Raw genomic sequence first — 57,671 nt, forward strand, 5'->3', positions numbered from 1 at the left:
GAATCAAAAGCAAAAACAAAGGAATGATGTAAAAGGAAATGATTCTTCCCATGACACCTTTGATTGCTTTAGGAATCGCACGTTTAGGATCATCTGCTTCGCTTACCGTGATAGCAATCAGTTCAGAACCGCCGTAAGAATAGATAACTACAAGCAAAGAACTGATGATTCCCTTCATACCATGAGGAGTAAACCCACCATGGTCAGTCAATTGCTGAAGGGTAGGGAAAACGCCTGTGCCCAACATTTGCTGACCGACAAGATAAGTAGCAAAAATGATCAGTAAGATAATGACACTGATTTTAGCAAAAGCCAGCCAATATTCTGTTTCTGCGAATAACCGTACCGAATAAAGATTGATGATCGTAGTTAAAACAGCCAACATAAAAACAAATACCCAGGCTGGAATGTGCGGGAACCACAACTGCAAAAAGGAAGCAGCTGCAACAGCTTCAGCGATGATATTGATAATCCACATAGACCAGTAGACCCAATCAGTAAAATCAGCAGAATGAGCACCTAGATAAGGGCGTATCAAACCAGATAATCCGTGATGCGTGTCGCCACCGCTTAAAACGATTTTTCCCAGACCTTTCATCACGATATATAAAATCAGCCCACCAATCAAAAAAGCAATCAATACAGAAGGGCCGGCGATCCCAATCGCTTCGCCACTTCCTTTAAATAGACCTGCACCGATTGCTCCACCTAAAGCTAACATGGTGATATGTCTGGAGCTAAGTTGTTTTTTCAATTTTTTATCTTCCATAAATGACCTCTTTCTTTTAAATTCACAATCAAAATTTATATTAAGAATAAATAGCAATATTTAACAATGACTAATGATAACAAATTTTCAGACAATTACAACTATTCAGAAAACTTTTAGGCGAATTTTAATAGAAGAATGATTTATTTCATCATATTTTCATACAAATGTTAAATTTTCATACAAATATAGGAAACGTTTTACTGGCTTTTTACTATTTAAACAGGCTATCATAGGAAAAAGTGACAGAGAAAGTGAGGCGGAAAAGATGAACAAAAATGACGTACTGCTAGTTGCAAAAAATAAATCACTTTATTTTTTGCCTTCCATCCGCTCTTTAGATGTTTGGTCCGGAAAAGATTTACTACAGTCGGAATTCATTAAATCAGCTAGACAACAGTTGGCAAATTATCAGCTGATCGTTTTTTTAGATTATGGATTTGATATGGAGATGGCTCGACGCGTGCGCCCATTTACCAATGCAAAAATTGTGTTATTTTTTTGGAATCACTTCAAAGCAGAACACGAGGCGATGCTGAAGCAGGCACAAGATGAACCGGCAATCGATGAGATTTATCATTTTGATTTTTTGGAAGCAAAAGAACTTGGGCTGAAACATAATAGTTCATTTTATTCGAAACATATGAATTTTTCTTCTAGCGAACCAAAGACGGATCTATTTTTTGGTGCAACGAATAATGGGAGAAAAGAACGAGCAGAAAGCTATAAGCAGGAATTTATAAAAAGAGATGTTACGACCAACTATTTCATTCTTCCACATCGAGGGAATGAACAACCTGGATATCTTACTTATGAAGAGTACCTGAAAAAAACAGGGGAATCGCGCGGGATTCTGGAACTGTTGCGGGAGGGTCAGCAAGGAGTGACTTTGCGGACATTTGAATCCATGTATTTTCAAAAGAAACTAGTGACGGATAATCAAGCGATTGCTCATTATCATTTTTATCGTCCTGAAAATATTTTTTTGCTTCGAGAACGTGATTTAGATGAATTACCGGAATTTCTGCATACACCATTTAAGCCAATCCTATCAGAGCTATTGGAATTTTATGATGCAGAAAATTGGGCAAAACGATTTATCACTAACGATTCCACTATTTATGAGCAATACGAATATGACCTCTCCTCTGTTGAAAACAAATAAAAAACCTACATTTTGAAGAGATTATGTACTGAAACAAACAAGCACAATTCTTATGGCATCATGAGAGTTGTGTTTTCTTTTTGATCTTTTATTGGGCTTAAAAAAAGAGAACCAGCTGCTGATTCAGCTGATTCTCATCAGAGAGCCTTTTATTCTGCGCCAAGGATTCCTTCTTTTGCATGGACTAATTGGGTCAAAAAGGCACAATATGGTGTAGCAATATCATATTTTTGTCCTTTTCGCCAAATGGCACCATTGATGTAGTCGATTTCAGTCAAACGATGGTTTTTGATCAGGTCTTGGTACATAGATGGGTAATGCAACCCGATGTTGTCAGGATCATAAGTAGAAGCAATATGTTGGTACACTTCTTCTTGATCTAGTATGATTCCTTCTTTTGCTGCGATAGAAGCAAATTCAGATACGATTGTTCGAACCATGCTCTCTGCCGCTTTTTGCGCGCCTAGTTCAGCAATATTACAATCCAAAATCGTGCATAAACCATTCAATGTTCCATTTACACAAGCTTTTCGCCAAATGGAATAACGAACGTTATGGCTATAGATCGGATTTAAATTTGCTTCTTGAAAGACTTCTACAACTTTTTTTGTAAATGCTTCGCCTTCTGGTTCCAAGTTCTCTAGTTCGATTTCTCCATCACCTAACAATGTGACTTTTCCGGGACCAGCTAGACCAGCTGTCCACATCGTGATCCCAAATAAGATATTTTTCTTTGGCACATATTTTTCCAGTACATCTTCATGACCTAATCCATTTAGTAAACACAAAACATAAGTATTGTCAGTAATAATGGATTGGATCGAACAAAACATATCATCTAATTGATTGGCTTTTGTTAATGCTACGATCAAGTCCACGTGTTCGTTGCTTTCGATGATTTCTTCTGGTGAATAGATTGGCAGTTTTGCGACCACTTCTTTACCGTTAAAGTCAGCAATCAACCCATTTGTACGAATGGCTTCAATGTGAGCAGGCCAACGATCGATCAAGAGGACCTCATTTCCGCTTTGATGTAGCATCAATCCGATTCGGCTGCCCATTGCTCCGGCCCCAGCTATTGCGATTTTCATGTTTTTTCTCTCCTTTATTCAATGAGTTCCCTTTTAGTATATAGAAAAATGGAAGAAAATAGCATTGTTTTGTTTGAAAAAAATGAAAAAAAGTGTCTTACTTAAGAAGAAAGTGAGGGATACAGATGGATATTTTGGCGGCAATTGATTCATTTAAAGGAAGTGCTTCTTCATTTGAACTAAATCAGGCAGTTCTAAATGGCTGGGAAGATCGTAAAGGAAGAAAAATCAATGTGCCGATTGCAGATGGCGGAGAAAATACTGCAGAAGCAATCTATTACGCGCTCAGGGGAACATGGCGTACCATTGATGGGATGGATCTCTTATTCCGTCAGCGAAAAATCAGCTATTTATTGACAACTTGGCAAGGAAAAAACACCGCAGTCATCGAATCTGCACAAGCATTGGGGTTAGATCTACTTGATAAACCAACGGATCAAACTATCCGACTTGCTTCCAGTTATGCCTTAGGAGAACTTATTAAAGATGCACTGCTTCAAGAAGTAGAACAAATTATTGTCACTTTAGGAGGAAGCGGGTGTAGCGATGGTGGTCTAGGATTACTCCAATCCTTGGGTGCTTCTTTAGAAGGGTACACAGAAGGAAATCCTTTATTATCTACTAAAAAACTTCATTTTGATCGAAGAAACGTTCTTGTTTCTAAAGTAAAATTGATTATCGCTGCAGATGTTACCAATCCATATACAGGTCAACAAGGAGCTGCTTGGCAATTTGGAAGACAAAAAGGAGGAATAGATACGACGCTAGCTTTCTTAGATAAACAAGCAGGAAAGATTGCTCAGCAAATAAAAGATTTCTGGGAGGTGGATTTAGATGATATTCCAGGAAGTGGAGCAGCAGGCGGTATTGGTGGAGCCCTTTTTTTGTTGGGAGCGAAGATGGTTTCTGGTTTCGATTTAGTCAGCCAAATCACTGGATTGGAAAAAAAGATCGAACAAGCAGATGTCATCATTACAGGAGAAGGGCGGATCGATCAGCAAACGATCCACGGAAAAGTTCCATACGGTGTAGCAGTGCTTGCAAAAAAATATCGAAAACCAATAATCGCTATTTGCGGAAGTAGAGACCAAGAGCTAGAAGGACTTTCTGATTTTCTCCCAATTGTCTTAAGTATTCATTTGGGTCCAATAGGTTTAGAAGAAGCAATGGAACACAGGCAAACATTAGAAAAAACAAAAATCTTAGGACAGACACTTAGCAGATTTTTCACCATCCTCCCGAAGTAGTTGACAAAATCATTTTCTTTATGCTATCGTAATTTCAAATATAGGACAAAGTGAGGGATCCGTGCATTGAAAAATTAAGTCGATTGATGAAAGCTGCATTCAGACTGTACCTTGTGGAGACAAGGAAGCAGTGTGCAGATTTTCGGGATTGGCTTGGTTTTTTCGATGTATGGGTCTTTTTGTGTGTATCCAACCCTTGCATCCTCTTTAGCCAGTTCTGAAAATAGGACTGGTCTTTTTTTACGAGGTGATGGAAAATGTCTAAAATCGAAATAAAAAATCTGACATTCGGCTACGACAGCCAAGGCACATTATTATTTGAACAAGCAAATCTAAATTTTGACACACAATGGAAACTAGGACTTATCGGACGAAACGGTCGAGGAAAGACAACTTTACTGAATATTCTACAAAACAAACTACCTTATCAAGGGCAAGTAATCCATCAGCAAGAATTTGCCTATTTCCCGCAACAGACAAAAGATAAAGAACGTTTAACCTATTACGTGTTAAATGATATTACGGATTTTGAGATATGGGAAATCGAAAGAGAGCTCCAATTGATGCAAACAGATCCTGAAATCTTATGGAGAGAATTCAGCACACTATCGGGGGGAGAGAAGACAAAAGTCCTACTGGCACTTTTATTTGTGGATGACACTCATTTCCCGTTAATCGATGAACCAACGAATCATTTGGATATCTCTGGTAGAAAACAAGTAGCGGCTTATTTGAAAAAGAAAAAACAAGGCTTCATCGTGGTCAGCCATGACCGGGGATTTATCGATGAAGTAGTGGACCATGTTTTAGCAATCGAAAAAAGTCAACTGGAACTTTATCAAGGGAATTTCTCTATCTATGAAGAACAGAAAAAACTTCGTGATGAATTTGAAATGGCTCAAAATGAAAAATTGAAAAAAGAAGTCAGTAGGCTAAAGAAAACAGCAGCTGAAAAAGCCGAATGGTCTCGTTCCCGAGAAGGAGATAAAACAAAGAAACAAGTCGGATTCATCGATACTGAATCTAGACGAGTGAATAAAGGAGCAGTGGGTGCTGATGCTGCACGGACGATGAAACGATCCAAAGCAATCGTGAATCGGATGGAGACCCAGATCAGCGAGAAAGAAAAACTATTAAAAGATATCGAATATATCGATTCTTTGACGATGAATAGCCAAGCGTCTCACCATAAGCGACTTTTAAGCGTAGAAGATCTTCAATTAGGGTATGAAAATCTGTTATTCGAGCCAATTCATTTTACAATCGAGCCTCATCAGCGGGTGGCGATTTCAGGTCCTAACGGTGCAGGAAAGTCATCCATTATCCATTATCTTCTGGGGGCATTCAACGGCAAGGTTATAGGAGAAAAATACCAGCCAAAACATCTGAGCATTAGTTATGCAAGCCAAAATTATGAAGACAATCGAGGAACGTTGGCGGAATTTGCAGAGAAAAACCAAGTAGACTACCAAGCATTTTTGAACAACCTCCGAAAGCTTGGGATGGAAAGAGATGTTTTTCATAACAAGATCGAGCAGATGAGTATGGGCCAACGGAAAAAAGTGGAATTGGCTAAATCTTTATCACAGCCAGCTGAACTATATACATGGGATGAACCATTGAATTATTTGGATGTCTTCAATCAAGAACAATTAGAACAACTGATCTTGAACGTGAAACCTGCCATGTTACTAGTGGAACATGATCAAACCTTCCTGGATAAAGTATCTACTGAGATTATTTCTCTTGAGAGAATCTAACCCTTGTAATCTCAAGAACAACAAGGTATGGTTAAGGGGAACTTTGCCAACGAAGGAGAGAATCACATGCTTTATGTAACGAGACACGGAGAAACAACTTGGAACGCACAAGGATTAGTTTGCGGACGGGCAGATGTGCCGCTGACTGAAAAAGGACAGATGCAGGCACAGAAACTAGCAGAAAAGGTAGTAGATTTGCCTGTTCCAATCACGAAAATCATCCATTCCCCTCTTCAACGAGCAAGAGATACAGCACAAGCAGTTGCTGATCGTCTCAGCTTGCCGCTGACCGTTGATGAACGATTGGTAGAAATGGATTTTGGGGATTATGATGGACTGCCAAGCAAAGATGAGAACTTTCAAAAAGCACGTTTAGCGTTCGCTGTACGATTCCCAAATGGGGAGTCAGTCTTAGATGTGTATGCACGGATCGTTCCTTTATTGAAAGAATGCATCGAAGACGAAGAAAATGTCTATCTGTTAGTTTGCCATAATGCCTTGATAAGAGTGATCAATGCTTATTTTCATCCGATGCCTAATGAGGGGTTCTTTACATTCATGGTAGATAATACAGAATTGGTTTCTTATGAGTAATTATGTTTTTGTGTTATTTAAATAAAATATTTCAAGGCACTGCTTTTGCTTAGCAGTGCCTTTTTTAGGTTATGACAATTCTTTTGATAATATAAACTCAACCTTTAGAAATGAAATTTAATTATTTTAATAAAAGTATTGAAATTTTGTTTCTTTAGATATATACTCTAGTCATAGAAATGAAGACGGATACAGAAAAAGAGGGATAATATGTTTGGCTTTTCAATATTTATGAACGATTCTTTGTCAGAAGAGAAGAAACAGTATATCCGCCAAATGGCATCCAATGGCTTTGTCGGTATTTTCACTTCCATGCATATACCAGAAGATGATGTTTCGGCATATCAAAAGCGATTGATCGAACTAGGAAGCGAAGCGAAAAAGAATAAACTAGAATTGATGGTCGATATTTCAGGAGAGGCATTGGAACGAGCGGGTTTTTCATTAGAAGATCTAACGCCTTTGAAAGCAATTGGTGTAACAGGTTTAAGAATGGATTATCATATTTCCAATCAGCAGATTGCCGACTGGTCACATCAATTGAAAATCAGTTTGAATGCTAGCACGATCACGCCTAAAGATATCGATGAATTGAAAGAAGCAGAAGCTGATTTCTCACAGATTGAAGCTTGGCATAATTATTATCCACGTCCCGAAACAGGGCTGGACAAAGAATGGTATCAGAAAAAAAATCAATGGCTCAAAATTCAAGGTCTCCTTGTCCAAGGTTTTGTACCAGGAGATACAGAGTTGAGAGGCCCACTATATCAAGGATTGCCAACTTTGGAAGAACATCGAGGGATCCATCCTCTTGCAGGCGCTCTAGATCTATTAGCAAGTAACACGGATATTGTTTACATCGGAGATGCAGGTCTGTCAGAAAACGTTCAGGAGCAATTTGCTTCTTTCCAAAAAGAACAGACAGTCTTGCTCCATACGGAACCTGTAGATGAAGAATTTTACGAATATATATTAGGGAAGCATACGAATCGGCAAGACGATGCAAGAGATGTCATACGAAGCGTAGATGCACGTTTTCGAGAGATTCCGCCTATCCCAGCAAGAAATACAGCTACGCGTATGAAAGGGTCTATTACTTTAGATAACGAAAAGTATTTGCGCTATATGGGTGAGATCCAATTAACCAAATATGATTTGCCAGCGGATGAAAAAGTGAATGTAGTAGCTAAAGTTATCAAAGAAGAGCTACCATTGATCAACCAAATCAAAGCTGGTATGAACTATCAATTTATAAGAAAAGAAGGAAGATAAAAATGAGCAAAATCAATTTAGAGAACCTAACAACGGAACGCAGAAACCAAGAAACTTTTGGATTAGATGAGATGAGTATTTCTCAAGCCGTTCAACTAATGAACAAAGAAGATCAGAAAGTGGCCGCTGCGGTTGAAAAAGAACTGACAAGTATCGAACCAGTGATTGCTAACACGATTGAGTCCTTTAAAAAAGGTGGACGTCTGATTTATATGGGAGCCGGAACAAGTGGAAGACTAGGTGTGTTAGATGCTGCTGAATGCGTACCGACATTCGGTGTAGAACCGGAAATGGTCATAGGTCTAATTGCTGGTGGAGAAGAAGCAATGACTGTAGCTGTCGAAGGGGCCGAAGATTCTTATGAGCTAGGGCAAGAAGATCTAATCAAGCTGAATTTGACAAAAAATGATATAGTTATTGGTATCGCAGCTAGCGGTCGTACACCATATGTGATCGGTGGATTAGATTACGCAAAATCGATCGGTGCTGTCACAGGAACGATTTCTTGCAATAAACAAGCCGAAATCAGTAAACACGCGGATTTCCCAATCGAAGTCGATGCAGGTCCAGAATTTTTGACAGGCTCTACTCGATTGAAGTCAGGAACAGCACAAAAACTTATCTTGAATATGATTTCTACTATCAGTATGATTGGTATAGGTAAAGTATTCAATAACTTGATGGTCGATGTCAAACCAACAAATGAAAAACTAATCGAACGCTCAAAACGAATCATCATGCAAGCGACAGAAGCTGATTACGAAACAGCTGAAAAGTACTTTGAAGAAGCAGATCAAAATGTTAAGCTGGCTATCGTCATGATTTTGACAAATAGTGATAAAGAGGAAGCTCAAGCAAAATTAGCTGAAGCAAACGGATTTGTAAAAGGGACCTTATGAGGGGGAAAAGACCATGGCAAAAAACGAACTGACTTTGGAAGAACTGGCAAAACAAATTTATAAAGGGGCAGGCGGCATGGGCAATGTAGAAAGCATTGTCCACTGCATGACTCGTGTGCGTATGAAGATCATCAATGATGATCTTGTAAATGTCTCTGAATTAAAAGCGATTCCAGGAGTGCTTGGTGTAGTAGAAGATGAACAGCTTCAAGTCATCATCGGACCTGGGAAAGTGAACAAAGTAGCACAGCAAATGGTTGATTTGGCAGGCGTGAAATTAGGAGAAAAACTTTCTTCTGTAAGTACAGCTACAGCAAATTCATCAGCATCTGGAAAAGACCGTGTAAACGAACGGGCACAAGAAATGAAAGCGGCACAAAAATCGAAACAAAAACCATCTAAAATCAAATCGGTATTAAAAGACATTTCTAATATCTTTGTGCCAATGATTCCTGCATTTGTCGGTACTGGGATCGTGGCAGGGATTGCCGCAGTTTTAGCAAACTTAGTCACAGCCGGAACACTTGATGCAGCAACATGGCAACAATATATCGATGTGATGAACATCTTGAAAAACGGGATGTTTAGCTACCTAGTTATCTATACAGGTATCAATGCTGCACAAGTTTTTGGTGCAACACCAACTCTTGGTGGAGTTATCGGGGCCGTTGTGATGCTGACAGGGATGAATCCGGAAGCACCACTGAAAAACTTATTTACTGGTGAAGCTCTTGCAGCTGGACAAGGTGGGATCCTAGGTGTCATCTTCGCTGTTTGGCTATTGTCAATCGTTGAGAAAAAACTGCATAAAGTAGTACCTGATGCGGTAGATATCATCGTTACACCAACTCTTTCATTGATTGCCATCGGTCTGATTGAAATTTTCTTCATCATGCCTTTAGCAGGTTTCATTTCTGATGGCATGGTCGGTGGGATCAACTGGGTACTTGGCGTTGGTGGAGCATTTGCCGGCTTCGTTCTAGGCACATTATTCTTGCCGATGGTTATGTTCGGACTGCATCAAATTTTGACTCCAATCCATGTGCAAATGATTGATGAAACTGGTCGTACGCTATTGCTTCCAATTCTTGCGATGGCTGGTGCAGGACAAGTGGGTGCAGCATTGGCATTATGGATTCGCTGCAAAAAAGATAAAGAATTAACAGAAATGATCAAAGGAGCTTTACCAGTCGGGATCCTAGGAATCGGCGAACCATTGATTTACGGAGTAACATTACCTCTAGGACGCCCATTTATTACTGCTTGTATCGGTGGAGGTATCGGCGGGGCAGTGATCGGAATGATCGGAAATGTCGGGGCTATCGCTATTGGACCTTCAGGAGCCGCTTTGATCCCATTGATCTCTGACGGTAAATGGTTAGGCTACATCCTTGGATTATTGGCAGCTTATGCTGGTGGCTTCGTTGCTACATTCTTCTTCGGTATTCCTAAAGACCGTTTAGAAAAAGAAGAATTAGCGACTGAAACAGCCACAGTAAATGAAGTGCCTGAAAAAGTAGTACCTCAAACTTCAGCTGAAAGTGTGACTATCCTCTCATCAGTTGCTGACGGAACAGTTGTTTCTTTAGATAAAGCAAGTGATCCAGTTTTTGCACAAAAGATGATGGGTGAAGGCTACTTTGTAGAACCAGAAAACGGACATATCTATTCTCCAGTTACTGGGGTAGTCAGCTCTGTCTTCCCAACGAAACACGCTATTGGGATCACAACGCCAAATGGTTTAGAAATCTTGCTTCATATGGGAATCAACACAGTTGACTTAGGCGGTACGCCATTTGATGTGAAAGTAACAGAAGGGCAGCAAGTGACACCTGATACGCTTGTAGCAGAAGCTGACTTAGAAGCGATCAAAGCAGCAGGCAAAGAAACATCCATGATCGTCTTGGTAACCAATATGGATCGTGTAAAAAACTTTGTCTTGGAAAAAACAGGTAAAGCAAAAGCAAAAGCACCTGTGATGGATGTCAAAGCTTAATATGATAGAAACAATAGAAACGAAAGAAGAAACTGAAATCTATTTTTCAGCTTCTTCTTTTTTATTATTTATTGTTTTCTGCTAAAATCTGATAAATTCGTGTCACATCAGATGGTGTTCCCCGTAATTCATAATCTGCCAAGAAAGGAAAGCCAAATGTTTGTGCATATTGTTTGGCTGTTAGACAATACTGATTATTGAAGTTTTTATTTCCGCTACCGACTACACCAAGACAAAGTTTATGATTGTCTTCATGTTCCAGATATTCACGCATCGTTTCGGTCAAGATTTCTGTATCACCGTTATCTAAACCATTTCCGCCGTCTAAATAAGTAGGAACGAAAGTAAAAAATGGTTCTGTTTCTTTCGTAAAATCACTATTTTCATGGATTTCTTTTAAAGTAACTTCAGGATTGACAGGATCTTCTGCATGCATTTTTTCAGCATATTCTGCTAGATGTTTGGCAAAGGCACGCGTATTTCCTGAAATCGATATATATAAAATGTTCATGGATCATCCTCCAATTCTTTCCTTTTAGTATAGCATCTTTTTTAAGTTTTTTGGTGGTGTAATTTGGAAAGGGACTAGGCGCTTTGCTTGTATAATGAGAAAAAAGCCGGTAGAATTATATTTCTATTAAAGTTTTTATTAATTAAGTAAAAATAAAAAAGGTTTGTTATACTTTTTGATAAAAGCGGTTTTATTTTGGAGGATGCTTACATGGATACAGAGCAACAGAAAAAAGGAATTGGTTTAATTCCACTTGCTGCCTTAGTAATTGGTTCAGCGATTGGAGGTGGCGTATTTGGTATTATGACGGACATCTCCGGATCGGCTGGCGGCCCAGCTATTTTCAGTTGGGTACTCGTAGGAACAGCAATGTTGATGCTCTCCTTGTCGATCAATAATATCAATAAAAAACGTCCAGATTTAAAAGGCGGGATCTTTAGTTACGCAGAAGAAGGTTTTGGCCGTTTCGCTGGTTTTATCAGCGGTTGGGGTTACTGGCTCACATGCTGGTTAGGCAACGTAGCTTTTGCAACATTGTTGATGAGCGCATTAGGATATTTCTTCCCAGTATTTGAAGGTGGGCAAAATCTGGCATCGATCGTGATGAGTACAGTCTTTTTATGGGGATATGCATGGCTAGTGAATCGGGGAGTCGAAAATGCTAGTTTCGTCAATGCTATCGTCACATTCTGTAAATTAGTGCCATTATTTTTATTTATTGTAGTAGCTATCAGCACGTTTTCGATCCAACAATTCATTGATAACTTTTCTAGCGACATTATATTGAATGCGAATGGACAGCCGATCCCGTTTTCCAGTCAAGTATTGAGTTGCATCATGGTGATGCTTTGGGTATTTGTTGGTATTGAAGGAGCCTCTGTCGTAGGTTCACGAGCAAAAAAACAATCAGATGTTGGGAAAGCAACGATTCTAGGGATATTCGGCTTGATTATTATTTACGTCTTGGTTTCCATGCTTCCATATGGGACAATGACGATGAATCAGCTGCAAACGATCAAGGCGCAGCCTGCTATGGGCTATGTGTTTGAAATGATGGTTGGTAAATGGGGAGCAGTCGTGATCAACGGCGGTTTGATCATTTCTTTAGTTGGTGTTTGGCTCTCATGGACGATCTTACCGATTGAAACAATGGGAAACATGGCTGAAGACGGACTTTTGCCTAAAGCATGGGGAAAACTCAACAAAAATGGGGCACCAACTTATGCTATCGTATTGACGACGTTATGTACGAATGTCTTTTTACTTTCATTATTATTCACTGACAGTGCTTATAACTTTGCTTACACACTTGGTACAGCAGCTATTTTCTTCACGTGGCTTTTCTTAGGATTGTACCAAATGAAACTTTCTTATCAGCGGAAAGAATGGGTCCAATTTTTAGTAGGGCTTTTAGCAAGTGCCTTTCAAGTATGGGCTATGCTAGTCGTAGCCTTTAATGAAGTAATGCTTGTTCTTGTTCTTTTCTTGCCAGGCATTTATTTTTACCTCAAAGCACGTAAGGAGCAAAACGAGCCTGTACAACATATCCACTTAGATAAGATTTTACTTATAGGTGTGACGATGGTCGGAGTGATTGCAATGGTTTTATTTGCCACTGGGATGCTTCACGTATAGAAGTATAAAAGAAGTATAAAGAGAGGTTGTGAGCCTGTCGTTTATTCAAAAACATACTAGGAAAGGAGCTGTGACACAAATGTTGTCACAGCTCCTTTTTCAGAATAAACGGTGTTTAAGAGACAGCCAATCGGCAATAAGGCTGAACGTCTCTTTCACAGCCTCTTTTTTGATGAGTCATCATACATTTTTTCGCTTAAATACGAGATATCCTAATGCTAAGAACAAAACGATGTAAGCTAAATTACCGAATAGCATTTGATTAGTAGAAAGATGAGTCAATTGCTTCATGATCTCTTCGTTTCCAATTTGGTTTTGCAGATTCAACATACTGATCGGATTCCATTTGATCCACTCCCATTTTTGGATGAGTGCAATAAGGATACCAGATATGATTGACGAAGCAAAATAAAAGACGATTCCTGCTGAGATGGATGCGCCGGAACTATTGATAAAGCAAGCAATCATCAACACTAAACTTAAAATCAGCCATAAACCGATATAACTACCCAAAGTATAAGTGAACAAGCTTTGGATCAGTGTTTGACCAGTAGAAACCTTCTCCGTGAAGGAAATCGAAGGGAAAAGAATCAGTTTCATCAACACAGTGACAATAATAGCTAAAAGGTATAAATAAACAGAATAAATAACTAATGTGATCCATTTGCTTACTAATATTTCTCCTCGAGAATACTTTCGATAAAGGAGATTTTTCAATGTACCATATTGTGCTTCCATCGAAATGATCGTGCTTGCAGCTGCAATCATGATAAAGACAATCCAAGATGTGGCACTAAAAAGCTGAGCAGTCATTTCAACTGGATCAATGATCGTCGTGTATTTTTTGGCTAGAAGTGCTGTTCCTATGAGCAAAACAACTAATAGAACAGATAAAACAGCAGTTGACTTTTTCTTGATCAATTTAAATAATTCTTGTTTTACAAGCAATGTCATTTTTCTTCTTCCCCCTTTACTGAATCCAGAATTTCCAATAGAGAAGATTCCAAATCATTCGTCAGATGCTGGACGTCTGTCACATGGATATTTTGTGCAGACAATAGCTGGATCACGGTTCCTAATAATTCTTCGTTTTCTTTTAAAAGCTTGATTTTATCAGGATCTTCCAAAGTATATCCAGCTTCTGTCAAGATCGTTCGAGCAGCTAGATCATTTGTTGTAGAGATAACGATGAAATCTTGCGCTGTTTGGTTCAATTCAGCCATTGTACATTGTTTGATGATCTTTCCTTGATTGATCAGGATCAGCTCATCGACCATTTTTTCAAGCTCGCTGAGTAAGTGACTGGAGATCAAGAAAGAGGTGCCCTGAGTAGCCAAGTCGGTAATGATTTTTCGCACATCTCTTGTTGCTTGTGGATCCAAACCGTTCATCGGCTCATCTAAAATAACGATAGACGGATGGTTCAGTAAGGCAAGAGCAATTCCCAATTTTTGTTTCATTCCCAACGAGTAGGATTTCGCTTTTTTGTGAATGTACTTTTCCATCTTGAGCTGATTCACGATAGTGTCGATAGCAGATACATCGTTGGTTTCAGAGAATAACTTCAGATGATCATAGCCTGTTAAGAATGGATAGATACCCGGGTATTCGATCAATGCTCCTACTTGTTCCAACCCTTTATGACTAGAGGGAGAAATCTCATTTTCACCAATACAGATTGTTCCATCTGAGTAATGGATCAGTCCTAAAATAGCTTTCATGATCGTTGTTTTTCCAGCGCCATTAGGACCTACTAATCCAACGATTTTGCCAGGGGATAAGCTAAAACTGACATCGCTGAGGGCTTGTTTGTGACCAAAGTTCTTGGATAATTCTTGGACCGAAAGACTTTTCAAAAATATTCACTCCTTTTCTATAGATAGTACAAGCATACACCTGATGAGTGGAGAAGTCGCTAGGTCATTGGACTTATTTCTTATTTTTTCATAAAAAAATTGAATATTAAATAAAAAGGCTTATTTTTTCTGATCAGTACTTATTCCAAGTGTCTAGTGGCCGCTAGTAATCTTGATGCCAATGATACTGATGAGTAGCATCCCCACAAAGAACCAAGTGGAAAGATTCAGCTTATCATGAAACAAGACCACACCAATTATGACCGAACCAACTGCGCCAATCCCTGTCCAGATAGGATAAGAGAGACTCATCGGCAAACTTTTGATTGCCTTTGACAAAAAGTAAAAACTAGCAATCATGCCAATCACTGTGTAAAAAGAATAATTGATTTTAGAAAAACCATCACTCCATTTCATCATCGTTGACCAGAATACTTCCAAAATTCCTGCTATGATTAATTCCATCCATGCCATACTTACATTCCTCCTTAACTATAAAAAAATACACAAAAAGAGGAAAATCATCCCTTCAAAGACCTAATGGAATGATCATCCTCTTTATCCTACCCGGTGGCAGATTGTATATCTTTTTCTGTAGTATAGCACACCTATCCAGATATCGGCAATCTCATACTTTTTAGTAAAGTGTACCAAGCACTGACGGATATATCGTTAGCGGAAAAGAAGATGAATGCTTTGCAATTTCATAGAAAGAAGTTGTTATTTATTAATCATTTAAAAAAAACAGTAACTAGACCTTATTTCTATATATTATCGGGCAATAAATTAAAAAAAGCTTTACCTTACAATAAGTAAGATAATTTTTGTGATAAAAAAATAACGAAAAATATTTAAAAATAGTGTCTATTTCGTGAGAAAACAACTATATTTTTTATGTGTTTTGCTTTATAATTAAAAAAATATTGTCATTTTATGGAGGAAAATATATGGAAAATTATCTTAGCCTTTTAGGCGTCTTGATTGTTATTCTCGGGTTTGCATTTAAATTAGACTCGATATTGATCGTAATGGTTGCTTTAGTTGTTACAGCTTTGACTGGCGGTCTTGGCATTCAAGGAATGTTAGAACTTTTAGGTACAAGTTTTGTAAACAATCGCGGGATGGCGATTTTTATCATCATTATGTTGGCAACAGGAACGCTTGAAAGAAATGGTCTGAAAGAATCAGCGGCTTCCTTGATCAAGCGATTCAAGAAAGTATCTGCTGGTATGATTGTAGATATTTATGGGATCTTTCGAATGATCTTTGCGGCTTTTAACGTGAGTTTTGGTGGAGTTGCTGGATTTGTTCGTCCAATCATTTTACCGATGGCATTGGGGACCATCGAATCAAAAGGGTTAGAAGTCCATCCTAAGCATGAAGAAGAACTAAAAGGTATGGCTTCAGCTATGGAAAATGTCTGCTGGTTCTTTGGCCAAGTACTATTCATCGGAGGAGCAGGGGCGTTGCTAGTCCAATCAACACTGAAAGATCTAGGATATGACGTAACATTGGGACAGCTTGCTTTAGTGGAAGTTCCAGTGGCTATCACGGCTTTAGTTGTGGCAAGTGTCTACTTCTATCTTAAAGAAAAGAAATTAGCGAAGAAATATTATCCAGGAAAGGGGCAATAAGATGGACTTTTTTACAAATCCTGATATTTTATTAGGCGATAAATTACTGGAGATCCTTTATATCGTGATGGGACTCGTATTGATTTACACTGGAGTAAGAAATTTAACAGATAAAACCAATCCTCATCGTTATGGGTCAGCCTTTTTCTGGACGGTCTTAGGGGTAGTTATTGCAGGAGGAAGATGGCTTCCGGCAATCGTGAACGGTGGCTTGATCTTTGCGATGACCATACCAGCAATTGCTAAGAAAGTCAGCAAAGGAGAAAGCCGGCTTCCATCAAAAGAATATATGGAAAAAATGTCAGACAAACTAGGAATGAAAATTTTTATTCCAGCTTTGAGTATCGGTGTCTTTGCGATCTTGTTTGCTCTATTTACCAATTTAGGTGCTTTAGTCGGCGTGGGCGTCGGTGTTTTTGCAGCCATGCTAATCTTGATGTTCTTTTCTCGAGATAATCGACCAAGTACATTTTTAGATGATGCAGCAGATATGCTGGGCACAGTAGGGCCGTTAAGCATGTTGCCAATGCTTTTAGCTTCTCTAGGTGCGGTATTTACAAGCGCTGGAGTTGGGACAGTGATTTCCAATGCAGTAGGTACGATCGTTCCAGAAGGAAATGTGAACATCGGCATCATCATTTACGCTCTTGGCATGGTGATATTTACGGTAATCATGGGGAATGCATTTGCGGCCATCACCGTGATGACGGTTGGGATCGGTGCACCATTCGTATTTAGTCATGGAGCGAATCCAGCGTTAATAGGAATGGTTGCATTGACTTGCGGTTTTTGTGGGACCCTGCTGACACCGATGGCTGCTAACTTCAATATCGTGCCTGTAGCGATGCTGGAGATGAAAGACAAATACGGAGTGATCAAAAACCAGTTGTTTATTGCGTTATTTATGCTAGTTTTCCAAATTGCTTATATGATTCTATTTAAATAATAGAAGAGAGGGGTTGTGACAGAATAATTGTCGCAACCTCTTCTAACATTGTAGTGGAACACTATTTTTTTATAAGAATATATTAAGTTTGATCTGTTATGTTATTTAAACTATTGTTTCCTTTATTTACGCTGTTCAAGGAAAATGGTATGATAAAAGATAACCATATGTTAAATCAATCGGACGGAGGAACAACAGATGAAAGTACTAGTAACAGGTTTTGATCCATTTGGTGGGGACAAAGTGAATCCAGCCTATGAAGCAGTAAAAAAAATGCCAGATGAAATCAGCGGTGCTGAAATCATCAAAGTGGAAGTACCGACCGTATTCGAAAAAAGCAGTCAAGTAGTCAAAGAAGCCATCCAACAGCACCAACCAGATGTCGTGATCTGTGTCGGACAAGCAGGTGGGCGGTCAGCAGTCTCGTTCGAACGTGTCGCAATCAATCTAGCAGAAGCAAGAATCCCTGATAATGAAGGAAATCAGCCATTCGATACGGCTTTAGAAGAAAACGGTCCAGCCGCTTACTTTACCTCATTGCCAATCAAAGCAATGACAAAAAATGTACAAGATCATGGTCTACCAGCGTACATCTCTTATACAGCAGGAACATTTGTCTGCAATGATATCATGTATCGTTTGCTTCATTTGATCGAAACACAATTCCCGGCAATTCGAGGTGGGTTCATCCACGTGCCATTCTCACCCGATCAAGTGATCGATCGTCCAGTGGGTACGCCTTCTATGTCTTTAGAAGACATTGCTTCTTCTTTGACTTATGCAGTTGAAGCAGCAGTAGAAAATAAAGAAGATATTTCCGGAAATGCCGGAACAACTCACTAATTTAGCAAGAAACACTGGCTGGTTGCTAACGTTATGTTAGTAGCCAGCTTTTTGTAATTAGAAAGGAAAGAAACAGCCGTGGAAGAATGGCAATCCGTCTTTGAAGAATGGTTTCCAAAAGAAATCAGCAAAAGCTATCCCATCAAAATTTCTAAACAATACACAAGCAGTCAACGTTGGGAGATCTATGCAAAATTAACGAAAAAACAGCGGGAACTAGTCGATAAGCACCGCCGATATCTAATCAGCTCTCGTTTTATGGAAGAACATTATTTAGCTGCAACAGATTGGGTGTTTTCTGACTTCAAGATCAATCCGTTTTTTCGAACAAAACGAAGCCAGCAAAAATTGTATTGTGAGTGTGGTAGAGAATTAAAAGTGCAATACATCGTTAAATCGCCAAAAACCGGAAAGATCCTAAAACTAGGCATCAACCACTTTGCCGATCACCTGCATGTCTCTCCGACAGTGGCAGCTTCGATCCATCAGGGAATGACAAAAGTTGATCTGGCCTTAGACGAATTATTATGGCTTAAGCAGAAGAATATCGATTTTCCTGAAGGACTATGGCAAAAATACTGTTTTGTCTTGTACCAAAATCGTCGGATGAAACAGCCATATTTACCGGATATAAAATTAGCTCAGCGGCTCGCAGAATTTCGCCAAGTAGAAATGCCGATTTACATAGCGGATTATCAAGCATTGGAAAATGAAATCAAGAAAATAAGTGAACACATCAATGGGCAGTCAAAAAAGCGACAGATAAAAAAAGAACTATTTGACGACTTTGCAGAAGAATTAGTAAAGGATGTAGAAGAATTCTTGATCAACTATCGCGCATTTTTACGTAAAGATTGGCAATCCATCGTATATGAAGAAGTGCCAGTACATCCTAATGCTTATTTTGAAACATTTATTTCCGTGTTGAGAAAGACAAAACGTCAACGAACACCAGAAGTCACTGCTCAGATGGAATATTTTGCGAAAAACCAACGATTCATCCAACCAAAAATCTATCTATTTATTTGGAAGCAATATTGTCGCTATGGTTTTACAGAAGGGTTCTTCGACAGCATTCCTCGGATAGTCAGAAATGGTTTTTTAAAAGTATTGCGTAAAGAACGAGAAGCTATACAATCTGCTGATAAGAAAGACCGTACAGTCTCAAAAGAAAAATGGCAACTAGTAGTGAAAGATATCCAATCTGGAAATGTGCAAGAGACAATCGACAAATGGAAAGGAAAACATTATCGTTTTACTGAAGCTCAGAAACAAGCGTTGGAATATTATCAGAAGTTAGAAGAATCACTGCGTTTCAATGATGAGGCAAGAAAGTATCTGAAGGAATTACTATAAAAAATAGAGGCTGGGACAGAAGCGTTTAACTCCAAGAAATAAGAAGAAATTCACGAAAATTGCTTTTCAAATTTTTGTGAATTTCAGCTTATTTCCGAAGGAGTTGCTTCTGATTCCGCCGTTTATACGTGTTTAGAGCGTGAGACAAAAGTGTTCTTTACTTTTGTCCCACGCTCAGTTTTTTTATGCGTGTTGTTGTGCGTTGTAGTATTCTTCTTCCATTTTTTGCATACGTTCACGTTCTTTTTGGTTATACCAAGGTGAAACGGTAAATGCAAGGACATCATTCAGCAAGTAAACAGAGCTGTTCACGAACATCGCCAAACTTGCAGATCCATGCGTAAATGAAATATACCAAAGGACCATTTGAGCAAGCCCTGAAGCTAACCACCAGTAATATTGGTTGTTGTAACGCAAGAAACTGATGATACCAGCAGTCAAGCTAATAGAAAAAGCAATGGCATCTACCCACGGCCGAGGATCATCTGTATAACGACCAATCAGGAATCCTGAAACAAGATAGACAAGGAAAGTACTGATGATTGCGATAAACCAGCTTTTTCCAGTGAATTTTCGGATTTTTGAAGCCATATTATGATTCCATTCTTTACTTAACAATACGGGGATATCCAATGTGATCATATAAGCAATCTGTTCACCGATACTTAAATAGTTCTTTGCTGAAAACCCAACGATAATAAAACAAATCGCAGACAAAATACCTAAAATACCGTTGACTGATTTTGCCGCATTGATGGATAAAATACACAATACACCAAGCGTGGTACCGATAAATGTAATAACGGACAGCCAAGTGATGGGACTATTGACAAGAGTCATGACCTGGCAGCCAAGACTGAAAAAGAAAAGATAATAATTTTGTTGCGGCCAGCCTTTTAGCTGATGAGCTAAAAACTGAAAATATGACTTCATGTATGAGGACTCCTTAAGACACTAAATGTAGTGTGTTCTGTATTTACTAACACAATCTATTGTATGCTTTTCTTGAAAAAAAACTAGTCTTTCAATTATAAATAATTTGTGTTATGATAATTTTCTGTTTGTTTTCTTGAAAATATAATTTCTTACTTTCATTTATTATATTGGGAACAGGAAGAGTGTCTTGGAGGACCTACTTTCTGTTTTTTTTGCCTTTTTTCTTATAAAAAGGAAAAACAGCTATTTTTTTCAATCTGACACATTTACAATGGAACTGGAGATTAATATAGATCCGAGCTTAAACGAAGAATAGGAGTGCTCATATGAACCTTACAACGATCCATCATATAGCCATCATTGTTTCAGATTATCAGAAATCACGTGATTTTTATGTTAATAAATTAGGATTTGAAGTAATCAGAGAAAATTACCGCAAAGAACGAGATGACTATAAATTAGATCTGAAACTAGGAAGTGCTGAATTGGAGATTTTTGGAATTGCTAATGCGCCACAACGACCAAACTATCCAGAAGCTTGTGGCTTGCGTCATCTTGCTTTCAAAGTAGACGATATTGAAGAAACAATTGCAGAATTGCAGTCCTTAGGGATCGAATCAGAACCGATTAGAGAAGATACCTTTACAGGAAAAAAAATGACGTTTTTCTTTGATCCAGACGGATTGCCATTAGAACTGCACGAATAAAGATAACAAAATTGTCACTTTTTTTTCGTTTCATTCGATTTTTCATTCGTTCATTTCTTGATATTCTTTAAAAAAAAGAAACAGGAGAATGAAGAATGAAAAAAATGATGTTTGGTGTTGCTGCCCTCATCGTAATAGGGATTACCGGTATGACGGGACTGCTCAATGCCGCTTTTCACATGGATGATATTAGTGACCAGGAATATCGGATCTCATTGAAAAAAGCAGCAGCAATCGTAAAAAACGAAACAAAAGAACATAACATATCTGCTATTCATTTTGCAGTTGAAAAAGATTTGGAGAATCCTACGAATGCAACATATGAATACCAGTTTTTTTGTGAAGGACAAGTCATAGCAGTCAATCCATCCACTGGGAAAACAACCGTACGAAATGACACGGAAAAGGCCGCAGAACATCTTTTTGATATAGAAAAAACGGAAGAGTTCAAACAACCGCAAGCAGCGATGAAGGAAGCAGTCAGCTACTACGGGAAAAAAGCAAAAGTGAAAGAGTGGACACTTCTAGTCAAAGATGAACGTCCTTATTATAAAGTCCGATTAATAGATGGAGAACAGGACCGTCAGGTATGGATATCTGCATAGAAGAAGGATATTGCTTCTCTTTTTTACAATATAAGAGTAAGCTAAGAGAGTAAAGATGAAAGGAAGTTGAGATAACATGGAAAAAATGAAATGCCCTAATTGCGGAAAAAAATTTGCATACGAAGAAGTCAATAATGTAGTCGAACATAATGATAAAGAAATGCCAGTCGTCTGCCCTTATTGCCGAACTGAAGCGGCAAGAATCGTTACTCATGGTTATTTCATTACTGAAAAGATTGAAGATTTTTTAAAATAACGATTTTGCGATTTCTTTTTCTGCATGTTAGAATGGAGAAAAGGAGAGGAAACTATGATTCGTTTTGCGAGAAAAGAAGATGCTCCAGAAATCGCCCCATTGATCTTAGTGATTCTAAAAGATATGGAACTGCCATTTTTGAAGCAGACAGGGGAACAAAAGACTTTAGAGATTTTAGAAGAAGCAATCACTGATCCAAATTATCGTTACAGTTATTCACGAGGTATCGTAGAAGAAATAGACGGTAAAGTTGCAGGAGTTGCTTACGGTTATACAGATGAAGAAGAATCAATCATCGATCAGCCACTGGTACCTATCTTAGAGAAATATCAGCTAGATGCGTCTACACGTTTGTTCATTGATAAAGAAACGTTTCCCAACGAATGGTATTTGGACTCTATCAGTGTATCAGAAGATTTTAGAGGACAAGGCATCGGTTCGCGATTATTAGAAGCATTACCTAAATTGGCGAAGAAAGCTAATCGCTCCGTCATCGGTCTAAGTGTGGATGAAAAAAATCCAAAGGCTAAAAAATTATACGAACGCCATGACTTCAAAGTTGTCGGTCAGCGGATGATCAGTGGTCATCTTTATGATCATATGCAAAAGAATATCTAAAAAGATGTACCTGAAATGCGTATTTCCGCATTTCAGGTACATCTTTTTAACTTAAGTTAAGTCGGTAAGAAACAGGCTTATCGCGACTTTTGTCTTTACGGTAGAGCCAGTAATCTAAAACCGCAGCAATACAAATACAAACTGGAGCATCTTCATCATTTGAGACATCCAATACATAGTAATCTCCTGAAAAAAGTGTTGCTTTATCCATTTTCATGATTTGCTGATTGAAATGATGGATTTGATATTGATGATTATAGATATCACCTTGGACTGTCCAGTGAAGTCTACGAATATAATAAAAGTCACCGGGCCAATTGAATATTTTCTGCATGGTTCCCACCTTTTCGAACTCTTTATACAGCTCAAAACGCGTACCGAATGTCAGGCTTATCTGCTTGATGTGAGCAACGAGATCGCCATTCATGGCATAAAGAGACAATGCATCGCCCTTTGTTCCCCAGCGACCAACCATCAAAAACAGGGAATGTCCTTTTTCGTTTTTGACAATTGTCCGAGTTGCACGTCCAAGCTGCTTTTCCTGAATGAAAAATTCTGACATCTATATCCCTCTTTTCTAGATAAAACTACAAGTCTTCTGCAATCGCGCGCAATATGGCTTTTCCTACGCCAGATTCAAGGTTTGTGTCCGTTGTATATTTGGCATAATCTTTTACTTCGATTTCTGCATTTCCCATTGCGAAACTGACTCCTGCTACTTGCAGCATGCTGACATCATTGAAGTTATCGCCAATCGTCATGACTTCTTCTAAAGAAATCCCACGCTCGTGAGCGACATGGGCAACAGCAATTCCTTTTTGAGCGTTTTTATGGTTCACTTCGATATTGTTTTGACCAGAGGAAGTAACGGCTAGATCGCCTAAAAGAGAAATCTGCTTTCCAACTGGACCTAATACAGCTGGCCCTTCTGTATGAAAACAAATAATTTTTAAAACTTCCAGATTCTTTTCTTCCAAAATAGCACGAATACTGTCCACGTATGTGATGTGCAATAACTCCAGCTTAGCTGAGGCCATGGCAATCGCCATTTTATACGTAAGGTGAGGTAAATGGGTAGCCACCATGGAAGCAAAACTTTCAATTCGTTTCGCTTGATTTTCAGAATAAAGACCATCGTTGGTTGCTACTTCATAGTAAATACCGTTAGCATCTAGAATATCTAAAACAGAGATTGCTTGATTATTTGGAATCGACACGGTAAACAATGAATTTCCTTCTTTATCAAATACCTGTGCCCCGTTCAAAGTGATCATCGCACAATCGATTCCTACCTCATCTAAAGCTGCGCGAGCTTCTTGATAGTTTCGACCAGTAGCGACCATGAACTCAACACCGGCATCATTTGCAAAACGTATCGCCTCGGCATTTTCAGGAGAAACACTCATATGGGCATCTAATAATGTGCCGTCCATATCTGATGCAATTAATTTGATCATAATGATTATCGTTCCTTTCTGCTTCTTGTTCCTAGTTTACCATATTAATCAAGTGCTGAGGGTGAAGATTGTCCCTTGTGATTGAAGAAAATGTGAGTTATTCTTTTTATTAGGAGGTGGAGTTTTTGAAAGAAATCATTCATAACAGTTGGCAAGAAGTTTTGTCCTCAGAATTTTCAAAAGATTATTATCTGCATCTAAGAGAATTTTTAAAAAAAGAATATGCGTCCCAAAAGATCCATCCAGATATGTATCATATCTATGAAGCATTGGAATTGACTCCTTATGAAGAAGTTAAAGTGGTGATTTTAGGACAAGATCCTTATCATGGAGAAAATCAAGCTCATGGCTTATCTTTTTCTGTGCAACCTGGCGTAAAGATCCCGCCATCGTTAAGAAATATCTATAAAGAGCTTTATGATGATCTTGGAATCGCACCTGTTCAACATGGAAATCTAGTGTCATGGGCTAAACAGGGAGTCCTTTTACTCAACACCGTTCTTACCGTTCGGGAAGGGCAAGCGTATTCTCATCGCGGGAAAGGTTGGGAAAGATTAACAGACACGATCATTGAAAAATTAAATGAACGGGAAAAACCAATCGTGTTTATCTTGTGGGGAAAACCGGCACAAGAAAAAATCAAAATGATCGATAAGAGTCGCCATATCATCATAACATCTCCACATCCCAGTCCGTTATCTGCAAGTCGTGGCTTTTTTGGTTCCAAACCCTTCTCGAAAACGAATGATGCGCTCCTTGCGTTAGGAGAAGAACCGATTGATTGGCAACTGCCTGAAACAGTGTAATAAAACAGCGCTTTCCTGTTATAGTGCAGTTCGCTTTGTATGTGAAAAACTTAATTTTTCCAGCATTTTTGACTGATACAGATAAAATAAACTGTTCTTTTTTTCTGGAATAGTGTATGATAATACATATAAAAACGTCTGGAGGTCATCTTGTGGAATTGTTTGATAGTTTAAGATTTAAAATTGTTCGCCGTGGGATCAAAATCGTTTTCCCGGAAGCTACTGATGCTCGTATTTTAGGCGCAGCTGCCCGGTTGAAAGCAGAAGAACTTGTGGAACCCATTTTAGTAGGGAACGAAGAAGAAATAAGAAATGCAGCGCATGCCAGAGGAATCAAAACATCTAGCTTTACGATCATCAGCCCTGATAATTACGATAAGTGGGATGAAATGGTGGATACTTTTGTTGAACGTAGAAATGGAAAGGCATCCAAAGAACAAGCAGAAAAGATTTTAAAAGATGTGAATTACTTTGGTACGATGCTTACGTATATGGGGATTGCAGACGGAATGGTCTCTGGAGCGATCCATTCGACTGGCGACACTGTTCGCCCAGCACTTCAGATCATCAAAACAAAGCCTGGCATCAGTCGGACAAGCGGAGCGATGATCATGGTACGTGGAAGAGATCAAGAAAAATATGTCTTTTCGGATTGTGCGATCAACGTGAATCCAACTGCGCAAGAATTGGCTGAAATCGCCGTAGATTCTGCAAAAACAGCAGAATTGTTCGATATCGAACCAAAAGTAGCAATGATGAGCTTCTCGACAAAAGGCTCAGCGAAATCGCCAGAAGTAGACAAAGTAGTTGAAGCAACTAAAATCGCTAAAAAACTAGCGCCACAATACATGATCGACGGCGAATTGCAATTTGATGCTTCTTATGTTCCTTCAGTTGCACAACTGAAAGCGCCAGATTCAGAAGTAGCTGGTCAAGCAACAGTCTTTGTATTTCCAGAATTGCAGTCAGGAAATATCGGCTATAAAATTGCTCAGCGTTTCGGTAACTTTGAAGCAATCGGACCAATTCTACAAGGCTTGAACAAACCGGTTTCTGATTTGTCTCGTGGAGCAAATGAAGAAGATGTATATAAATTATCGATTATCACAGCAGCACAAACATTGATTGATTAACAAATACACGCGAACTAGCCAAAAACAGCAGCTGCTGTTCTTGACTAGTTCATTTTTTCTTTAAAAAAACTTCATTACGCGATATACTGGCAAAAAGAAAGAAGAGCGGGAGAAGATGAAAAATGATCGAACTATCAGGATTAACAATGACAGAACAATTCGCAGAGGCAATTGGTCATTCCGCAATGCCAGGTGACAATCTGATATTGACTGGTGATCTAGGTGCGGGTAAAACAACGTTGACGAAAGGAATTGCCCAAGGATTAGGGATAACGCAAATGATCAAAAGTCCGACATACACGATTATTAGAGAATATAGTCAAGGTCGGATTCCGTTGTATCATATGGATATTTATCGGGTAGCAGCTAGCGGAGCAGATTTAGGGTTAGATGAATATTTTGAAGGTGATGGGCTTTCCGTTGTTGAATGGGGAAATCTATTAGAAGAAGCACTGCCGGAGGATTATTTGGAACTGATTTTAGAAAAAAGTGATACAGATTTAGAAAAGCGGTATGTGAAACTAATCTCATACGGGGAGCAAAGTGAAACCTTCAAACAGCGAATTCTAGAAAAATGGGCTGAAAATCATGAGTGAAGAAGTTGGGATCATCTTGCGGGAAGCAGTGCCAGGAGATGCAAAAGACATTCTTTTGATGATGGGACAAGTTAATAAGGAGACAGAATTTTTAGTTTTGGATGAAGCAGAACTCCTGTTACCACCAGAAACCTTAGAAGAAGAGTTGGATTATATATACGAAAGCAATAATAATTTATTGCTGCTTGCAATCTATGAAGGGACGATTATTGGAACAGCATCTGTCAAGGCAGACAGTCAATTTCGTTTGTCTCACGTGGGAGAAGTCGGTATCAGTATTCTGCAGGAATATTGGGGAATGGGACTAGGCACTCTTATGCTAGAAGAAATCATCAGTTGGGCGAAGGAAATGGGTGTACTTTTTCGATTGGAGCTTGACGTTCAAGTTCGTAATGAAAGAGCCGTACACCTTTACCGAAAAATGGGCTTCCAAATCGAAGCGGTCATGCCTAGAGGGGCAAGAACAGATCTAGGTGAATTTTTAGATGTATATAAAATGAGTTATTTGATTGAATAGAAGAAATAGGAAAAGAGTGAGAAACTGTCATCCTTTTGAGAAGGCAGAAAAACACACGAAGGGACTGTGACAAAAGTCGTGTCGCAGTCCATTTTTTTTGAATAAACGGTGTTCAATCAGCTGACCTTCGGTATTAGCTCAAAAAACGGCAAAATATGAGGAACTATTTTGCCGTTTGTTTCTCTAATACTCAGGTCAAAACGCTGATTTCACAACCTCTTGGTAAACGGTGTCCAAAAGCTTGCATCTGCGGTAATAAGTCCAACCAAATGAAAAATATGAGAAGCTATTTTTGTTTGGCTGTTCTTATTACTTGATGCAGAACAGCTTTTTCACAACCTCTCCAATAAACGGTGTTCTCCTGCCAGCTCCTCGGTCACCAGTCACAATATTTAATAAACATGAGAAGCTATTTTTTGAAATTGCTCCTTGTGACTCGGAGTGAAACGGCAGGCTCACGACCTCTTTGTGTGTTTCATAAGTATTCTTTTACTTTATAGTCACAAGTTTTTTCAATGGATCTGTCCCGAATTTTTTTTCTTGATAAAGCAGGATTTCCGCACATGCACGACTATCTTCCAATGCATCATGGTGATGATCTAATTGGATGTTCAAATTTTCGCACACAGTGTTCAATCGATGATTTGGAAATTCAGGAAACAGGCGACGGCTACTTTTCACTGTACATAAAGAAAGATAATTAGGCTGTTCAAGATGATAATAATCTAAGCATCCCGCTAAGACCTTTGTATCAAAAGCAGCATTATGTGCAACGACTAAACGATTTTTTTGAAAATATGGTTGGATAGTTTGCCAGACTTCTGGGAATTTCGGCGCATTGCGTACGTCTTCTTGATGGATTCCGTGAATTTGGACATTTCGCCAGAAAAAAGGAGTCTCAGGCTGTATCAATGTATAGAATTCATCAACGATCTGGCTATTTTTTACCATGACTAGCGCAAGAGAACAAGCACTATAAGGCTGATGATTGGCAGTTTCAAAATCCATGGCAACAAAATTCATTTCTGTAAAACCTCCTTGGGAAATTACTGTAACATACTTTTGAAAAAAGCAAATAAATTTAACAAAAAACATAGAATTTTTTATGTAATATTTGTTGAGAAAAGCTAGTTTTTGAACTCATTCCTTGTGATTTGGAGTTAGATGGGGATCATGACTTCTCGGTATTAAGTCAAATTTATGCAAAGTTGTGAGGAACCATTTTCAAAAAAATTTCTTACGACTCGAAAGTAGGCGACTTTTTCACAACTTCTCCACTAAACGGTGTTCAATCAGCTGACCCTCGGTATTAGCTCAAAAAATAGCAAAATATGAGGAACTATTTTGCCATTTGTTTCTCTAATACTCAGGTCAGGACGCTGATTTCACAACTTCTCAATAAACGGTGTTCAAAAGCTTGCATCTGCGGTAATAAGTCCAACCAAACGAAAAATATGAGGAACTATTTTTGTTTGGCTGTTCTTATTACTTGATGCAGTGCAGCTTTTTCACAACCTCTTAATAAACGGTGTTCAAAAGCTTGCATCTGCGGTAATAAGCCCAACCAAACGAAAAATATGAGGAACTATTTTTGTTTGGCTGTTCTTATTACTTGATGCAGTGCAGCTTTTTCACAACCTCTTAATAAACGGTGTTCAAAAGCTTGTATCTGCGGTAATAAGCCCAACCAAACGAAAAATATGAGGAACTATTTTTGTTTGGCTGTTCTTATTACTTGATGCAGGACAGCTTTTTCACAATCTCTCGATAAACAGTGTTCAAAAGCCAGTTTCTCGGTATTATGCCAAATTTATGCAAAATGTGGAAAGCCATTTTCACAAAATTTTTCTTAATACTCGAAACTAAACGACTTTTTCACAACCTCTTTATTTCAAATCTAATTCTACTGGACAATGATCACTGCCCATAATGTCCGTATGGATCTTTGCATCAGCTAGTCCTGGCTCTAAATCTTTGCTCGTCAAAAAGTAATCGATCCGCCAACCAGCATTGTTTTTCCTTGAATTGAATCGGTAGTTCCACCAAGAGTAGACACCTTCCTGGGTTGGATAAAAATAACGGAATGTATCGATAAACCCGTTATCCAACAGTCGAGAAAGAGCCGCTCTTTCTTCTGGAGTGAATCCAGCATTTTTTTGATTCGTTTTCCAGTTTTTCAAATCAATCTTTTGATGAGCGACATTTAGATCCCCACACACGATGACTGGTTTTTGTTTTTTTAGATTTTCCAAATAATTATAAAAGGCTTCTTCCCATTCTAATCGGTAATCTAAACGTTTTAATTCGCTTTGAGAATTTGGCGTGTAACAGGTTACAAGAAAGAAATCGGAATATTCCAAAGTAATCAGACGGCCTTCTGTATCATGGATATCGATACCCATTCCGTAAGTGGCATTCAATGCTGGTTTTTTAGCAAAAATCGCTGTGCCGGAATAGCCTTTTCGTTCCGCGTAATTCCAATATTGATAATAACCTGGAAGATCTAAATCAATTTGTCCTGCTTGGAGTTTCGTTTCCTGCAGACAGAAAAAATCGGCGTCTAACTCATGAAAAACTTCTAAAAAATTTTTATTTACGATGGCACGAAGCCCGTTTACGTTCCAAGAGATAAATTTCAATAAAAGCACACTCCTTCGAATTAATTTCCTTACCTTTGCGATACTATTGTACCTCATTTTAGTAAAAAATGGTGTAAGATGAAAGTAACTAAATGATCCAGGAGGAAAGTAGATGAAGATTGGTGTAATCGGTGTAGGGAATATCGCAGAAAAAGCATATTTACCAACTTATGCGAAAAAACAAGGAACACTTGATTTTTATTTTGCAACAAGAAATAAAGAAACAAAAGAAAGAATTCAAAAAGAGTACGGGTTCCAACATCTATATGAAACGATCGATGAGCTTTTAGAAGAAAAAATCGAAGCATGTATGATCCACGCAGCAACAAAAGTACATTATGAATTAGCCAAAAAATGTCTAGAAAATGGTATCCATGTTTATATTGACAAACCACTGAGTGTCCATCTAAATGAAGTTCGTGAATTGCAAGAATTAGCTGATAAGAACCAAATAATTTTGATGATCGGTTTCAACCGGCGCTTTGCTCCTATGGTAGAAGAATTGAAACGTATCCCAGATAAGCGGTTGATCCACCTGCAAAAAAATCGAATAGCGGCAAAAGAAACGACAGAGTTCGTCCTTTATGATTTGTTTTTACATCTTATTGATACAGCTGTGTATTTATTAGATGAACCCATTTTGAGAACAAAATACCAGATAAGAGAAACAAAGGAATTTTTGGAATATGCCATTTTACAATTAGAAACACAAAATCAAACGGCTATTTTAACGATGGATTTAGCAAGTGGCGCTAATATAGAAAAATATCAAGTAACAAGTAAAAATGGTACTTATGAAGTAAACGATCTGACCCAGCTTGTCATTCAAGATGCTGATGGAAAAAAAGTGAAAGAATTTGGCGACTGGACAAACACGCTAGTCAAACGCGGGTTTGAGCCAATGGTAGAGGCCTTCTTTTCTCAGATCCGTTTAGGTAAATCGGAAACAGAATTGCTTAAACAAAAAGAAGTTGTAAGAAGTCATGAATTATGTGAGGAAGTGCTTAAAGATCACTACCGTCATCAACTTTGAACAAGACTGGCAAGATTGTATTAAGCGTGATAGAATAATGAGGACGTTTGAGAAAAGAAAGGAAAATCCTCAGTGAATAAAGAAGAAATAGTTGAAAGCTTAGCCACGATTACTATATTGTTTGATGAACCATTGATGAACTATACGTTTACGAAAACAGGTGGACCAGCTGATGTCCTTGCATTCCCGAAAAAACAAGAAGAAGTAAAGCAAATCATCGATTATTGCCGAATCCATGATATACCTTGGATGGTATTAGGAAATGCAAGCAATCTGATCGTTCAAGATGGCGGGATTCGCGGTGTAGTCATCATGCTGACTGAAATGAAACAGATTCATGTCAAAGGAACGATGGTCATTGCGGAAGCAGGTGCCTCACTGATTGATACGACTTATGCAGCTTTGGCAGAATCATTGACTGGATTTGAATTTGCTTGCGGCATCCCGGGAAGTGTCGGTGGAGCGGTTTATATGAATGCAGGTGCGTATGGCGGAGAGATCAAAGATGTTTTTGCTGAAGTGGATCTTTTGCTTGAAGATGGAACATTGAAAACTTTGACAAAAGACGAAATGGTATTTTCTTATCGTCACAGTAAAGTCCAAGAATTACGTGCTATCGTATTGGAAGCTCGATTCAGTTTGCAAACAGGGGATTATGAAGCAATCAAAGCAAGAATGGATGAGTTGACCGAATTGCGTCAATCAAAACAGCCATTAGAATACCCTTCATGCGGAAGTGTCTTTAAGCGCCCAGTAGGACACTATACAGGTCAGCTGATCCAACAAGCAGGATTGCAAGGCCTGAAATGGGGCGGTGCACAAGTCTCTGAAAAACATGCTGGATTCATCGTCAATATCGATCATGCGACAGCGACAGATTATATTGAATTGATTGCGCACATCCAAGAAGTAATCAAAGAAAAATTTGATGTGTCTTTAGAAACAGAAGTGCGGATCATTGGAGAAAAACAAGCAATATCAGAAACAAGCAGAAGTTTAGCCAATTAATAAGTAATGGAACTTAAAATAAGTAAAAGAGCAGGACGGTGGCCGTCCTGCTCTTTTTTGTGGTTGTTTACGCAAATGGCGCAAATCTTGTACATTTTAACACAATAAAACAAAAAATATAGAATATTTCCTCATAAATTTTTCCATTTTTTGCAATATTCTCAAAAAAAAGATAAAAAATGAGAATAACTGATGAAAAAACAAGCATAATCCATCATAAAATCAGTATAGGTGAAAAGATGAACTTTCATCTGCATATCAAGTAATTGGTATGAGGCATTTTTTGAGGTGTAGGATATGAAGTTGGATTACCTTATAGAAGAGGAAGATAGAGAAAAACTGCTGCTAGCTAGATATTTAGAATTTGAGAAAAAGAATTATGTAGTGCTGCCTAAGTTATATGAAACATTAGGTTTGTCTAAATTTAAAACAAGAAATTATATCATAGAATTAAATAAAGAATTTACTGAATTCAAAACAAAGCCAGAGATCCAAATTTCAGAAGAAGCAGAGATCCATGTCGAACGTCTGAATTTGACGGATATCAAAAATTTAAGAAGAATCTACTTTCAACGATCAAAAATTGCTCGACTGTTAACGGAGATCGTGGATTCAAAAGTAACGATCGAAAAATTTGCAGAGAATCATTTTTTAAGCATATCAAGAGCCTATGTAAAAAGAAGAGAATTAGTCTCTTTTCTTGAACAGCATCAAATAAAGTTAAAGAAAAACATATTAGTTGGGGAAGAAATAAACATACGGAACGTATTATTTGGGGTATATTTCGGGGTCTTTAATGGTTTTTCTATGCCATTTAGAGAAAGCGTCATGAATGAAGCAAAGAGTATCGTGCAATATTTTGAATATCTGTTCAATTTAAAACTGTCTGCAACAAAACGAATCAAATTCAATTTGCTAACCACTATTAGTTTGTTGAGGGCCTATGGGAATCAACCAATCGGAAAACGTTTCTTTTCAGATGAATACTTTAAGAGCTCAGAAGGAATGAAGATCATCAAGGATTTATCACATATTTCTTTTCTTCATATCCCTAAAGAGCAGATCATTGATGAGATTTCTTATATCATGTTGTTTTTGATCACGGAAGAAGAATTTGAATTAGATGGCGCATTTGGACTTGCGGAAGCTCATTTTCATGATATCCACATGATTAGTCAAAAAATGTCAGTGGAATTGATTGATCAATTACCATTTTCGATTGAAATCTCTGAAGAAGAAAGACTATATATACGAAAAGAACTTCGTATGGGTATGATGCATGTCAATCGAAAAAATTGGATATTCGACTTTGAGATGACTAGCTTTACGTCTAAAAAGCAGCTACAGTTTTTCTTCGAGACGTATCCAATATTCAGTACAGCAATCCAAAAGGTCATACAAGAGAATAAACGCTATTTCTTGGGAAAAGATGAACGTTTCATGATTCGCTTATTTTATGATTATCTCTTTTTATTGGTCGGTATTTGTCCGGTATCATATTTTGAAGCACCGATTCATGTCTGTATTGATTTTTCGCAAGGATCTGCTTATACCGATTACATTATTTCTCAAGTGAAAGGATTTAACAGAATTAGGCAGAAGTCGCCCATCCTCTATAGGTGGGTGATGAATGCCGTTCGGTATGAGGGTTACCGTTGGTAACTCGAAGACCGACAACTAAGGCGTATTGCCTTTTTATTTTGTTCCATGTTACAATCAGTCTATACAAGAAATGAGTTGATATAACATGGAATTAGATACAAATAATCATTCAGTATTTCTTCTTTATTACCACCTTGTTTTAGTAACGAAATATCGTAGACAAGTGATTGATGATGAAATATCTGATTATGCCAAAACTACTTTTGAAAGAATTTCAGAATCGTATCACATTACTTTAGTGGAGTGGAATCATGATAAAGACCACGTTCATATTATGTTCAAAGCTCAACCTAAAACAGAATTGACAAAATTCATCAATGCCTATAAAAGTGCCAGCTCAAGATTGATAAAACGTGACTTTCCAAGAGTCAAACAATTTCTTTGGAAAGAAATGTTCTGGTCTAAAAGTTTTTGTCTTCTGACAACTGGTGGCGCACCAATTGATGTGATTAAGAAGTATATCCAAAATCAAGGAAACAATCATAAATAGAAAGTAGGTGAACTTTATGGAACAACTAAAAGCATACAAATTCAGAATCTATCCAACAGAGGAACAAGAAATCTTCTTTGCCAAATCTTTTGGTTGTGTCCGTAAGGTCTACAATCTAATGCTTGATGACCGAAAAAAGGCGTATGAAGAAGTTAAAAATGATTCTTCTAAAAAAATGACTTTTCCGACACCAGCTAAATACAAGAAAGAATTTCCGTTTTTGAAAGAAATTGATAGCCTTGCTTTAGCCAATGCCCAACTTAATTTAGATAAAGCATACAAGAATTTTTTTCGGGATAAATCCGTTGGATTTCCACGTTTCAAAAGTAAGAAAAATCCTGTTCAGAGTTATACAACGAATAATCAAAATGGTACAGTTGCTTTGATTGATAGTAAATTCATCAAAGTTCCTAAATTGAAGTCATTAGTAAGAATTAAGCTTCATAGACAACCAAAAGGGATTATCAAATCCGCTACAATATCACGTCATTCTAGCGGTAAATATTATATTTCTTTGTTATGCAAAGAAGAAGTTCGCGAACTACCTAAATCTAATTCTGCTGTTGGTATTGACCTAGGTATTATAGACTTTGCAATTCTTTCTGATGGACAAAAAATTGATAATAATAAATTTACGTCCAAAATGGAAAAGAAACTCAAACGTGAACAACGTAAGTTGTCAAGACGTGCCTTATTAGCTAAACAAAAAGGTATCAATCTGTTTGAAGCTAGAAATTATCAAACACAAAAACGTAAAGTAGCACGATTGCATGAAAAAGTAATGAATCAACGTACTGATTTTCTGAATAAGTTGAGTACAGAAATTATCAAAAATCACGATATCATCTGTATTGAAGACTTAAACACAAAAGGCATGTTGCGTAATCATAAACTAGCAAAAAGTATTTCGGATGTTTCTTGGTCTAGTTTTGTGTCTAAATTACAATACAAGGCTGACTGGTACGGTCGGAAAATCATCAAAGTAGATAAGTGGTTTCCATCTAGCCAAATCTGTTCGAATTGTGGACATAAAGACGGCAAGAAATCTCTCGAAATTCGAGAATGGACTTGCCCTATTTGTCATACTCATCATGACCGAGATATCAACGCTAGTATCAATATCCTGACCGAAGGTCTAAGGCTACACTCTATGGGATTGGCTTAGATCAAATAAACAAGAACCGTAGGAACTACGGGGATAGCTTGGTAAATAAGAGGCACCTCTGTTAGTAAAGTAATACGCTATCAAGTATGCTCTCTTCCCAAGAAGCTCCCACTTCAAGCGTAAGAAACCGTTAGGTTTAGCTAAGTGGTGAGTAGTTCACAAATTACAATATTGTGATTGAGAGTCGAATCACTTCTCGTACGAATATTTATTTATCTGATTGTTTACTTGAAAAATTTAATAAAGAACAGATAATTTGGAAAAATCCACCGACTCCAGATGACTGGGAATATTTTGGAAATACCATCATCAGAGAAAAAAATAGACATTTAACTGAAAAAATCAGCTAGTATTTATGGATGGCAGCTTTGTCTCACATATTTATTAGCTGATTTATGTTTTTTTCAAAGAAAAGGTAACTAGATATAACTAGATATAACTAGATATATTACTTAACAAAATTAAAAAGTACATAAGTTATTATTCCGATTTTCTTGAAACAATAAAAAATCAAAAAAAATACTCTCCTAATAGTCCATCTTCTTTTGATTTTATTTATATAATGAAATCATCTTATGAAAATTACTACTTCATGTTTAGACAAGAGTAGGGAGGACTAAGAATAAATGTGTTCAAAAAGACGTTCAAAACAACTAAATAAACACGCTTGTCGTTTAGATAAGGAACGGTCGTGTTCTGAAAAACACTACGTTAAGTTTATGATGCGCACGATGCTGATCAGTTTATCTGTAGGTGTCTATATGCATGTACCCGTTCAGGCAACGACACAAACCATCAAGGTCGTACGTACCTCTGTTTCTGAGACCACTGATTCCCCTATCACTATTACTCATACTTTCACTGATGCAAATGGAAAACAGCTACTTCCTGCATTGACTTCCTATAATAAAGTCAGTTATCCTCCAACGATAAACCACTACTGGTTAATTCCTAACAAAACATTATGGACATCGGAAACCGGAAGCAGTGTGCCGCTTTCTATCTTTTCCGATATGACTGATCCTACAAAAGGTGATCAGTTAAAACAGATCACTGATATTTTGAATCATGCTTTGACAGATATAAAGGACGGTGGAAGCGCACAAGTTTCTTATGTATATGAAAAAGATTATTCACAGTTTGAAAGAAAGAAAATCGATGTTCTGGCAGGGACAAAAGTTTCGATATCTGATCTGGTAGAAAGGCTGAAGAACGCAGATGGAACACAAGGAGATATGTCCAAAGTAATTTCAAACAATGGGAATATCGTGGATACGACTAATACAGGAACATCTACTATTTCCTTGTCCTATTTTGATCCAATTGCTTTAAAAACAATGACTGCATCTGCTGTGATCCATGTTCGTGCTGATCAAACAGCTATCAAAGGAAAAGATCTTCACTTAAGAACAGGAGAGAGTTACGCCCCTAAAGATCTTGTTGAATATGTAACAAAAAGCGATGGAACTTCAGGAAATAAAGAAGAAATCAAAATGAACGGGACAGTAGATACTACAACTCCGGGAGAATATCCCGTTGTATTAACTTATATAGACTCGAAAACATCAAATGTGGCAGAAACAACAGCTGTAGTTTATGTAGAAGCATCTGCTGCTTCATCGACTGTCATCACTCATTTTATAGATAGTCAAACAAATAAAGAACTTCAAGCAGAAACACATATGAGTAGTGTAAATCGTATTCCTGATTTGCGCCTACCTGCTGAATTTTCTGATCGAGTGCCAAATATAGATTTATCGACTTATGAACAAAATGGGAAAGTCACTTCTATTTCTGATTGGATGCAAGCAAACGGATTAGACAGAAAAAGTCACTGGTCGGAGATCCTTGAAGTACTTCACTCAGAACTGATGAATAATAGGAAGCAATCAGGAGGGGAAATTACCTTTACTTATGTTTATATACCAGACAATCGTTCATTAGAAGGTCATGATCTTATTGTTCATCCAAACGAAAAAATAAACAAAGAAGAGTTGATCCAATCAGCAACAAATTCCTTAGGTAAACCCGTACCGTTAAAGGATGTATCGGTTACAATCAATGAAGTACCATTGGAGGATGGTTATTTGACCAAACAAACAGGTGATTTTACGATTATGTATAGTTATCATGACCCGTATTCACTCCAAGAACTCCATGCTCAGTCACTATTACATGTTTTACCATTAAACAAACAGATAGATCAAAAAGAACAAAAAAGACAAGAAGAAAGCTTGTCAGAAAAAAAACAACAAATGGCCCATGCAGTTTCTCCAACAGGGAAAGTAAAACAAACAAGAAGCCTAGAGTTAGCAAGAATATCTAGAAAAATCTCAGAATCTAATAAAACGATAAGGCAAGAAGCTCATTTGGCCCCACAAGTTTCTGGATTGGAAAATGAAATTTTAGAGCCTAAAATAAAACAACAATCAGAAAAAGAATTTGTTGCTAAACAGTCGGAAGATCAGAAGGAATCAGATGACCAGAAGGAAACGAAGAAAAAACGCTTGTCAACTATTGATTCCACCGATGAGCATCTGCAGCCGCAAGTACCACTTCCTAGTCCGGGAACACCCGCACCTGGTGGAGGTATTCCTTCTTCTGCTTTAGGAGATTTCATGCGAGGTATGGCAGGAACATGGGTATACGCTAATCGAAATGAATTTGACGCAGATGACTGGTTCTGATTTATATCTCTATCTGTTATAGTCAAATAAGTAGCTGAGTCATATGTTATTTGGCATAATGGAGACGAGGAGGGATAGAAAAATGTTAGATAAAACGTTACCTTACGCAGAAATCTGGATGACAAGACCACTTCAACAAAATGTTCCAATCACGCCTTTAGCGGAAGGTTTTGAATTTCGATTTTATCAAAAAGAAGATGAATCTGCTTGGGCGGAGATTGAGACTTCCGTTGGGGAATTTCAAACGACAGATGAAGCACTTGAGTATTTTCAACAAAACTTTGCTCCTTATCCTGAAGAACTTGAAAGAAGGATGTTTTTTGTAGAGACAAAAAAAGGAGAAAAAGTAGCAACCTGTACCGCTTGGCGAAAAAAATCAAGAGAGCAAGTGTATCCGGTTTTTCATTGGTTAGCAGTGAAACCAGATTACCAAGGAAAAGGGCTCGCAAAAGCATTGACTGCCAGAGTCTTGCAAGAATTTCCTACCCTCCATACGGACGGACCAATCTATCTTCACACACAGACATGGAGCCATCAGGCGATTGCTCTTTATAAAAAAATGGGTTTTACTTTTATTGCTGAAAATCTAGACGGCACACCTAATCCAGATTATGAAAAAGTTATGCAGGTTTTAAGTAAATTAGATAAATAACGAAATGGTGAAATAAGTCCTCAGTATTGGGATAAAAAACGAAATAGTCATTCCTCATATCTTACTTTTTTGAGTTAATACTATCGGATAACTAATGGCATGCCATACATTCAAAAAAGAAGGGGCAGTGACAAAAGTATTGTCACTGCCCCTTCTCTTGTTTTTTAGCATGTTTTATCGTTTGATTTTTTTAGGAATAAAATTCTTGATGAACGTAAATTTTTGGTAATCGTTTCGACTATAGAGGTAACCAAATACACTGAAAACAACTGCTCCAATAAAATTAACAAATAAATCCTTCATAGTATCCATGATTCCCACGTCTAAGTAACCATTTTGGATGATTGTTTTATCTGTTTTACCATCTGCATTTTGACTTTCAATGATTGTCCGAGTGATATCTGGAACATGATAGACAGTGTTTCCGTCTTTACTTAACTCCACACTATTGATTTGCTGGATGATCGTATCTTTTTGCATATCGAATTGCAGTAATTTATCTGCTGAAAATTCCACAAACTCCCACATAACACCAACTGTCATCGAAAAACAGAAGGAAACAACTGCTAGTAATAAAGGAGTCAAGTTCATGGTTTTTGTATTTTTATTGAGCAAATAAACAAGGGAAAAGCCGACACCCCCAGCTAAAAATCCGCTGAATGCATGTAGAAAAGTATCCCACATTGAAAAATAGCCATAAAAATCACTTAACTCTCCTAAAACTGTTGAACTAAAAATAAAAGATAACAAAATGATTTCTAGCATATTTGGAATCTGTATCTTTAATATCTTTTCCAGAAAATAAGGGATTTCAAATAAAATTAATGTCAGTAATAAAAGCATTGTATTTCCCCAGTGTTGGTTCCAGACCTGATCCACTAGCATAATAACGACGATGATACGTAATAAAATATAGATTCCGTTTGTGATTCTACCTGCAGTTTTTGTACTGTTCGTAAAAAAGGTTTTCAAATGATTCATAAAATAACTCCTTCATGTATATCCTTAATTATACTAAGAAGCGTGTGTTTACCAAAGCTATATGACTTAAAGAAAAACAGAGTTGATATTGTGAAAAAAATCACTTAATATAGTATAAGGAGAAAAGGGGGGATACAAATGAAAAAATTAGTTGCTGGTTTATTAACAGCCGTTGCACTTCTTGCTATGAGCGCATGCGGCGCAGATCAGAAAAATACAGCGCAGACAAGTTCTAGTACGAAGGAATCTGCCGAAGTATCATCAGGCGCTTCTGAACAAGTATATACAGATCCAAAAGAAATGAAAGAATCTTATGATGTCGTGATTATTGGAGCTGGTGGTGCAGGGATGGCAGCAGCTATCGAAGCAAAAGATGCTGGGTTGAATCCAGTAATTTTGGAAAAGATGCCTGTTGCCGGAGGAAACACATCTAAATCATCAAGCGGTATGAATGCTTCAGAAACAAAATTTCAAAAAGAAGAAGGAATCAAAGACTCGAATGATGCCTTCTATGAAGAAACGCTAAAAGGTGGTGGAGGAACGAATGATAAAGAAATGCTTCGATACTTTGTCGATCACTCTGCTGATGCGGTCGATTGGCTAGATCAAAACGGTATCAAACTGGACAACTTAACGATCACTGGAGGGATGAGTGAAAAGAGGACACATCGTCCGTCTGATGGCTCGGCTATTGGTGGATACTTAGTGGAGGGGTTATTGAATAACGTCCATGAGCGGGAAATCCCTATTTTTGTCAACGCAGATGTGACAGACATTAAGAAAAATGGGGAAACGGTCAATGAAGTGACTGTACATGTTCAAGGAGAAGAACCAAAAGAGGTCACCGGAAAAGCAATCGTAGTTACCACAGGCGGTTTTGGTGCCAGCAAAGAATTTATTGAAAAATATCGTCCCGATTTAGCTGATTATATTACGACAAATCAAGAAGGATCAACTGGAGATGGTATCACCATGATTGAAAAATTAGGTGGACAAACCGTTGATATGGATAAAATACAAATTCATCCAACTGTGCAGCAGGATGAGGGGGTCTTGATTGGTGAGGTTGTTCGCGGAGAAGGAGCAATCTTGGTCGATCAAGAGGGGAAAAGATTTGTCAATGAAATGGATACAAGGGATAAAGTATCTGCAGCAATTACAGCATTGCCTGAAAAATCAGCTTATTTGATTTTTGACCAAGGCGTGCGTGATCGTGCCACAGCTATTGAATTTTATGACCAAAAAGGATATGTCACAACTGGAAAGACAATGGAAGAATTAGCAGAAAAAATCGATTTACCAAAAGAAACACTAGCAAAAACAGTTGATGGATGGAATACGGATGTTGCGGAGAAAAAAGATGCTCAATTCAACCGTGCCACAGCCATGGAACATGACTTATCGTCTCCGAATTATTATGCGATCAAAATCGCACCAGGAATCCATTACACGATGGGCGGTGTGAAAATCAATACGAACACTGAAGTATTAGATAAAGAAAACCAGCCAATTAGGGGGTTATATGCTGCTGGTGAAGTCACAGGTGGCTTACATGGAAACAACCGGATCGGTGGAAATTCAGTTGCGGAGATCATTATTTTTGGGCGACAAGCGGGCATACAAGCAGCTCGATTTGCTTCGGAAAATGAATGAAATAGAACGTAAATAAAAAGAGGTTGTGAAATCAGCGTTTTGAGCTAATACCGAGGGTCAGCTGATTGAACACTGTTTAGTGAAGAGGTTGTGAAAAAGCTGCCCTGCATCAAGTAATAAGAACAGCCAAGTAAAAACAGCTTCTTATGTTTTTAACTTGGTTGGACTTATTACCGCAGATGCAAGCTTTTGAACACCGTTTATTCGGAAAAAGAGCGTGGGACAAAAGTAAAGAACACTTTTGTCTCACGCTCTAAACACGTATAAACGGCGGAAGCAGAAGAAATTCCTTCGGAAATAAGCTGAAATTCACAAAAATTTGAAAAGCAATTTTCGTGAATTTCTTCTTATTTCTTGGAGTTAAACGCTTCTGTCCCAGCCTCTTTTTTGATCAGCATGATTTTATTCAGTTATCTTCAAAATGATTTTTCCGATGTTTTTGTTTGCTTCCATATATTCATGCGCTTGTTTGACTGCGCTGAATTGGAATGTACGGTCAATGATTGGCCGAATCTTGCCATTTTCTAGAAAAGGCCCAGCTTTTTGCATAAAAGTTTGTGCGAGCTCTGCTTTATACTGATCACTTCTAGGTGTCAATAATGTACCAAGCAGTTGGACACGTTTCCCAATCAATACACCAAGGTCTATCTCAGGCACGATGGTCCCACCTAGCATACCAATCAAGACCCAACGTCCATCAACGGCTATAGAAGCTAAATTCTTTTCCCAGTAAGAAGCGCCGATGAAATCCAAAATAACATCGACTCCCCGACCTTCAGTGATTTTTCGTACCTCTTCTTGAAAGTCTTGTTTTTTATAGTTGATCAATTCATCTGCACCAAGTTCTTTACAAAAGGCGAGTTTTTCTTCTGATCCTGCAGTAACGATGATTTTCGCGTGAGAAAGCTGTCTAGCTAATTGGATCGCTGCTGTTCCCACACCACTTGCTCCTGCATGGATCAAGACAGTTTCGCCTTCTTGTAATTTTCCAAGCCAGTAAAGTGTTTGATAAGCAGTCAAAAAAACTTCTGAGATTCCAGCAGCAGAAACATAGTCTAGCGTATCAGGGAGAAGGATTGCACGATCGGCAGGCATCACAGCATATTCGGCATAACCACCTAGATTGACTAATCCGTATACTTTTGTCCCAGGAGTAAAAGTGGAGATATCACTTTTATTCTCAACTACCTCTCCAGCTACTTCGACTCCCAAAATAGGGTAGGGAGGTTTCAAAGAGACTGATTCTCTTTTCATAATATCTGTTCGATTGACAGCTGCTGTATGGACTTTGATCAGTAATTCGCCTTGTTTTGGTTTAGGAACAGGCACTTCAATTTGTTCTAATACATCTACAGAACCAGGATGCTTGATTGAAATGGCACGCATGGATCTATTCCTCCTTTGCCCATTCTTGGAATGCTGTATTCAACTCTTTGCTACCTTCAGAAAGTACTAGAGTCGTACGAGAAATATCCGTTTCTTCCACTAGAGCGGCAAGTACAGCAGCAACTGTAGAGCGAGTGATCGTTTTTGATGCCTTCTCATTAGGCTTAGTTAATTGAATGGAAGTAACTTCTTCATCGTTAGTCAATGTGACTGGTTGAAGAATGACAAAATCTAAGTTAGTTCGTTTCAGCCATTCATCTGCATAATGTTTAGTAATATAATAATCTGTCATGGACTCAGGCCATTTTGCTGGTTCATCTGCATAAACAGCACTGACCATCAGATAGCGAGAGACATGCGCATTTTCAGCTGCGATCACTGTTTTGATTGCGCCATCCAAGTCTACTTGCAGAAGATTCTTTCCTTGAGAGCCGGCAGCAAAAATCAATACATCGATGCCTTTGAATGCTTCGGTCATTTTTTCCACGGACCAAGTTAAATCAAAAGAGACATACGAAACATTCTCTTTTTTTACTAATGTTTGGGAAGCAACATCTCTCACCCCTGCAAAAATTTCATGGGAACTTGGAGCTAAATCTTTTATCAGGTGTCGGCCAATTTGTCCGTTTGCACCTACAACAAAAATTTTCATTTGGATCATCCTTTCGACGTCAAATCTTTCCATTCAATAGTAACACCAAAAGAGAAAAAAATCAGAGATCGGCTACGATGACTATCAGTTAGTAAGAGAAGGGTGCTTGAAGTATCTTAACAAGACATTGCATACTGCTGCAGTCGCAAGACCTGCGACGATTCCTTCAGGTATACCACTTGTAAAAATAACCGCTAGAATAGCTGAATAAACAGCATTTAAATTTGTTCCGATGACTTTGGCATAATCTTGCTGGAATAAAAAGTAGATCATATTCATCACTAAAATCGTATTGGTCAATGAACCGGAAAGTCCAGCTAAGAATAAAGAAACGGAATCTGCTTTTTGTTTCATTAGTTTGCGCAGACCTTTATAAACGAAATAAGGAACCACCCCAATCAAGATGCGAGGAATAAACGCGATCAGCAAGGCTTTCCAGCTTCCATGTTCTGTTCCGATGACTGGGATAAACGGAGAAAAGACAAAAGACAAAGGTGTTTGGATAACTGTGCTACGGATCATGCTGATCAGTCCAAATGTACCGCCAAGAAAAGCACCTAGTCTTGGTCCTAAAACGATCGAAGCAATGATTACAGGAATATGCATGGTTGTTGCATTGATTGGACCGATAGGGATAAAACCTAAAGGCGTAACAGCTAATAAAATCAAAATAGCTAAAAACATCGCAGTTAATGTAAAGTTTTTTGTATTTTTCATAAGTACTCCTTTTTTCTAAGCATTTCTTTCATTAAGAGTCAGCATGACCTGTTCGATGATCGTCTGAATATCAGCTAAGGCACCTTTTCCAAAATCTCCACAAGCTAAAAGAGATTCTCTTGGTTCAATTTCCTGATAGCCGACAGATCTCAATGTTTCCAGATTACGCTGAGTGATCGGGTTTTGATACATATTCGTGTTCATGGCAGGGGCAATCAATTTTGGTGTTCCCACTGGAAGCGCCATTGCGACTGTTGAAAGAAGATCGTCTGCAATGCCGTTTGCTAGCTTGCCGATAATGTTTGCTGTAGCAGGCGCGATGAGAAACAAGTCAGCTTGTTTTGCTAGTTCGATATGATTGATTACCTGCGGATTTGATTCTTGCATGACGTCTGTATGGACTGCGCGCTTCGACAGAGATTGCAAGGTTAATGGCGTGATAAAATGTGTGCTGCTTTTAGACATAATCACATCTACCTGGGCACCTAATTTGACGAATTGACTTGTAAGATCAGCGCTTTTGTAAGCAGAAATACTTCCAGTAACGCCTAGTAAGATCTTTTTCATTTTGATTCCTCCAGTCTAATTTTCTCAGTAATCAATGCAGCAATCTCAGATTTACTTTGAGCTTCTTCCACTGTTCCATCTTTAGATAAGAGATAGCCGTGGTGTGTCTCGCCATGGATTTCCGTCAAATCATTTGCGAAAATAAAATCAGTTTTGTTATTTATCAGACTATTTTTTGCGACTGCCAGAAGAGATTCCTTTGGTACATCTACTAATAGTTTGAAACCAATGATTTTTGCTTTTGGCTGCCATTCACGTAGATAAGAAATGATTTTTGGTGTTTTCTTCAAAACGAGCACAAGATGCTCGGTGTTAGAAGAGATCTTTGAAACAGTGGTATCTGTCTGTTCATTTTCCGCAAACCAATTGTCCAGTTCTTCTTGCGTTGAAGAAGTGGGTAGGTTTTTTGCCAGCTGTTCTTCTGAAAAACTAAAAGCAGGAGTAAAATCACTGACTGCCATACTGTGGATAATCGCATCGTAGTGTTCTTTTTTCGTTAGTTCTTCTAATTGTAAAAATAAGTCCAGTGCAGATTCGATCGTATAAATCGTTATATTGGAGTGTCTTTTCGGTTTCAGTGCTTGTTTCGTAGTCACGTAATCGATTGTGGTATCCGGATTGGCAGCTAAATAATCAGCTAATGCTTGCCCTAATCGTCCTGTCGAATGATTTGTAATAGCACGTACTTGATCGATTTTTTCAGTCGTTCCTCCAGCTGTGATTAGAATCTTCATTTATGGTCACCTACATTTACTAGTGTTCTTCCTTGGTGTGTTCCAGCAAGTAGTTTAGATGCTGTTTCAGGCAATTGATCCAGAGTAATCTCTTGGACGACCAGTTCATCTGCAATCTGCAAATCCGCCATCTGTTGCCATAAAGAAAGACGTTGATCTATTGGTACATTGACAGAATCAATTCCAATCAACTGGATGTTTCGCAGAATAAAAGGCAAGACAGTCGCGTTTAGTTTGATTCCCCCAGCATTGCCACATAAAGCTACTGCACCGTTATAAGAGATCAATGGAAGAAGACTGCTTAGCTGCTCGCCACCTACTGTGTCGATGACATAGTCGATTTGCTGTTTTCCTAAAGCTTTTGTTGTCTCTGGCAGAAATTCATCAGGTCGTACGACTTGCAAAGCACCTAGACTTTTTAGCCATGTGACAGACTCTTCTTTTCTGGAAAAGGCAATGATTGACTGGAATCCTAGTTTATGTAACAGGGCTATCGCTGTACTGCCTACACCGCCAGAAGCACCAGTAACGACAACTTTTTTATCGGAGGTCATACCTTGACGGATTAAAGCGTTCACACACAACATAGCAGTAAACCCTGCTGTACCAAGGATCATCGCTTGACGCAGCGTCATATTTTTTGGTAGAGGAACTAACCAGTCTCCTGGTACTTTTTGATATTGGCTATAACCGCCTGGATGGGTGACGCCAAGCCCAAAACCAGTAGCAAGTACAAGATCTTCTTTTGAAAAACGTGGATTGTTACTTTGGACGACAGTTCCGGATAAATCAATCCCTGGAGTCATCGGATATGTTCGTATCACCTGACCAGACTCGCTCATTGCCAATGCATCTTTATAATTGACATCAGAATAGGCAATTTTTACCAAGACTTCATTTTCAGCCAACTCAGTAAATGGCAGATCACTGATTGCTGTATGGAAAACAGGTTCCTTTATTACCTGAAAAGATCGAAAAGCGTTCATTCGTGAGACACTCCTTTTAAAATTTTCTTTTATCATACCATAAAGCCTACTCTTTTATTCTTGTTCTTCCGTAAATTTAGACAAAAATTAGGTGAAAAATAAAGAATCAAACAACTAGAATTTATTCCAAAAGATAAAGAAATATTCAGCAAAAAAAATTTTACAAATGGTTGCCTTTTTCAATAAATTTCGTATACTAATACGAGTGGTAGTAAACAGGAAGTTTACTATTAGAAAACTTCGATTCGGAGGAAATTATGGAAATTGGTGAGAAGTTAAGAAATTTGCGCATCCAAAAGAATTTGACACAAGAAGAACTAGGCGAACGCACAGATTTGTCAAAAGGGTATATTTCCCAGTTGGAACGAGATTTAAGTTCACCATCAATGGAAACATTCTTTTCTATTCTTGAAGTCTTAGGTGTGACTCCAGAAGAATTTTTTCATCAAGAAGCAGCGAATCTGCAAGTGGTTTATTCAAAAGAAGATCATACGGTTTATTTCGATGAAGAAAACGGGTATGAATTGGAATGGCTCGTGGCTGATTCGAATGAAAAAGAAATGGAGCCTGTCTTGCTGACTTTTGAAGGTGCAGGAGAATATAAGACGTTTGAACCTTCATTATCTGAAACGTTTATTTTTGTATTAGAAGGGGAATTAGAGTTAAGCTTAGGAGAGACGGTCTATGTGGCAAAAGCAGGACAGTCGATCTATTATCAAGCGACAAAACAACATCAATTAAGGAATCATCTCAAAAAACGAACAAAAGTATTGATTGTTGCAACGCAATCATATTTGTAATATAGGGGGTAAAAACGTGGGGAAACCAATCATTTCATTTGATCAAGTAGTGAAACGCTATGATGATGAAACAGTATTAAAAAAAGTAAGTTTTGAGATCGAACAAGGAAAATTTTATACACTGCTTGGTCCTTCCGGCTGTGGTAAAACAACGATCCTACGTATTATAGCTGGATTCACCGAAGCTACAGAAGGGGACATCTATTTTGAAGGGAAACGGTTGAATGATTTGCCAGCTAATAAGCGACAAGTAAATACAGTCTTCCAAGATTATGCACTTTTTCCTCATATGAATGTTTTTGATAACGTTGCTTTTGGATTGAAGATCAAGAAAATGTCCAAATCAGATATCGAAAAGAAGGTAAAAGATGCTTTGCGTATGGTCCAGCTTCCTGGATACGAAAAACGGGAGATTAGTGAAATGTCTGGTGGTCAAAGACAGCGTGTAGCGATTGCACGAGCAATTGTAAATGAACCGAAAGTATTGCTATTAGATGAACCGTTATCGGCGCTTGATTTGAAACTACGTACAGATATGCAGTATGAACTGCGGGATCTGCAACAACGATTAGGAATCACGTTTATTTTTGTTACTCATGACCAAGAAGAAGCGTTGGCAATGAGTGATGAGATTTTTGTCATGAATAAAGGGAAAATCGTCCAAAGTGGTACACCCGTAGATATTTATGATGAGCCAATCAATCATTTCGTTGCTGATTTTGTTGGGGAGAGCAATATCGTGGACGGTGTAATGATCGAAGATAATCTAGTTGAGTTTGTTGGTAAGCAATTTGAATGTGTCGATGGCGGGATGCGTCTAAATGAACCAGTTGAAGTTGTTTTACGCCCAGAGGATTTGACGATCACGACACCAGATAAAGGAAAACTAGTCGTAACGGTCGATACTCAGCTGTTTCGTGGTGTCCATTATGAAATCATCTGTTATGATGAACAGCAAAATGAATGGATGGTCCATTCAACGAAAAAAGCTAAAGAAGGAAGCAAAGTAGGATTGGCCTTTGAGCCAGAAGATATCCATGTCATGCGTTTCAACGAGTCTGAAGAAGAATTCGATGCACGTCTTGACAGCTACGAAGAATAGGGGGGACAAGAATGAAAACAATGCGCAGGATCTATTCCGTCCCTTATATTTTGTGGCTCGGTTTATTCGTGATCGCGCCTGTATTAATGATCATTTATCAATCTTTTTTTGATATGAATGGGCAATTCACGCTGAATAATTATCTATCTTATTTTACGTCGGGGACATCGCTTTCTATGACGATCAATTCTGTATGGTATGCATTTTTGATCACGTTTTTCACGCTGATCATCAGTTACCCGACTGCTTATTTTTTAACAAAACTGAAGCACAAGCAATTATGGCTGATGCTGATTATTTTGCCTACATGGGTGAATCTGCTGCTTAAAGCTTACGCATTTATTGGGATTTTCAGTGTGCACGGCAGCGTGAATCATTTCTTTGATTTTATCGGGATCGGGCCGAAACAGATATTATTCACAGACTTCAGTTTTCTGTTCGTGGCAACGTATATCGAGATTCCATTTATGATTATGCCAATTTTCAATGCATTGGAAGAGATGAATCCTTCTTTGATCAGTGCTAGTAGAGATTTAGGCGCGAATAGCTTTGAGACCTTCCGACGAGTGATTTTTCCGTTATCATTAAATGGTGTGAAAAGTGGTGTCCAAGCAGTATTTATTCCTTCTCTTTCTTTATTCATGCTGACTCGTCTGATTGGCGGAAATCGGGTGATCACTTTAGGAACGGCTATCGAACAGCATTTCTTGGTTACACAAAACTGGGGGATGGGTTCTACAATCGGTGTGATTTTAATCATTGCTATGTTCATCGTGATGCTCCTGACAGGCGAGAAGAAAAAAGGAGGTCGCTCATAAATGAAAAAATTTAAATGGTCGTATCTTTATTTAGGGATCGTCTTTTTATTCTTATATGCACCGATCTTCTATCTGATTTTTTATTCCTTCAATGAAGGAGGAACGATGAACAGCTTTACAGGATTTACTTGGGAAAATTATGAAGCTGTTTTTGAAGATACACGTTTGATCATTATCGTATTGAATACGTTCATGCTGGCTTTCTTATCTGCATTGATCGCCACGATCATCGGGACATTTGGGGCTATGGGAATCTATTACACGAAAAAACGACGTGCACGGACAGCGTTGTTGAGCATGAATAACATCTTATTAGTCTCTCCTGATGTTATTATCGGTGCTAGTTTCTTGATTTTCTTTACACTACTAGGATTCGGATTAGGTTTTCAGAGTGTATTGCTTTCCCATATTGCTTTCAGCATTCCAATCGTCGTCTTGATGGTCTTGCCAAAATTGCAGGAAATGAACGATTCAATGGTCGATGCGGCTAGAGACCTTGGTGCTAATAATTTCCAAGTAGTCAAAAATATCATTTTGCCTTATCTTTCTCCAGGAATCATAGCTGGATATTTTATGGCATTTACCTATTCTCTTGATGATTTTGCGGTTACATTTTTCGTCACAGGAAATGGCTTTACGACGCTCTCAGTAGAGATCTATTCTCGTGCAAGACAAGGAATCAGTTTAGAAATCAATGCGCTAAGTGCGTTAGTTTTCTTGTTCTCCATGATATTGGTCATTGGATACTACTTTATTAGTAAAGAAAACCGTCCAAAACGGCTGAAGAAAAACAGAAGAGTACGCGAGGGGGTGGCACGGCTGCGATGAAAAAATTACAATCTCTGTTTTTAGGTATTCTCATCATTATTGCGGTGCTGCTGCTTGGTGTTCGTCAACTTGAAAAAACAAGTGGCATGAGTGGAGCAAAGGTACTTACCATCTATAACTGGGGAGATTATATCGATCCTAGTTTGATCACGAAATTTGAAAAAGAATATGGATACAAAGTGAATTATGAAACATTTGATTCTAATGAAGCGATGTTCACAAAAATCCAGCAAGGTGGGACAAACTACGACATCGCTATACCAAGTGAATATATGATCCAAAAAATGATCAAAGAAAAACTAGTACTTCCATTAGATCATTCGAAGATCAAAGGATTAAATAATATTGATCCACGATTTTTAGACTTGGATTTTGATCCAGATAATCAGTATTCGATTCCATATTTTTGGGGAACTTTAGGGATCGTATATAACGATAAATTCTTTGATGCAAATCAAATTAAGCATTGGGATGATTTGTGGAAGCCGGAATTAAAAGACAGTTTGATGCTGATTGACGGTGCACGAGAAGTTATGGGGCTTTCTTTGAATAGTTTAGGCTATTCTTTGAATAGTAAGAATATGGCACAGCTGACAGAAGCAGCAAATAAATTGAATCATTTAACACCAAATGTCAAAGCAATCGTGGCAGATGAGATCAAAATGTATATGATCAATGAAGAAGCCTCCGTGGCAGTGACATTTTCTGGCGAAGCTGCCGATATGATGTGGGAAAATGAACATTTACATTATGTGATCCCACCAGAAGGATCCAATCTTTGGTTTGATAATATCGTTATGCCAAAAACCGTGAAAAATAAAGAAGGTGCCTATGATTTCATCAACTTTATGCTAGAACCGGAAAATGCGGCACAAAATGCAGAGTATATTGGTTATTCTACACCAAATGAAGAAGCAAAAGCGTTATTGCCAAAAGACATTTCGTCGGACGAACAATTCTATCCATCTGATGACACGATCTCCCATCTTGAAGTCTACAAAGATCTAGGATCGAAATACCTAGGCATCTATAATGACCTATTCTTAGAATTCAAGATGTATAGGAGATAATGGCAAAACTCAGTAAGAATGGGGACTTATCAACGTTCTAAAGAGCTAAAAATCGTCCTTTTTCTATCTGAGTTTTCCAATCTTCTACCAAAAGCGGATGAAACGCCGCTTTTTTTGTGTTATTTTATTTTTTCTACCACGTTTTTCTACCAGAGAAAAGTGGACAAAACCATTGTAAAATAGGGCCCGAGACGGGCTAGTAAATCTAAGATTGAAAAAGTTACAGAAGGATAAAGTAATTGGAAACTATGCAAATATACTTAACCCTTCTGTAATCTATTAATAAAACTAATATATGAATCCAGTTCAATATTTGTAGCTATGAAAAAACATAAAAATCATATTAGATAAAAACTAAATTGGTAGATAAATTATTTTGTCAGATATCTGAGGCAAATATTCGACTATTTGTGTTTCAAAGTAAAAATTGGAATACAAATATAGAATAGACATATTGCAGCCGATAGTTTATTATGCTTTTAGACACATTAAACTGGAGGAAAAAATGAAAAAGAGCGCTAAAGATCGAGTTTTTGATGAGCTGATACGACTAACAGGGAATATGTCTTCTGTCACTGCCGAGAAAATTTCGAAGAATCTAGGTATCTCTCGTCAGAATGCCAGCCATTATTTGACGAGATTAGTGGAAGATAAAAAGGTCGAGAAATTACCGGGAAAGCCTGTTTTGTGGAAGCCTTTAGATGAATATGCGGTTGTAGATAATACGGAGCAAATAAACGAAGCCTTTCATTCTGTAGTTGGTCATGACGGAAGTCTGAGAGAGGTCATTCAAAAATGTATAGCCGCTGTCAAATATCCGCCTAACGGACTCAGTGTATTAATAAATGGAGCCACGGGTGTTGGAAAAAGTTTTTTAGCCACAAAAATTTTTGAATACGCTATCCATGAGCAAATTATTGAAAAAGATGCACCATTTGCTATCTTAAACTGTGCCGATTATGCGGACAATCCCGAACTGCTTTCGGCAACACTGTTTGGATACAAGAAGGGGGCCTTTACGGGGGCTGAAAAGGATACCGATGGTTTATTGGCAACGGCCAACAACGGCTATCTTTTTCTCGATGAGGTCCATCGCCTATCGAAAGAAAATCAAGAAAAGCTCTTTCTATTTATTGATACTGGAAACTATCGTCCAGTCGGTGAAAATGTAAATTGGCATTCTGCTAAGGTTCGTTTTATTTTCGCCACGACGGAAAAAGGTGAAAATTATTTATTAGACACCTTTGATCGGCGTATTCAAATTAGTGTTATGTTGCCAACTTTTGAAGATCGCCCCATTCGAGAACGATTAGAGCTGATTCAATTATTTTTTCAAAATGAAGCGGATGTTTTACAAAAAGATATTATTGTTTCAAGAGAAGCCTTGTCTTTAATGTTATCTCATCCCTTTAGTGGGAATATTGGTAAGCTGAAGAATATCATTAAAATCAGTTGTGCGGATGTGTATAGTCGAACACAAGAAGAACCATTAACGATTGGGAAAAATGAGATCTTGATTCAGTTAAATATGCTGGAATCCGAAGTAGAAAGCTTGCCGATTGCTAGTTTATTGATAAAGAAAAATCAAAAGATAAAAACGGATCGAATCAAACCGTTTGATTATGATTCGATTTTGGAAAAAATTACTCAGCTGATAAATGAAGGTAATTTCAATGAAAATTTTTCTTCGATAAAGAATGAAGTACAGCATTTGGTGCATCACATTGATAAGGATTCTTTTTTATCAATGAGTAGAAAATTGATGATTCAGATGTTTAGAAAGGTCTGGGTATCCGTTTTAGGAAAAACGTACGGATTGACGACGAGTGGACCTGTTGCAGAAATTATTAGCAGATCCTATGTCATTTCCCCAAGCTATAAGACAGACTTAACCGGGATAAATCGTACATTAGCTGCAAATCTACCTCGGACGACTTACTTATGTAATCAGTTCTTGGAGCATTTACCACCGCTCTCAGAAAAGGACGAGAACTTTCTAAGACTGCTTATTGTCGTGACTTTATCTGATTATGTAGATGAATCCATCGAGCTGAAGGGCCTGTTGCTTGCTCACGGAGATAGTACGGCTAGCAGCATTCAAGCAGTAGTGAATCAATTATGCGGCAATTATGTTTTTGAAGCGTTGGATATGCCAGTAGAGAGTAATGTGTCAGAGATTGTCGAATCGACAAGGAATTTCGTGAAACGGCAAGTGAATACAGATAGTCTAGTGCTGATCGTAGATATGGGCTCTTTAAATCAAATTTACACACAGATCAAGAACGATTTAAAAGGGGAGTTACTTCTTCTGAATAATTTGACGACTTCCATTGCACTTGATATTGGCTTGAAGATGACGATGAATGCGCCATTTAAACAGATTGCGGAGGATGCAGCAGACAAGTATTCAATCAATGTTCAATACTTTGAAGGCTTTTCTCAAAGTAGCAACATTATCATTTCCTGTATGTCGGGTTTGGGGATTTCGGACAAATTGAAAGATGTTTTTCGTCATCATTTATCGGATGAATCCATCGAAGTTTTCACGAAGGACTACAGAGAACTACGTGAATTAATCGACCAAAATGATGAAACTTATTTTGACAAGACAAAATTGGTCATCACGACTTCGGATCTTCCACGTTCCTTTTCAATTCCTAATATTAATGTTTATGACATCTTAGACGGTGATGGAGCAGCCAATTTGGAGCATATTTTGAGTCCTGAAATGAAGCCGGCAGAATTTAACCGCTTGATTCAGGAGCTAGTAAAATTCTTTTCGTTGGAAGGAATTGCGGACCGTTTGAACTTTCTGAACCCAACGATCGTGATGAGTGAAGTGGAAACAGTCATTTCTAAATATGAAAATTACTATCATTTCACTTTAAATGGCCGTGTAAAACTAAATCTCTATATGCATACGGCATTGATGATGGAACGTTTATTCTTGGCTCGGACAGAAAAATCTGAAGAACCGAATTATGATTTGAAACCAGATGAAGATGAATTTTATTATGTTTCTAGAAGTATTTTTCAATCAATGGAGATGAAATATAATTTTAAAGTCAATGCTTATGAGCTTTCGCTGCTCTATGAATTATTAGGACCGTATATTCAAAAATAAAGTGTCTAAAAAAGTGTCTAATCTGTTTTTTTTAGGTTAGACACTTTTTTTAATGTGAATTAACGTGATTAAACCAATGTTTTTAAAAGTTGGCACAGGAATTGCTTATATAAAAGTGAACAGAAAGAAAGGAATTAACCATATGAAGAAAATTCTAATAGCGACTCACGGTCACTTAGCTTCAGGCTTTCTTAGCAGTATTCAATTACTGACGGGGAAGGTTCAAGAGATTACGGTGATTAATGCTTATGTGGATGAGTGTGATTTTGAACAGGAGTTGAATGTATTTGTAAACCAGGTGAACGAGCAGGATCAGATTTTTGTTTTTACCGATTTATTTGGCGGAAGTGTCAATCAGAAGATTACCAAAACCTTTTTGGAGAAAGAGATTGCTGTAACTATTTTGTCTGGCTTTAATCTGCCAATTCTGCTCGAAATAGTATTGGCAACCAAGGAATTAACAAAGGAGGATATTCAGGAACTGGTAAATAAATGCCAACAGGAATTAAAGATGACCATTCTTGATGAGGTACATGTAGTAAATGAAGAGGAAGATTTTTTTTAGGAGGAAGAAAAATGATTAAAGCAGTGCGAATTGATGAACGATTAATTCATGGACAAGTAGCGATGACTTGGACAAAGAGTCTAAATTTAACCGGGTTAGTAGTAGCAAGCGATGAGGCGGCTACCAACGATATTCAAAAGATGACATTGAAGATGGCTGCACCATCGAATGTCAAAGTCATTATTAAAACAGTTGATGACGCGATTCATTTGTTAAAAGATCCGCGGGCGAAGGACATGCGCTTGATGGTTTTAGTCCCTAATGTCAAAGATGCGGTAAAAGTTGCGAAAGCTTTCCCAACGGAAATCGAATTAATGAACGTGGGGAATGCTGGGAAAATGACACCGCCATCGGAAGATAAGAAAACCTTATCAAAGGAAGTGATGTTAACGACGTCAGAAATTCAAGACTTAAAAGAATTAGTTGAACTTTATCCAGATACCGTTTTTCAGCCTACACCGGCGATGGAAAAACGTTCAGCTATCTCTATTTTGAGTGATTTTTAGAAAAAGGAAGGAGAAAAATTATGTATGATGCATTTGTAGTCGCTTTGGCCGTTTTTATTGGAGTTGCTGGACATGAAATGTTCGGGATGTCCATGCTGAGTCGTCCGATTGTTGTTGCTCCGTTAGCAGGAGCGTTGATGGGGGATTTGCAGACGGGGTTGATTGTCGGGGCGTCACTAGAAGCCATCTTTATGGGTGTCGTCAATATCGGAATCTCTAGTACGGCGGAGCCTTCTTTGGCTGCTGGGCTGGCTACAGCGTTCGCAATCAAAATGGGAGGAAACGTGGATGCGATTATTCCCATTGTCTTTCCACTAGCAGTATTAGGATTACAGTTAATGAATATGATTTTTTCTTTTGTATGTGGACCGATGGCTGCTAAATTTTTCAAATTTGCAAAATCTGGTGATCAAAAAGGAATCATCAATCTGCACTTCTTTATGTGGTTTGTCCACTATGCGCTTTATGCTCTTATTCCATTCTTTGCCGTTTTATTTGGAGCAGATGTTGTCAAAAGCGTCTTGGATAATATTCCAGAGGTCATCATGAACGGATTAACAGTCGCTGGAAATCTGCTGCCGGCAGTTGGGATGGCGATGCTGTTACGGATGCTTTGGAGTAAAAATATTGCTGTGTGGTTTTTCTTTGGGGCCGTTGTTATGGCGTATCTCGAGTTACCATTGATTGCAATTGCCGCAGTTGGAACGATTATTGCAATTGTTATAGCCCAAAGAGATCTACAACTAAAAAATATATCTGTTCATGCAGTTCAAAGCGATGCTGCTGTAAATGCAACGCTTGACCAAGAAGAGGAGGATTTCTTTCAATGAAATTAGCTGATGGAATTTCTAAAGATGAGAAAAAATTGGTTCGGAAGATGTTTTGGCGCTCGATGACTATGTATGCTTCGGTGAATCCGGTGACGATGGGCGGCGGTGGTTTCGCCTATTCTATGATGCCCTTCATTAATCATTTCTACAAAAGTGAAGAAGATCGAGCTGCGGCGCTGGAACGTCATACACAGTATTTTTCGACGACCATTCCTTGCGCGTCCTTTGTCATGGGGATTGCGGCATCGATGGAGAAGGAAAATTCTGAAAAAGCTGGTTTTGACGTGGAAAGTATCAACGCGATCAAAACGAGTTTGATGGGACCATTGGCTGGAATTGGCGATTCATTGTTCTGGGGAGTTTGGCGTGTCGTTACCGCGGGACTAGCGATCAACTTAGCCAATGCCGGAAATATTTTGGCACCAATTATCTTTTTAGTTATGTTCAATATACCTAATTACTTGATGCGATACTATGGCGGCGTTTTAGGCTATTCATTAGGCTCTAAATATATTGAAAAGCTGTATGCGAACGGGTTAATTGAAATTCTGACAAAAGCTGCTAGTATCTTGGGTCTGATCATGGTAGGTGCAATGACGATCAGTATGGTCAAATTCAATACCGTTTTGAGCTTTTCAATGAAGGGCGAAGAACTAATGAATGTCCAAGAAATCCTCGATAGTATTTTTAAAGGAATTGTACCGTTATTGGTAACATTGAGCTGTTTCAAATTACTAGATAAAAAAGTCGGCGTCATCAAAATTATTTTTGGAATGGTCGTCTTGGGAATTTTATTGTCATTACTTGGAATCGCATAGTAGGAAGCTGCAGCTACTAGGCTGCAGTTTTTTTAGCAAGGAGGGAAAAGATGACTATTAATGAAGTAATTTATTCACCCAAACACCCATTTTTTAATGCTGAGTTAAACGACGGAAATGTGACTACTTCAAACGAATACAGCTACTATCGGAATATTCCTGATGTAAAGGGATTGACCTTCGATGTAAGTAATCAAAAGACATTAGCAAACCTTGATGTTTGCGGGACGATTCAAACGTTGACCTTTTATCGAGAAAATTTACTAACTGAGGAAAAACCAGGTGTTTGGGTCAATAAACAGCTCTCTCAAACCAATTCGTTATCCTTAAAGGTTGAAGTAAACGGGATTGTCTACCATTTGTCAGAATCGGATCATCGTATTGAAGTCGATGTGATTCAAGACTGTTTGCCTAGATATATTCATCATTATTCGACGTTTAAGGTCATTGTAGTATCCTTTGCTCCCATACTGGCTAATAAGCGTTTAAGTATGCTTGTTCAACAGGTTTACATTGTGAATGAAACACACGAAAGCCTTCAAGTTTCAGTGAAAGATGTGCCTTCGTATCAAGAGAAGTATTCGGATCAGCAAAATGTGTTGATTTCTCAAAAAGGAAATAAGGACACGATCGCACAACAGGAAGTGGCAAGCTTCGCCATTGCTTTTGTGGACCCAAATGCTTTTGAAGAAGTAATGACTTTTCAGGAATCTGATATCGAAAAATGGCTGAAGGAAACATTGAACTATTTTGCTCAGCTATTTGGGCAGCTGTCAATGCCAAACGATAGAGTTGTCCATCTCTATCGTCGTGCACTTTATCAAAGCTTTTCTAGTTTCGGTATGAATCGACAGGGACAGGTCGTCGGCAGCAATTGGGGCAGCTATCCTGCTACTAATCGAATTTGGAATAAGGATATGTATTACGCATCATTGCCATTCACCATGTTTGAACCGGAGTTATGTCAAAAAACGGTTCTATGGTTTGATCAAT

56 protein-coding genes and 2 pseudogenes (2 of these 58 cut by a window edge) are annotated in these 57,671 nt (G+C 38.1%); 40 read left to right on the forward strand and 18 right to left on the reverse strand.

The window, feature by feature from the left end; genetic code table 11:
* Positions 1 to 769 carry the 5' portion of an amino acid permease gene (locus ACIFUW_RS02775; protein WP_002296179.1) on the reverse strand. It extends 572 nt beyond the left edge of the window, so 769 of the gene's 1,341 nt are visible here — the first part of the coding sequence; it begins with the start codon at positions 767 to 769; the stop codon falls past the left edge of the window.
* A 268-nt stretch (positions 770 to 1,037) separates the two neighbouring features.
* On the opposite strand from ACIFUW_RS02775, the gene ACIFUW_RS02780 reads away from it, so the two are divergent.
* On the forward strand, positions 1,038 to 1,934 hold the full coding sequence (locus ACIFUW_RS02780; protein WP_002290034.1) for a hypothetical protein: 897 nt from the start codon (positions 1,038 to 1,040) through the stop codon (positions 1,932 to 1,934).
* A gap of 149 nt (positions 1,935 to 2,083) precedes the next feature.
* Here ACIFUW_RS02780 and ACIFUW_RS02785 read toward each other — a convergent pair whose 3' ends face one another.
* On the reverse strand, positions 2,084 to 3,025 hold the full coding sequence (locus ACIFUW_RS02785) for a 2-dehydropantoate 2-reductase (RefSeq protein WP_002296177.1): 942 nt from the start codon (positions 3,023 to 3,025) through the stop codon (positions 2,084 to 2,086).
* Positions 3,026 to 3,150: 125 nt separating this feature from the next.
* Between ACIFUW_RS02785 and ACIFUW_RS02790 the strand changes: the two genes are divergently transcribed.
* From ACIFUW_RS02790 to ACIFUW_RS02815, 6 genes are all read left to right on the forward strand, one after another.
* Positions 3,151 to 4,272, forward strand: coding sequence for a glycerate kinase family protein (locus ACIFUW_RS02790; RefSeq protein WP_002289891.1), 1,122 nt, complete (start codon positions 3,151 to 3,153; stop codon positions 4,270 to 4,272).
* A 257-nt stretch (positions 4,273 to 4,529) separates the two neighbouring features.
* Complete coding sequence (gene eat(A) / locus ACIFUW_RS02795; RefSeq protein ID WP_002296175.1) at positions 4,530 to 6,032, forward strand: ABC-F type ribosomal protection-like protein Eat(A); 1,503 nt, start codon at positions 4,530 to 4,532, stop codon at positions 6,030 to 6,032.
* Between the two features lie 66 nt (positions 6,033 to 6,098).
* Complete coding sequence (locus ACIFUW_RS02800) at positions 6,099 to 6,626, forward strand: histidine phosphatase family protein (RefSeq protein WP_002296174.1); 528 nt, start codon at positions 6,099 to 6,101, stop codon at positions 6,624 to 6,626.
* A gap of 210 nt (positions 6,627 to 6,836) precedes the next feature.
* Positions 6,837 to 7,898: a DUF871 domain-containing protein gene (locus ACIFUW_RS02805; protein WP_002296173.1), complete on the forward strand. Its 1,062-nt coding sequence runs from the start codon at positions 6,837 to 6,839 to the stop codon at positions 7,896 to 7,898.
* Positions 7,899 to 7,900: 2 nt separating this feature from the next.
* Complete coding sequence (gene murQ, locus ACIFUW_RS02810) at positions 7,901 to 8,797, forward strand: N-acetylmuramic acid 6-phosphate etherase (protein WP_002287094.1); 897 nt, start codon at positions 7,901 to 7,903, stop codon at positions 8,795 to 8,797.
* Between the two features lie 13 nt (positions 8,798 to 8,810).
* Entirely contained in the window at positions 8,811 to 10,793 is a 1,983-nt protein-coding gene (locus tag ACIFUW_RS02815) for a glucose PTS transporter subunit IIA (RefSeq protein WP_002287092.1), read from the forward strand.
* Positions 10,794 to 10,857: 64 nt separating this feature from the next.
* Here the strand turns inward: ACIFUW_RS02815 and nrdI are convergent, their stop codons facing one another.
* A complete protein-coding gene (gene nrdI / locus ACIFUW_RS02820; protein ID WP_002287091.1) occupies positions 10,858 to 11,304 on the reverse strand; it encodes a class Ib ribonucleoside-diphosphate reductase assembly flavoprotein NrdI in 447 nt (148 codons plus the stop codon).
* 210 nt (positions 11,305 to 11,514) lie between these two features.
* Between nrdI and ACIFUW_RS02825 the strand changes: the two genes are divergently transcribed.
* Complete coding sequence (locus tag ACIFUW_RS02825; protein ID WP_002287090.1) at positions 11,515 to 12,939, forward strand: basic amino acid/polyamine antiporter; 1,425 nt, start codon at positions 11,515 to 11,517, stop codon at positions 12,937 to 12,939.
* 180 nt (positions 12,940 to 13,119) lie between these two features.
* On the opposite strand, the gene ACIFUW_RS02830 is transcribed toward ACIFUW_RS02825, so the two are convergent.
* The 3 genes from ACIFUW_RS02830 to ACIFUW_RS02840 form a co-directional block, all read right to left on the reverse strand.
* On the reverse strand, positions 13,120 to 13,893 hold the full coding sequence (locus ACIFUW_RS02830) for an ABC transporter permease subunit (protein WP_002287088.1): 774 nt from the start codon (positions 13,891 to 13,893) through the stop codon (positions 13,120 to 13,122).
* Positions 13,890 to 14,795 carry an ABC transporter ATP-binding protein gene (locus ACIFUW_RS02835; RefSeq protein WP_002287087.1) on the reverse strand — a complete coding sequence of 302 codons (906 nt, stop codon included), beginning with the start codon at positions 14,793 to 14,795 and terminating at the stop codon, positions 13,890 to 13,892. The genes ACIFUW_RS02830 and ACIFUW_RS02835 overlap by 4 nt, the downstream gene beginning before the upstream one ends.
* A 153-nt stretch (positions 14,796 to 14,948) precedes the next feature.
* The gene (locus ACIFUW_RS02840; protein ID WP_002287086.1) at positions 14,949 to 15,269 is read right to left on the reverse strand and encodes a DMT family transporter; all 321 of its coding nucleotides are present in this window, start codon (positions 15,267 to 15,269) and stop codon (positions 14,949 to 14,951) included.
* Positions 15,270 to 15,742: 473 nt separating this feature from the next.
* On the opposite strand from ACIFUW_RS02840, the gene ACIFUW_RS02845 reads away from it, so the two are divergent.
* The 4 genes from ACIFUW_RS02845 to ACIFUW_RS02860 all read left to right on the forward strand — a co-directional run bounded on the left by ACIFUW_RS02845 (position 15,743) and on the right by ACIFUW_RS02860 (position 19,574).
* Positions 15,743 to 16,429, forward strand: a complete 687-nt coding sequence (locus ACIFUW_RS02845; RefSeq protein WP_002287083.1) for a DUF969 domain-containing protein — start codon at positions 15,743 to 15,745, stop codon at positions 16,427 to 16,429.
* A 1-nt stretch (position 16,430) separates the two neighbouring features.
* Positions 16,431 to 17,375: a DUF979 domain-containing protein gene (locus ACIFUW_RS02850; protein WP_002287082.1), complete on the forward strand. Its 945-nt coding sequence runs from the start codon at positions 16,431 to 16,433 to the stop codon at positions 17,373 to 17,375.
* Positions 17,376 to 17,573: 198 nt separating this feature from the next.
* Positions 17,574 to 18,218 carry a pyroglutamyl-peptidase I gene (gene pcp, locus ACIFUW_RS02855; protein WP_002287081.1) on the forward strand — a complete coding sequence of 215 codons (645 nt, stop codon included), beginning with the start codon at positions 17,574 to 17,576 and terminating at the stop codon, positions 18,216 to 18,218.
* A 78-nt stretch (positions 18,219 to 18,296) separates the two neighbouring features.
* Positions 18,297 to 19,574 (forward strand): hypothetical protein, encoded by a 1,278-nt coding sequence (locus ACIFUW_RS02860; protein ID WP_002287080.1) that lies wholly within the window; start codon positions 18,297 to 18,299, stop codon positions 19,572 to 19,574.
* A 183-nt stretch (positions 19,575 to 19,757) separates the two neighbouring features.
* On the opposite strand, the gene pnuC is transcribed toward ACIFUW_RS02860, so the two are convergent.
* Entirely contained in the window at positions 19,758 to 20,507 is a 750-nt protein-coding gene (gene pnuC, locus ACIFUW_RS02865) for a nicotinamide riboside transporter PnuC (protein ID WP_002287078.1), read from the reverse strand.
* A gap of 329 nt (positions 20,508 to 20,836) precedes the next feature.
* Here pnuC and gloA2 point away from each other — a divergent pair, with 329 nt between their 5' ends.
* The 4 genes from gloA2 (at position 20,837) to ACIFUW_RS02885 (ending at position 22,696) form a co-directional block, all read left to right on the forward strand.
* Complete coding sequence (gene gloA2, locus ACIFUW_RS02870; protein ID WP_002287076.1) at positions 20,837 to 21,217, forward strand: SMU1112c/YaeR family gloxylase I-like metalloprotein; 381 nt, start codon at positions 20,837 to 20,839, stop codon at positions 21,215 to 21,217.
* A 95-nt stretch (positions 21,218 to 21,312) separates the two neighbouring features.
* The gene (locus ACIFUW_RS02875; RefSeq protein ID WP_002287075.1) at positions 21,313 to 21,822 is read left to right on the forward strand and encodes a hypothetical protein; all 510 of its coding nucleotides are present in this window, start codon (positions 21,313 to 21,315) and stop codon (positions 21,820 to 21,822) included.
* Between the two features lie 76 nt (positions 21,823 to 21,898).
* Positions 21,899 to 22,078, forward strand: a complete 180-nt coding sequence (locus ACIFUW_RS02880; protein WP_002291570.1) for a hypothetical protein — start codon at positions 21,899 to 21,901, stop codon at positions 22,076 to 22,078.
* Positions 22,079 to 22,132: 54 nt separating this feature from the next.
* Positions 22,133 to 22,696, forward strand: coding sequence for a GNAT family N-acetyltransferase (locus ACIFUW_RS02885; protein WP_002293816.1), 564 nt, complete (start codon positions 22,133 to 22,135; stop codon positions 22,694 to 22,696).
* Between the two features lie 46 nt (positions 22,697 to 22,742).
* Here ACIFUW_RS02885 and ACIFUW_RS02890 read toward each other — a convergent pair whose 3' ends face one another.
* Together ACIFUW_RS02890 and ACIFUW_RS02895 are read right to left on the reverse strand one after the other, a co-directional pair.
* Entirely contained in the window at positions 22,743 to 23,258 is a 516-nt protein-coding gene (locus ACIFUW_RS02890; protein ID WP_002287073.1) for an LURP-one-related/scramblase family protein, read from the reverse strand.
* Between the two features lie 25 nt (positions 23,259 to 23,283).
* Positions 23,284 to 24,153, reverse strand: a complete 870-nt coding sequence (locus ACIFUW_RS02895; protein WP_002287072.1) for a Cof-type HAD-IIB family hydrolase — start codon at positions 24,151 to 24,153, stop codon at positions 23,284 to 23,286.
* A gap of 125 nt (positions 24,154 to 24,278) precedes the next feature.
* Here ACIFUW_RS02895 and ACIFUW_RS02900 point away from each other — a divergent pair, with 125 nt between their 5' ends.
* The 4 genes from ACIFUW_RS02900 (at position 24,279) to ACIFUW_RS02915 (ending at position 27,205) form a co-directional block, all read left to right on the forward strand.
* Complete coding sequence (locus tag ACIFUW_RS02900) at positions 24,279 to 24,959, forward strand: uracil-DNA glycosylase (RefSeq protein WP_002287070.1); 681 nt, start codon at positions 24,279 to 24,281, stop codon at positions 24,957 to 24,959.
* A gap of 152 nt (positions 24,960 to 25,111) precedes the next feature.
* The gene (gene pta, locus ACIFUW_RS02905; RefSeq protein WP_002287068.1) at positions 25,112 to 26,092 is read left to right on the forward strand and encodes a phosphate acetyltransferase; all 981 of its coding nucleotides are present in this window, start codon (positions 25,112 to 25,114) and stop codon (positions 26,090 to 26,092) included.
* Positions 26,093 to 26,214: 122 nt separating this feature from the next.
* Positions 26,215 to 26,688 carry a tRNA (adenosine(37)-N6)-threonylcarbamoyltransferase complex ATPase subunit type 1 TsaE gene (tsaE, locus tag ACIFUW_RS02910; protein ID WP_002287066.1) on the forward strand — a complete coding sequence of 158 codons (474 nt, stop codon included), beginning with the start codon at positions 26,215 to 26,217 and terminating at the stop codon, positions 26,686 to 26,688.
* Entirely contained in the window at positions 26,681 to 27,205 is a 525-nt protein-coding gene (locus tag ACIFUW_RS02915) for a GNAT family N-acetyltransferase (protein WP_002287063.1), read from the forward strand. Before tsaE ends, ACIFUW_RS02915 begins: the two co-directional genes overlap by 8 nt.
* Positions 27,206 to 27,694: 489 nt before the next feature.
* Here the strand turns inward: ACIFUW_RS02915 and ACIFUW_RS02920 are convergent, their stop codons facing one another.
* Positions 27,695 to 28,228, reverse strand: coding sequence for a 3'-5' exonuclease (locus ACIFUW_RS02920; protein WP_002291442.1), 534 nt, complete (start codon positions 28,226 to 28,228; stop codon positions 27,695 to 27,697).
* An 863-nt stretch (positions 28,229 to 29,091) separates the two neighbouring features.
* A complete protein-coding gene (locus ACIFUW_RS02925; protein ID WP_002297274.1) occupies positions 29,092 to 29,844 on the reverse strand; it encodes an exodeoxyribonuclease III in 753 nt (250 codons plus the stop codon).
* 112 nt (positions 29,845 to 29,956) lie between these two features.
* Here ACIFUW_RS02925 and ACIFUW_RS02930 point away from each other — a divergent pair, with 112 nt between their 5' ends.
* From ACIFUW_RS02930 to ACIFUW_RS02965, 8 genes and pseudogenes are all read left to right on the forward strand, one after another.
* A complete protein-coding gene (locus tag ACIFUW_RS02930) occupies positions 29,957 to 30,877 on the forward strand; it encodes a Gfo/Idh/MocA family protein (protein ID WP_002287059.1) in 921 nt (306 codons plus the stop codon).
* Positions 30,878 to 30,949: 72 nt separating this feature from the next.
* On the forward strand, positions 30,950 to 31,885 hold the full coding sequence (murB, locus tag ACIFUW_RS02935; protein ID WP_002287058.1) for a UDP-N-acetylmuramate dehydrogenase: 936 nt from the start codon (positions 30,950 to 30,952) through the stop codon (positions 31,883 to 31,885).
* 297 nt (positions 31,886 to 32,182) lie between these two features.
* Positions 32,183 to 33,469 (forward strand): annotated as a pseudogene (locus tag ACIFUW_RS02940) (helix-turn-helix domain-containing protein); the annotation flags it as partial.
* Between the two features lie 163 nt (positions 33,470 to 33,632).
* Positions 33,633 to 34,037 (forward strand): IS200/IS605-like element ISEfa4 family transposase, encoded by a 405-nt coding sequence (tnpA, locus tag ACIFUW_RS02945; RefSeq protein WP_002287522.1) that lies wholly within the window; start codon positions 33,633 to 33,635, stop codon positions 34,035 to 34,037.
* 16 nt (positions 34,038 to 34,053) lie between these two features.
* Complete coding sequence (tnpB, locus tag ACIFUW_RS02950) at positions 34,054 to 35,202, forward strand: IS200/IS605 family element RNA-guided endonuclease TnpB (protein WP_002349331.1); 1,149 nt, start codon at positions 34,054 to 34,056, stop codon at positions 35,200 to 35,202.
* A 155-nt stretch (positions 35,203 to 35,357) separates the two neighbouring features.
* Positions 35,358 to 35,552: pseudogene (locus tag ACIFUW_RS02955) on the forward strand (helix-turn-helix domain-containing protein); the annotation flags it as partial.
* Positions 35,553 to 35,828: 276 nt separating this feature from the next.
* Positions 35,829 to 37,889: a bacterial Ig-like domain-containing protein gene (locus ACIFUW_RS02960; protein ID WP_002287056.1), complete on the forward strand. Its 2,061-nt coding sequence runs from the start codon at positions 35,829 to 35,831 to the stop codon at positions 37,887 to 37,889.
* A gap of 82 nt (positions 37,890 to 37,971) precedes the next feature.
* Positions 37,972 to 38,541 (forward strand): GNAT family N-acetyltransferase, encoded by a 570-nt coding sequence (locus ACIFUW_RS02965; RefSeq protein WP_002287055.1) that lies wholly within the window; start codon positions 37,972 to 37,974, stop codon positions 38,539 to 38,541.
* A gap of 174 nt (positions 38,542 to 38,715) precedes the next feature.
* Here ACIFUW_RS02965 and ACIFUW_RS02970 read toward each other — a convergent pair whose 3' ends face one another.
* Complete coding sequence (locus ACIFUW_RS02970) at positions 38,716 to 39,522, reverse strand: hypothetical protein (RefSeq protein ID WP_002287053.1); 807 nt, start codon at positions 39,520 to 39,522, stop codon at positions 38,716 to 38,718.
* Positions 39,523 to 39,660: 138 nt separating this feature from the next.
* On the opposite strand from ACIFUW_RS02970, the gene ACIFUW_RS02975 reads away from it, so the two are divergent.
* Positions 39,661 to 41,175 carry a flavocytochrome c gene (locus ACIFUW_RS02975; protein ID WP_002287050.1) on the forward strand — a complete coding sequence of 505 codons (1,515 nt, stop codon included), beginning with the start codon at positions 39,661 to 39,663 and terminating at the stop codon, positions 41,173 to 41,175.
* Positions 41,176 to 41,577: 402 nt separating this feature from the next.
* Here the strand turns inward: ACIFUW_RS02975 and ACIFUW_RS02980 are convergent, their stop codons facing one another.
* The 6 genes from ACIFUW_RS02980 to ACIFUW_RS03005 form a co-directional block, all read right to left on the reverse strand.
* Entirely contained in the window at positions 41,578 to 42,561 is a 984-nt protein-coding gene (locus ACIFUW_RS02980) for an NAD(P)H-quinone oxidoreductase (protein ID WP_002287048.1), read from the reverse strand.
* 4 nt (positions 42,562 to 42,565) lie between these two features.
* Positions 42,566 to 43,213 (reverse strand): NAD(P)-binding oxidoreductase, encoded by a 648-nt coding sequence (locus ACIFUW_RS02985; protein WP_002296930.1) that lies wholly within the window; start codon positions 43,211 to 43,213, stop codon positions 42,566 to 42,568.
* Positions 43,214 to 43,297: 84 nt separating this feature from the next.
* Positions 43,298 to 43,930, reverse strand: coding sequence for an ECF transporter S component (locus ACIFUW_RS02990; RefSeq protein WP_002287046.1), 633 nt, complete (start codon positions 43,928 to 43,930; stop codon positions 43,298 to 43,300).
* Positions 43,931 to 43,945: 15 nt separating this feature from the next.
* Positions 43,946 to 44,497 carry a phosphopantothenoylcysteine decarboxylase gene (coaC, locus tag ACIFUW_RS02995; RefSeq protein ID WP_002287045.1) on the reverse strand — a complete coding sequence of 184 codons (552 nt, stop codon included), beginning with the start codon at positions 44,495 to 44,497 and terminating at the stop codon, positions 43,946 to 43,948.
* Positions 44,494 to 45,231, reverse strand: coding sequence for a phosphopantothenate--cysteine ligase (locus tag ACIFUW_RS03000; protein ID WP_002287044.1), 738 nt, complete (start codon positions 45,229 to 45,231; stop codon positions 44,494 to 44,496). Before ACIFUW_RS03000 ends, coaC begins: the two co-directional genes overlap by 4 nt.
* Positions 45,228 to 46,217, reverse strand: coding sequence for an oxidoreductase (locus tag ACIFUW_RS03005; RefSeq protein ID WP_002287041.1), 990 nt, complete (start codon positions 46,215 to 46,217; stop codon positions 45,228 to 45,230). Before ACIFUW_RS03005 ends, ACIFUW_RS03000 begins: the two co-directional genes overlap by 4 nt.
* 257 nt (positions 46,218 to 46,474) lie before the next feature.
* On the opposite strand from ACIFUW_RS03005, the gene ACIFUW_RS03010 reads away from it, so the two are divergent.
* The 11 genes from ACIFUW_RS03010 to ACIFUW_RS03060 form a co-directional block, all read left to right on the forward strand.
* Positions 46,475 to 47,017 carry a helix-turn-helix domain-containing protein gene (locus ACIFUW_RS03010; protein ID WP_002287040.1) on the forward strand — a complete coding sequence of 181 codons (543 nt, stop codon included), beginning with the start codon at positions 46,475 to 46,477 and terminating at the stop codon, positions 47,015 to 47,017.
* 16 nt (positions 47,018 to 47,033) lie between these two features.
* Positions 47,034 to 48,119 (forward strand): ABC transporter ATP-binding protein, encoded by a 1,086-nt coding sequence (locus ACIFUW_RS03015; protein ID WP_002287039.1) that lies wholly within the window; start codon positions 47,034 to 47,036, stop codon positions 48,117 to 48,119.
* 11 nt (positions 48,120 to 48,130) lie between these two features.
* The gene (locus tag ACIFUW_RS03020) at positions 48,131 to 48,937 is read left to right on the forward strand and encodes an ABC transporter permease (protein ID WP_002287038.1); all 807 of its coding nucleotides are present in this window, start codon (positions 48,131 to 48,133) and stop codon (positions 48,935 to 48,937) included.
* Positions 48,938 to 49,765 carry an ABC transporter permease gene (locus ACIFUW_RS03025; protein WP_002287036.1) on the forward strand — a complete coding sequence of 276 codons (828 nt, stop codon included), beginning with the start codon at positions 48,938 to 48,940 and terminating at the stop codon, positions 49,763 to 49,765.
* Positions 49,762 to 50,835 carry an ABC transporter substrate-binding protein gene (locus ACIFUW_RS03030; RefSeq protein WP_002287033.1) on the forward strand — a complete coding sequence of 358 codons (1,074 nt, stop codon included), beginning with the start codon at positions 49,762 to 49,764 and terminating at the stop codon, positions 50,833 to 50,835. The genes ACIFUW_RS03025 and ACIFUW_RS03030 overlap by 4 nt, the downstream gene beginning before the upstream one ends.
* A gap of 427 nt (positions 50,836 to 51,262) precedes the next feature.
* Positions 51,263 to 53,959: a sigma 54-interacting transcriptional regulator gene (locus ACIFUW_RS03035; protein WP_002304269.1), complete on the forward strand. Its 2,697-nt coding sequence runs from the start codon at positions 51,263 to 51,265 to the stop codon at positions 53,957 to 53,959.
* Positions 53,960 to 54,023: 64 nt separating this feature from the next.
* Positions 54,024 to 54,524, forward strand: coding sequence for a PTS sugar transporter subunit IIA (locus tag ACIFUW_RS03040; RefSeq protein WP_256664972.1), 501 nt, complete (start codon positions 54,024 to 54,026; stop codon positions 54,522 to 54,524).
* An 11-nt stretch (positions 54,525 to 54,535) separates the two neighbouring features.
* Positions 54,536 to 55,030 (forward strand): PTS sugar transporter subunit IIB, encoded by a 495-nt coding sequence (locus ACIFUW_RS03045; protein ID WP_002287026.1) that lies wholly within the window; start codon positions 54,536 to 54,538, stop codon positions 55,028 to 55,030.
* Between the two features lie 20 nt (positions 55,031 to 55,050).
* Entirely contained in the window at positions 55,051 to 55,860 is an 810-nt protein-coding gene (locus ACIFUW_RS03050; protein ID WP_002287024.1) for a PTS sugar transporter subunit IIC, read from the forward strand.
* The gene (locus tag ACIFUW_RS03055) at positions 55,857 to 56,678 is read left to right on the forward strand and encodes a PTS system mannose/fructose/sorbose family transporter subunit IID (RefSeq protein WP_002287022.1); all 822 of its coding nucleotides are present in this window, start codon (positions 55,857 to 55,859) and stop codon (positions 56,676 to 56,678) included. The genes ACIFUW_RS03050 and ACIFUW_RS03055 overlap by 4 nt, the downstream gene beginning before the upstream one ends.
* A 50-nt stretch (positions 56,679 to 56,728) precedes the next feature.
* On the forward strand, positions 56,729 to 57,671 hold the 5' portion of the coding sequence (locus ACIFUW_RS03060) for a glycoside hydrolase (RefSeq protein WP_002287021.1). The gene runs 1,157 nt beyond the window's last position; only the first 943 of its 2,100 coding nucleotides appear in the window; the start codon lies at positions 56,729 to 56,731; the stop codon falls past the right edge of the window.

It is taken from the genome of Enterococcus sp. PLH-Efm8 (assembly GCF_053011625.1).

What these genes read in the sequence shown, in the direction of transcription:
- ACIFUW_RS03010 (WP_002287040.1), top strand. Translation starts at nt 46,475, where the DNA reads ATGGAAATTGGTGAGAAGTTAAGAAATTTGCGCATCCAAAAGAATTTG.
- ACIFUW_RS02850 (WP_002287082.1), top strand. Translation starts at nt 16,431, where the DNA reads ATGGACTTTTTTACAAATCCTGATATTTTATTAGGCGATAAATTACTG.
- ACIFUW_RS02890 (WP_002287073.1), bottom strand. Translation starts at nt 23,258, where the DNA reads ATGTCAGAATTTTTCATTCAGGAAAAGCAGCTTGGACGTGCAACTCGG.
- ACIFUW_RS02960 (WP_002287056.1), top strand. Translation starts at nt 35,829, where the DNA reads ATGTGTTCAAAAAGACGTTCAAAACAACTAAATAAACACGCTTGTCGT.
- pnuC (WP_002287078.1), bottom strand. Translation starts at nt 20,507, where the DNA reads ATGAAGTCATATTTTCAGTTTTTAGCTCATCAGCTAAAAGGCTGGCCG.
- ACIFUW_RS03030 (WP_002287033.1), top strand. Translation starts at nt 49,762, where the DNA reads ATGAAAAAATTACAATCTCTGTTTTTAGGTATTCTCATCATTATTGCG.
- ACIFUW_RS03025 (WP_002287036.1), top strand. Translation starts at nt 48,938, where the DNA reads ATGAAAAAATTTAAATGGTCGTATCTTTATTTAGGGATCGTCTTTTTA.
- tnpA (WP_002287522.1), top strand. Translation starts at nt 33,633, where the DNA reads ATGGAATTAGATACAAATAATCATTCAGTATTTCTTCTTTATTACCAC.
- ACIFUW_RS03000 (WP_002287044.1), bottom strand. Translation starts at nt 45,231, where the DNA reads ATGAAGATTCTAATCACAGCTGGAGGAACGACTGAAAAAATCGATCAA.
- pcp (WP_002287081.1), top strand. Translation starts at nt 17,574, where the DNA reads ATGAAAGTACTAGTAACAGGTTTTGATCCATTTGGTGGGGACAAAGTG.
- ACIFUW_RS02780 (WP_002290034.1), top strand. Translation starts at nt 1,038, where the DNA reads ATGAACAAAAATGACGTACTGCTAGTTGCAAAAAATAAATCACTTTAT.
- ACIFUW_RS02975 (WP_002287050.1), top strand. Translation starts at nt 39,661, where the DNA reads ATGAAAAAATTAGTTGCTGGTTTATTAACAGCCGTTGCACTTCTTGCT.
- ACIFUW_RS02805 (WP_002296173.1), top strand. Translation starts at nt 6,837, where the DNA reads ATGTTTGGCTTTTCAATATTTATGAACGATTCTTTGTCAGAAGAGAAG.
- ACIFUW_RS02785 (WP_002296177.1), bottom strand. Translation starts at nt 3,025, where the DNA reads ATGAAAATCGCAATAGCTGGGGCCGGAGCAATGGGCAGCCGAATCGGA.
- ACIFUW_RS02915 (WP_002287063.1), top strand. Translation starts at nt 26,681, where the DNA reads ATGAGTGAAGAAGTTGGGATCATCTTGCGGGAAGCAGTGCCAGGAGAT.
- ACIFUW_RS02885 (WP_002293816.1), top strand. Translation starts at nt 22,133, where the DNA reads ATGATTCGTTTTGCGAGAAAAGAAGATGCTCCAGAAATCGCCCCATTG.
- ACIFUW_RS02930 (WP_002287059.1), top strand. Translation starts at nt 29,957, where the DNA reads ATGAAGATTGGTGTAATCGGTGTAGGGAATATCGCAGAAAAAGCATAT.
- ACIFUW_RS02965 (WP_002287055.1), top strand. Translation starts at nt 37,972, where the DNA reads ATGTTAGATAAAACGTTACCTTACGCAGAAATCTGGATGACAAGACCA.
- ACIFUW_RS02970 (WP_002287053.1), bottom strand. Translation starts at nt 39,522, where the DNA reads ATGAATCATTTGAAAACCTTTTTTACGAACAGTACAAAAACTGCAGGT.
- ACIFUW_RS03020 (WP_002287038.1), top strand. Translation starts at nt 48,131, where the DNA reads ATGAAAACAATGCGCAGGATCTATTCCGTCCCTTATATTTTGTGGCTC.
- ACIFUW_RS02980 (WP_002287048.1), bottom strand. Translation starts at nt 42,561, where the DNA reads ATGCGTGCCATTTCAATCAAGCATCCTGGTTCTGTAGATGTATTAGAA.
- nrdI (WP_002287091.1), bottom strand. Translation starts at nt 11,304, where the DNA reads ATGAACATTTTATATATATCGATTTCAGGAAATACGCGTGCCTTTGCC.
- ACIFUW_RS03050 (WP_002287024.1), top strand. Translation starts at nt 55,051, where the DNA reads ATGTATGATGCATTTGTAGTCGCTTTGGCCGTTTTTATTGGAGTTGCT.
- coaC (WP_002287045.1), bottom strand. Translation starts at nt 44,497, where the DNA reads ATGAAAAAGATCTTACTAGGCGTTACTGGAAGTATTTCTGCTTACAAA.
- ACIFUW_RS02790 (WP_002289891.1), top strand. Translation starts at nt 3,151, where the DNA reads ATGGATATTTTGGCGGCAATTGATTCATTTAAAGGAAGTGCTTCTTCA.
- tnpB (WP_002349331.1), top strand. Translation starts at nt 34,054, where the DNA reads ATGGAACAACTAAAAGCATACAAATTCAGAATCTATCCAACAGAGGAA.
- murQ (WP_002287094.1), top strand. Translation starts at nt 7,901, where the DNA reads ATGAGCAAAATCAATTTAGAGAACCTAACAACGGAACGCAGAAACCAA.
- ACIFUW_RS02875 (WP_002287075.1), top strand. Translation starts at nt 21,313, where the DNA reads ATGAAAAAAATGATGTTTGGTGTTGCTGCCCTCATCGTAATAGGGATT.
- ACIFUW_RS02985 (WP_002296930.1), bottom strand. Translation starts at nt 43,213, where the DNA reads ATGAAAATTTTTGTTGTAGGTGCAAACGGACAAATTGGCCGACACCTG.
- ACIFUW_RS02825 (WP_002287090.1), top strand. Translation starts at nt 11,515, where the DNA reads ATGGATACAGAGCAACAGAAAAAAGGAATTGGTTTAATTCCACTTGCT.
- ACIFUW_RS02845 (WP_002287083.1), top strand. Translation starts at nt 15,743, where the DNA reads ATGGAAAATTATCTTAGCCTTTTAGGCGTCTTGATTGTTATTCTCGGG.
- ACIFUW_RS02840 (WP_002287086.1), bottom strand. Translation starts at nt 15,269, where the DNA reads ATGGCATGGATGGAATTAATCATAGCAGGAATTTTGGAAGTATTCTGG.
- gloA2 (WP_002287076.1), top strand. Translation starts at nt 20,837, where the DNA reads ATGAACCTTACAACGATCCATCATATAGCCATCATTGTTTCAGATTAT.
- ACIFUW_RS03055 (WP_002287022.1), top strand. Translation starts at nt 55,857, where the DNA reads ATGAAATTAGCTGATGGAATTTCTAAAGATGAGAAAAAATTGGTTCGG.
- ACIFUW_RS02990 (WP_002287046.1), bottom strand. Translation starts at nt 43,930, where the DNA reads ATGAAAAATACAAAAAACTTTACATTAACTGCGATGTTTTTAGCTATT.
- ACIFUW_RS03005 (WP_002287041.1), bottom strand. Translation starts at nt 46,217, where the DNA reads ATGAACGCTTTTCGATCTTTTCAGGTAATAAAGGAACCTGTTTTCCAT.
- ACIFUW_RS02920 (WP_002291442.1), bottom strand. Translation starts at nt 28,228, where the DNA reads ATGAATTTTGTTGCCATGGATTTTGAAACTGCCAATCATCAGCCTTAT.
- tsaE (WP_002287066.1), top strand. Translation starts at nt 26,215, where the DNA reads ATGATCGAACTATCAGGATTAACAATGACAGAACAATTCGCAGAGGCA.
- ACIFUW_RS02895 (WP_002287072.1), bottom strand. Translation starts at nt 24,153, where the DNA reads ATGATCAAATTAATTGCATCAGATATGGACGGCACATTATTAGATGCC.
- ACIFUW_RS02830 (WP_002287088.1), bottom strand. Translation starts at nt 13,893, where the DNA reads ATGACATTGCTTGTAAAACAAGAATTATTTAAATTGATCAAGAAAAAG.
- ACIFUW_RS02815 (WP_002287092.1), top strand. Translation starts at nt 8,811, where the DNA reads ATGGCAAAAAACGAACTGACTTTGGAAGAACTGGCAAAACAAATTTAT.
- ACIFUW_RS03045 (WP_002287026.1), top strand. Translation starts at nt 54,536, where the DNA reads ATGATTAAAGCAGTGCGAATTGATGAACGATTAATTCATGGACAAGTA.
- ACIFUW_RS02800 (WP_002296174.1), top strand. Translation starts at nt 6,099, where the DNA reads ATGCTTTATGTAACGAGACACGGAGAAACAACTTGGAACGCACAAGGA.
- ACIFUW_RS02880 (WP_002291570.1), top strand. Translation starts at nt 21,899, where the DNA reads ATGGAAAAAATGAAATGCCCTAATTGCGGAAAAAAATTTGCATACGAA.